Raw genomic sequence first — 48,982 nt, 5'->3', positions numbered from 1 at the left:
CGCTTCCGGCCGCTTAGCCTTCCTGCTCCGACAAAATTCCCTATCGGCGTCGTGCATCAAGCAAACTGAATTTTGCAGGTCCGACTATTTAGCAACGTATCAAGTCGCAACTGGATTTTCTCCGGCGCCACAACGAAAGCTTTTTTGGTCGTGTAATGCGCCCAAAATGGCGCCGAAGATTAAAACCACCGAACCCAGGTTATCTCCGGGAAACACGAGCCTCGGACGGATCCTTCTCGCGCAATACCGCCGGCAAACCGAACAGCAGGAGCAATGCGCCGATCAGGCTCATCGCGCCAATCGCATATAGCGCAGGCGTCGTGGTGCCGGTCAGGTCGCGAACCCGTCCCACCATCACCGGACTCACAATGCCGCCGAGTTGCCCGATCGTATTGATCAGCGCTATGCCGCCGGCAGCACCCGCCCCCGTGAGAAGCTTCGGCGGCAGCGCCCAGAACGCCGGTATCGAAGCCACCACGCCCGCCCCCATCACGCCGAGCGCCACGATCAGGAGAACCGTTTGTTTGTCGAAGATGCCTGCTGCAAAAAAGCCGATCGCCGCCATCACCAGCAGGGCGCATACGAACTTGCGGCGCTCGCCCGAGGCGTCGGAGAGACGGCCCACCACGATCATGGCGATCGCACCGCAAATGTAAGGCACCGCCGTCAGCAAACCAATGGTGGTCGGGTTGTGCGTGCCCGCGCTTCGAATGAGTTGCGGCGCCCAGAAATTGAGCCCGTACGACGCCACCTGGATCAGAAAATAGATCAGCCCGAGCATCAGGAAACCGCGTGTCCTGATTGCATCGAGCAACGAGTTGCCGGCGCCCGTGTGCGCGGCGGGTCGCTGAATACGGCTTGCAAGCAATGACTTTTCCGAGGCGCTGAGCCAGCCCGCGTCTTCGATCCGGTCCTTCAGTAACTTGAGCACCAGCAGGCCCAGGACAATACAGGGCAAACCGCCAAGCATAAACAGCCAGTGCCATCCGCGAATGCCCAGCACGCCGTCCATGTGTCCGAGGACCAGACCCGACAATGGCGCACCAACCAGCCCGGAGAATGCCGAGGCAAGAAACAGCATCGAGGTGATGCGGCCGCGATGGCTCGGCGGGAACCACAACGTGAGGTAGTACAGAACGCCGGGGGCAAAGCCGGCTTCCATCGCGCCGATAATGAAGCGTAGCCCATAGAACTGCCATTCATTACCGACCAGCACCATGGCGCTGGTGGCGATACCCCACGAAATCATGATGCGCGCGATCCAGCGCCGGGCGCCGACCTTGTAGAGCATCAGGTTGCTGGGCACTTCAAACAAGACGTAGCCGATCACGAAGAGGCTGGCGCCGAGACCGTATGCGGTGTCCGAGAAACCGAGATCGCTTTGCAGTTGGAACTTCGCGAAGCTGATGTTGATTCGATCGAAAAAGGCGAACAAATAGCAGATCATGATGAGCGGCATCAACCGCCAGGCGACCTTGCTGATAACCGCTTTGAAGTCGCTTTCGCTTTGTGCCTGTGGTACGGCCGTAGTTGCGCCAAGATCGCTCATGATCGTCTCCTTGCCGGACTGGCCTTGCGGCCGTCCGGTCATATGTGTTCTTTGATGTTTGAGGGAAAGGTCTTGCGGATAAAAGCAGCGGCGCTTATTGCACGGCGCCCTCGCCGCGTAGCCGTGCGACATCGCTCGCATTGAAACCCAAACCGGACAGTACGGAGTCCGTATGTTCACCGAGCGTGGGCCCCTGCCATCGAACTTCGCCGGGGGTGTCGGAGAGCTTGGGCACAATGCCGGGCATCTTCACCGACACCCCGCCGGGCAATGCGGCGTCAAGCAACATGTCACGGGCCTGATAATGCGGGTCCGCAACAATGTCGGCCACGGAATAGATCCTGCCGGACGGCACTTCCGCCGCTTCGAGCGCGCCGAGCACGTCGTCGATCGGGTGATGCGTGGTCCACGCGGTGATCGCTTCGTCGAGGCGTGCGCTTTGTGCGGCGCGGCCGTCGTTGCGGGCGAGCGCAGGGTCATCGGCGAGATCGGCGCGACCTATTACATGCATCAGGCGCTTGTAGATCGGATCGCTGTTGCCGGCAATCACCACAAACGCACCGTCTTCGGTGCGATACGTATTCGACGGCGCAATGCCCGGCAACGCACCGCCGCTGCGCTCGCGCACGTGACCGAGCAAGTCGTATTCGGGGATCAGGCTTTCCATCAGGTTGAAGACGCTTTCGACAAGCGATACATCCACGACTTGGCCCAGGCCCTGCCCGGTCTTGACGCGCAGGATCGACATCAACGCGCCTATCACTCCGTGCAGGGAAGCCAGCGAGTCGCCGAGAGAGATGCCCACGCGTGCCGGTGCGCCATCGACTTCGCCGGTTGTATAGCGAATGCCGCCCATGGCCTCGCCGATCGCGCCGAAGCCCGGACGATCGCGATACGGTCCGGACTGCCCATAGCCGGAGATGCGGACCATGGTAAGTTTGGGATTGATTGCGTGCAGCACGTCCCAGCCAAGGCCGAGTTTTTCGAGCGCACCGGGACGGAGATTTTCAATCACGACGTCGGCGTCCGCGGCAAGACGCTTGACGACATCCACACCGTCAGGTGACTTCAGGTTCACGCACACGGACTTCTTGTTGCGCGACTGGAGATACCACCAGAGCGACGTGCCCTCGTGCAGCTTTCGCCATTTGCGAAGCGGGTCGCCATTGTCCGGCGCTTCGATCTTGATAACGTCGGCACCGAACTCCCCGAGCATGCGGGCGGCGAACGGCGCTGCTATGAGCGTGCCGATTTCTATGACGCGAATGCCTGCGAGCGGTCCAGCCATGATGCGTGTCTCCCGAAAAAGCTAACCTGGAAGACAGCTTAGGAGCCGGCAACGCACCCCGTCCAACCGCATTTCGCCAATGACCGTTCGCGAACGGCGAACGCTCAGGCCTTGTTTTGCTCGTCGTGCTCGACGGTTACGAGGTGATCGAACAACATACGGCTCACCGGCGGGAGTCCGGCGACATCGCGTACCACGACGATCAGGTCGCGCTGGCTCCAGGGTTCGTCGAGCAAGACAGCCGTGAGTCCGAGCGGACGGCCGATAGTGTTGAATACCTTGAGCGGCAGCACGCTGATGCCCAGGCCTGCCTGCACCATGCGGCAGACGCCATCGAAACCGGGCACCTGGATGCGCAGCCGCAATGGTTTACCCGCCTGACGTGCCGCCACGTGCGTGCGCAGGTTGATCGAGCTTGCCGCATGCAGGCCGACGTAGTCGCTATCCAGCGTTTCGACGAACGTGACCTGCTCGCGAAGCGCGAGCGCATGATCTATGGGCATCACCACGACCAGCGAGTCATGCCGGTAGTGCGAGACGTCGAGGCCTCGCGTATCGGCTTCGCCTGAACAGATGCCGACGTCGGCGAGGCTGTCGGCTATGCCTTGCACCACACCGCTGCTCGGACGCTCTTCGAGGTCGAGCTTGATGCGCTCGTTCATCGAGAAGAATGCGCGCAAGTCTTCGGGAAGGAATTCGACGATGGCCGAGAGGTTCGCCATCATGCGCACAAAACCGCGCACGCCGGTCGCGTGCTCGGCCAACTCGATCCCGATGTTCTCGACATCGCGCAGCACGCGGCGCGCATGATGCAGCAGGGTTTCGCCCGCGGGCGTGAGCTCCATGCCCCTGGCACGGCGCACGAACAGCGTCGCACCCACGGCCTGTTCGAGTTCGAGCAGCCGCTTGCTCGCGGCCGAAACAGCGATAGCCTCGCGCTCGGCCGCACGGGTGAGCGTGCCATCCTCGTAGACCGCGAGAAAGAGTTGCAGCGTGGTCAGGTCAAGCCGTCTCAACAGGTTTTTGAGTGCCATGCGGGTGGTGGGCAACCTAAACACAGAAGATGCCCGATGTTACCCGAGGCATGGACAACGCATTACTCCTGCTTTGTTTCGCTCCAGCCGCCACCGAGCGAACGGTACAACGCGACCGCTGCAAGCGCGTGTTCACGCCTCGCCTGGTTCAGCGCATCCGAGTCCTGCAGATACGCTTCCTGTGCCGCGAGTACATCGAGGAAACCGCTCGCACCGCCCTTATAAAGTTGCGTGGAGAGGCGTAGCGATTGATCGGAGGATTGCAATGCTTCCTTCAGGCGGTCAGCCTGCTCCGACGTGCTGACCAGATCGGTGCGCGTGTCTTCCACATCTTTGAGCGCCTGCAGCATGGTCTGACGCAGACGCAGATCGGATTCGCGCATGCGGCTTTGGCTTTGCTCGATGCCCGCCGTAATCCGCCCGGCATTAAAGATAGGACTGGTCGCATTGAGCGCGGCGCTGAAGAGGTTGTCGGTGAGCGTGGGAAGCCCAAGATACGACGCCGCCAGCAAACCATCGGTCAGTTGCAGCGAGAACTTCGGATAGCGGTCCGCTTGCGCGACACCCACTTCCGCTGCGCGTTGCGTCAGCTCGGCGTAGGCACTGCGGACGTCGGGACGGCGCAGCAACGCCTCCGAGGGCAGCATCTGGGGCACCGCGCTCGAGGGCGTCGGGATGGTCCCGGGCGTGGCAAGCACGAGGGTATCGACTGATTCAGGCGTGCGCCCCGAGTACACCGCGATCAGGCTGAGCTGATGTTCAACAGTGGCGTTGGCACGCGGCAAACGCGCCTGCAACTCGCTCAACTGATTCTGTGCGCGGGTAACGTCAAGGCGCGGCGAGAGCCCGTATTGCATGCGTTCCTGCGTCAGACGCAGCGCACGTTCCCTGATCGCGATATTGTCCTGCAGAATCTTTTGTTCGCTTTGCGCCCAGCGCAGATCAACATACGCCGATGCCGTATTGGCCGCGAGCGCGAGACGAAGCGCATCGACATCATGTTGACGGCCCGTCAATTGCGCCTGTGCCGCGAGCAGCTCGAGGCGCTCGCCGCCGAACACGTCGGGCGTCCAGGCGAGCGTCAGGCCCAATCCCGCCTGCCGAACATAGCCCAGCGGCGGCGGCGTGTTCTGGCGAGCATCGGCAGCGGTGGCGCTCGCGTCAAGTTCCGGCAGCAGCGCCGCGCGTCGCTGCGTGGTCACGGCCTGGGCCTGCTTCACCCGTTCCAGTGCAGCTTGCACATCCAGGTTCTGGCTCAGTACCGAACTCACCAGTTCGTGCAGCACCGGGTCGCCGAATTGCTCCCACCACGCCGCGGCATCCACGTTGTCTTGCGGCGCGTCGGCGCTCCAGTTTGCGGGCGCTATCGACCGTACGGTCGACGGTAAATCCGCATGGTTCGCGGGTTGCACGGCGCACGCCGCGAGCGTCATGCTAGCTGCCAGTGCCAATAAAATCTTATACATAGTCGATCTCAATGAGCGTCAGGAGAAGGCGGCGCGGCGCCGATAGGCCGCACGAAAATCACGCTGACTATGCCGACGGCGAAGCACATCGTGAGTACGTAGAAGGTGTCGGAGAAGGTCATTACCAGCGCCTCGCGAAACACCAGCGCATGCAGGTTGGCGAGCCCCGCGTTGGTCGCGTTCAGCGCATCTCCGGCTACCGAGCCCCAGTGGGCAAATTGCCTCGACAAGAACGCTTCTGTTTCCGGACTGCCGGTCGTGACGCTTTCGCTGATGCGCAGATAGTGAAAATTCAGCCGGTCGTTGAGCATGGTCGCGCTGACCGCAATGCCGATCGCGCCGCCGAGATTACGCATCAGGTTGAACAATCCGCTCGCCGACTTCAGGCGCGATTGCGGCAGCGACCCCAGCGCCATTGTCACGATAGGGGGCACCGCGAACTGCTGGCCAATACCACGCAGCGCCTGCGGCAACAGCAGTTGCTGCCAGCCCCAGTCATTCGTGAGCGGCACATAGAAGTAGCAACCAAGACCGAAACACACGAGGCCAAAGAGCAGACACCAGCGCATGTCGACGAGACGAGAGGTGAATGCATAAGCGCCAAGCGCGAGCAACTGAAACACGCCCACCGACAGCAACGCAATCCCGATCTGCAGCGAATCCAGTTCACGCACGCGGCTGAGGAACAGCGGCGTGAGAAACACTGCGACGAAGATGCCGATGCCCGTCACGAATGACAGCAAACACCCGATCGCAAAGTTCCGGACCGCGAGCGCGCGCAGATCGACAACGGGATCTTTCGCAGTGAACGCATGCACGAGAAACAGGAAGCCGCAGATTGCGGAGATCCATGTGCAAGTGATGATCACGTCGTCGCCGAACCAGTTCTTGCGTGGACCTTCCTCGAGCACATATTCAAGGCACCCAAGGAACCCCGACATCAACGCAATGCCCAGGTAATCGCCCTTCTTCAACAACGAAAGGTCCGGTTCGTCGATATGCACGAACTTCGGCACCAGGAATGCGACTACGAGCCCCGGAACGAGGTTCAGGTAGAACAACCAGTGCCACGACCATTGCGACGTGATCCATCCGCCGATCACCGGGCCGATCGCTGGGGCAAGCGAAGCTAGCGCGCCAATCGTCGTCGATGCAATCAGCCGCTGCTTGCCGGGGAACAGCACGAACGCCGTGGTGAAGACGGTCGGGATCATCGCGGCGCCCAGCGCACCTTGCAGGCCGCGGAAAATGATCATCGAATTGATGTCCCACGCGAGGCCGCACAGCATGCTCGTGATGGTGAAACCGACCGCAGAAGCCACGAACAGCCAGCGCGTGGAGAACACCTTGGAGAGCCAGCCGGACATCGGGATCACGAGGATTTCCGCAATCAGGTACGAGGTCTGCACCCACGAAAGTTCGTCCTGACTCGCCGACAAGCCGCCGCCGATTTCCCTGAGCGAGGAGGCCACGATCTGGATGTCCAGCGTGGCCATGAAAAAGCCCAGGCACATCAGCGCGAACGCGAAAACACGCTGCCGGGTGGGTTGATCGGCGGGGTTCAGTGGGACGGACGGGCTCATGAACGGCTCGCCGAAAGGCTCGCGCTGTCGAGGTGCACCCTCACCGTCGCCGAGAGGCCGGCGCGCAGTACGTCCTGCTTGTCCTTCGGTAAGTCGAGGTGAATCCGCACCGGCACGCGCTGTACGATCTTCGTGAAGTTGCCGGTTGCATTCTCTGGCGGCAGCACGCTGAAGGTCGCACCCGTCGCGGGCGCCAGGCTTTCCACATGACCCTCAAAGGTCCCGCTGGAGGCATCGAGTTCAACGTCCACGCGGTCACCCACCTGCATCTTCTTGAGCTGGTCTTCCTTGAAGTTCGCGTCGATCCACAAGCCGTCCGTGGGCACGATCGTCAGCAGCGACGCCCCCGTGTTCGCGAGCATGCCCACGCGTGCCGTCCGGTTGCCGACGTAACCGTCCACAGGCGCGCGGATCGTCGTGTACTCCACGTTCAGTTCGGCTACGCGCCGCAACGCTTCAGCGGTCGCGACGCGCGCACGGGCATCGTCTATCTGCGCGGCAAGCACGGCGAGCTGGCGTTGGGAAGCGAGCGCAGCTGCGTTGCTGTTATCGAGCGTGGCACGAGCCTTCAGGTAGTCCGCATCGGCACGTTCGACCACCTGGTCCGATACCGCCTCGTCCTTGACGAGTTGCCGGTAACGCACCTGGTCGGATGCACTCCGCGTGACTTCCGCCACCGATGCCCGCACTTGCGCCTGGCTCTGGTTGATCACGGCCGCCTGCAATTGCTGCTTCGCTTCGAGTTCGGCGACGGCGGCACGCGCGCCCTGCACGTCGGCATCGGCCTGCGCGAGACGGGCGTCGTAGTCGCGGGAGTCGAGCCGGATCAGCACCTGGTTCGCCTTTACGCGCTGGTTGTCGGTGACCAGCAACTCGGTCACGAAACCGTTCACTTTCGGCGCCATCACAGTGACGTTACCACCGACGTACGCGTCGTCCGTGCTTTGAACGAAACGCAGCACGGTGACCCAGTATGTCGCGGCTGCAGCGATCACGATTACCACCACAATGATCGCGAGCGGCATCCAGCCAATGCGAAAAGGCCGCCGCGCTCCGCGCTCAGCCGTGGGCGCGGCGGTGGAGATAATTGGCGTGGAGGGTGTGGTCATCGGTCAGTCCTGTTGGTTGCGTCGAATGGTTGATGCGGGCGTGCCCGGTGATCTGTGATCGGCGAGGCCGGCGGTTCACTCGCCGGTCAGGCGAAACAGTTCGCGCCGCAGACGTGCCGCTTGCCGGCGCCCGAACTTCGCCTCGAACTCTTCTTGTGCTGCCTGCCAGTGCCGCAGCGCGTCGGCGAGCTTGGTCCGGCCGCCTTCGGTCAGCGTCAACTGCAAGCGCCGCTGGCAAGGTCCGCCCAGCCTCGCCAGGACAAGCCCGCTGCGCAGCAACGGCTGCAGCACCCGGACCAGCGTCGTGCGCTCCATCACCATGGCCTGCGCGAGTTCCGCCATCGTCATGTCCGGCATGCGCTCAAGCGCTGAGACGATGCTGAATTGCGTCGGCGTGATCTGTACTGCGGACAAGTGCCGCTCGTACAACTGCGAGATGTGCCGCGCAGCCTGGCGAACGGCAAAACAGTCGTCGTGTCGTGGAGGGCGTGTGTGCATATGCACAGAGTATGTGTGCATATGCACGTAGTCAACCGCTATCGCGCGCATCAATTAATGACGAATCCGTCAACAATCGAAAAGGAATCGAGGCGAAATAAAAATGAAAGCCTGCACGCCTGACTCAGGCTTCGAAGAATTCCGCCGCGTGTTCAATGAACGCCCGCACCTTGGCCGGTAGCAACGTGCGGCTGCTGTAAGCCAGGCGGATTTCGATCGCGCCGTCGACGATCTCGAAGTCGTCGAGCAGCGACACCAGCTTGCCGGACGCGAGCTCGTCGCGAACCAGAGCCGCCGGCAGCACGCCCAGGCCGAAGCCCTCCAGCACCAGTTCGCGGTTGAACACCGCGTTGTTCGATGTCACGTCTGCTTTCAGCGGCACCGTGATCTGTTCGCCGCCGTCCAGCCGGAACGTCAGCATGGGCTTGCGGATCGACGCGTGCATGGCGACGAATTCAAGCTCGGCGAGCGCGGACGGATGGTTCGGCCGCTGTTTGCCTTCCAGATACCCTGGCGTCACCACAATGACCAGCGGAATGCGCTCGAGCAGGCGCGTAACCGTGGTGTCGCTGGTCAGCATGAAAGGCAGCACGACACCGAGGTCGTAACCGTCCGCCACCAAGTCCACGGGCCGCTCGGTCAGCGTGACGTCGAGTCCGATCAGCGGGTATCGGCGGCGAAACGTGGCAATCAACGGGACCAGCCGGTTGACCGTTGCAGTCGTATGGGCGACCAGGCGCAGCATGCCGGTCGGATCACTGCTGCGATTGGCCGCCTGCGCCTCCAGCGCGTCGAGCTCATCCAGCACGCGTGAGCAGCCCGCGAAGAATTGCTCGGCAGTCTCGGTCAGCGAGATATGGCGTGTGGTCCGATGAAAGAGCCGGTTGCCCAGCCGCTGCTCGAGTGTGGCGATGGCGCGCGACACGACCGGCGGCGACACGCCAAGCAGATCGGCGGCGCGCGTGAAACTTTTTGCCTCCACGACCGCGCGGAACACTTTGAGGCTCGTCAGATAGTCCATGTCTCGGTCCTTGAGGGTGCGGCGCGGGTGCGTTCAATCGGACTTGCGGCCAGGCAATTCCGTCGCGCATCGCCCGGATTCTCCTGCAAGCCTGACTTTCTTGCCGGTCATCAAGCCACGCTGAACAGGAGATCGGCCTCACCAAGTCAATTTCTCACCCAATGAGAAATGATTTCTTTCTTTGAGAATTGGCGAGAGAAACTTCTGTCATGAAACAGTCGGCCAAATCTTCCTTCGTTGTCGATCGCGTCCTTCACGCGCTGACCAGCGTCGCCCGGGCAGGACGACCTATCGGCGCGAAGCAGATCGCAGAGGACATCGGCGCGCCTTTGTCCACCGTGTACCGGCTGCTGGGCTCGCTCAAGCAGTGGGGTTTCTTGCAAGAGCATGCGAGCTCCGGCCTGTTCGAACCGGGTCCGTCCGGCGTGCAGCTTGCGTGGGGTTTTGACCAGAACGCGCAGCTCGTCACCCAAAGCCGGGACGAAATCAGGGCGCTCGTGCAGCGGACCGGCGAGAGCGTCGGCTTGCTCGTGCCGATCAACGACACAGTCGTATGCCTCTCGATGGTCGAAAGCGACCAGCCGCTGCGCTGCTCGTTCGCCCGTGGCCGCACGCATCCGCTGACACGCGGCGCTTCGGCGAAAGCGCTGCTGGCCTTCCTGCCCGAAGCAAAAGCCGAGGCCGTGATCGCCGGCAGCGCGCCTGGCGACCCTGAAAGCGCCGCCGCGCTGCATGTGCAACTGGCGGAAATTCGCCGCCGGCGGTTTGCGACGAGCGAGAGCGAAGTCGACATAGGCGTATGGGGCGTGAGCGCCCCGCTTATATCGGATGCGGGACGGCTGGAAGGAACCATCACCTTGATGGCGCCGGTCGCTCGCATTGCAGGACGTGAAGCCGAACTGGCGCAGCTCACGCGCGCGGCCGCAGACCGTATCAGCTACAAGCTTTGAGCCCCTTTATCTTTAACTTGGCTTGCCACCCATCAAGGAAACCAGCATGAAACTTATCCAGGCACTTTCTGCCCTCGCGCTCGCCGTTGTAGTTAGCGTAGCTGCTGCGCCCGCCGCCCGCGCCGCCGATGACACCATCCGCGTAGCAACGGATGCGACCTTTCCCCCGCTCGAATTCGTCAAGGACGGCAAGCGCACGGGCTTCGATATCGAGTTGATCGAAGCCATGGCCAAGACCATGGGCAAGAAAGTGCAATGGGTGGACATCGACTTCAAGGGGTTGATTCCAGGGCTGATCGCGAATCGCTTCGACGTCGCGGCGTCGGGCATCTACATGACGGACGAACGCCGCAAAGTCGTCGATTTCACCGATCCGTACTACAAGGGCGGCCTCGTTGTGCTGGTGCGCAAGAACGACACATCGATCAAGACCCCCGCCGATCTCGACGGCAAGAAAGTGACGGTACAGGTCGGCACGAAATCGGTCGCCTTCCTGAAAGACAACTATCCGAAGGTGCAGCGCGTGGAAGTCGAAAAGAACCAGGAGATGTTTGACCTCGTGAACATCGGCCGCGCCGATGCCGCCGTTACCGGACGCCCCGCCGCCGTGGAATACGCGAAGGCGCAGCCCAACGTGCGGGTGCTCGACAAGGGACTCACCACCGAGCTCTACGGTTTCGCGCTGCGCAAGGACGAAACGGCGTTGACGGCGCAGATGAACGAGGCGCTGCAGACGCTGCGCGCTAACGGCACCTACGACGCGCTCACGACGAAGTGGTTCGGCAAGCAGTAACGCGACGGCCCTTACAGCAGAGGAGTAACTGATGACGCTCGATTTTTCGCCCGTATGGGCAGGCTGGGAAGCACTCGCGACCGGCGCTGCGACGACTATCGAAGTCACGGCCTGCTCACTCGTACTCGGCTGCGTGCTGGGCCTCCTGGTGGGAATCGGCAGGCTCGCACCGCAGCGCCGCGTGGTCTATGGCGTCTGCACCGCCTACCTCACGTTCATCCGCGGCACGCCCTTGCTCGTACAGCTTTTCATCTTGTTCTTCGGGCTGCCGCAGTTCGGCATCATGCTGCCCGCATTCGCATGCGGCGTGCTCGGGCTCGGCGTTTATAGCGGCGCGTATGTGTCGGAGATCGTGCGGGGGTCGATTCAATCAGTGGATCGTGGCCAGATGGAAGCCGCGAGATCGCTTGGGATGCCTTATCGAATGGCGATGCGCAAGGTGATCCTGCCGCAAGCGTTCGTACGCATGATCCCGCCGCTCGGCAACGAGTTCATTGCGTTGATCAAGAACTCGGCGCTGGTCTCCCTGCTGACGATCAACGACCTGATGCATGAAGGCGAGAAGATCATCAGCGTGTCGTACCGGTCGCTGGAGGTGTATATCGTGATCGCGTTCATCTACCTGATCCTGACGAGCGCTACGTCGCTGGTGTTGCGCAAGACAGAAAAAACGCTGCGTGCCGACGGGAGAGTCTGACCATGAGCACCACCGTGAATGAACCTATTGTTTCAGTCAGGAAACTGGCGAAGTCGTTCGGATCGAACCGCGTGTTGAACGGTATCGATATGGACGTGCAACCGTCTCAGGTGATCGTGGTGATCGGTCCGAGCGGTTCGGGCAAGAGCACGTTCCTGCGCTGCCTGAACGGGCTGGAAACGGCCGAAGAAGGCACGGTCCGGATCTGCGGCCATGCCCTTGTGGACAACGGCCGCATGATCGATGAGAACGGCCTGAACCGCATCCGCCGGGATGTGGGGATGGTGTTTCAATCGTTCAACCTGTTTCCGCACCTGACTGTGCTGGAGAACGTCACGCTGGCGCCGCGCTCGCTGGCCCGCGTTAGCGCGGCCGAAGCCGAGAGCGAGGCGCGCGCGCTGCTGGCTAAGGTCGGGCTCGGTCACAAGGCAGACGTTTATCCGGGCACATTGTCCGGTGGCCAGAAGCAACGCGTGGCGATTGCGCGGGCGCTTGCGATGCATCCGCAAGTCATGCTCTTCGATGAACCCACTTCCGCGCTAGATCCGGAACTGGTCGGTGAAGTGCTGCAGGTCATGCAGGCGCTGGCGAGCGAAGGCATGACCATGTTGATCGTCACGCATGAGATGAATTTTGCGCGCGACGTGGCGGACACGGTCGTGGTGATGGACCATGGTAGCGTCATCGAGGCAGGACCTCCGGCACAGATTTTCGGGGCGCCGCGCGAAGCCCGCACACGCAGCTTCCTGCAAGCCGTGTTGTCGCGCGAACAGGCGGTATGAGCAGGAAGCCTTACGGCCTCAGGATGCCCCCGTTGCTCCCGTTTCCGCTGGGTAGGGCCAGCGGCTAAAGCGCGATTCCGGCATGCCTTCGTCTTCGTCCGACGGTGCCGGCAAATCTTCTGCAAACCACGCCACATCGGTTCTGCGCTCCTTTACGTAACGCTCCCATCCGTTCGCATTCCCAGCGAAGAGATCGTGCTGCACCGTCGACGCCAGCAGTGACCGGTTCAGGTCTTCATCGAGGAGCGTTTTCGGCCAAAGAAAAAACGCAGCCGTCGCGCGTTCGCTCACTTGATGCGGGGTCATGGCGGCATCGAGGTATCCGAGCCATGTGAAGGTGGCAAGCGAGTCTTCACGGGCAATTGCGTCGCCGAGGGTGGTGTACCGCTGTCCGCCACGCGACAAGCACGACAGCGCTTCCAGCACATCGCCCAGATGCAGCAATAGCGCACGTCGTTCATAAGCATCTTTCATCAAAAATCTCCAGATTCATTGGACCGGGCCCTGAGCGATTCGAAAATCACGGCTTCGGCCCGATGAGTAAAAACGCGCTCGAATAGAAAGGAAGCTTGCTCTCCGCGGTCATTCCCTCGCGGTTTGACTTGTTCCCAGAGCGTCGAACAGATAGCGGCTCACTCGCGGATGCACGTGTGTTGGGTGAGCATGAAGTGGTCCAGCATACGATAAGCGGCAAAGCGAAACGCTCGCTCGGCTTTCGATATCGCCTCAGCCGACGATCATAGCCGGCTCCCTTACGACCGTTCGTGCGTTCGATCAAGCCGTCTGCGCGAAAGTATCGGGAACACATGGCGACGGGTGACAATCCACTACAAAACGGCGGCATGAACTCATAGGCCATCGTCAAGCGTCCGCCTCGAGTTTCTGAAAGCTCAGACGATAGTCATTCGGCGACACGCCCAGCCGTTGCCGGAACACAATGCGCATGCGATCCGCTGTTCCGAAGCCGCACTCATACGCGATCGTTTTGAACGGCGTCGTGCTGCTTTCCAGCAAGTTGCGCGCTGCATCGATACGCGCGCGCTCCACGAAATCATGTGGCGTCACGCCTGTCTCTTCGACGAACGCACGCGCGAAATTGCGCTCGCTCATACCCGCGATCTGCGCCAGCTTTTCAACCGTCATGCGTTCGCCGATGTGCTCCATCACGTAGGCCTGCACCTTGGCCGCGGGCGAGGTCTCGTCGGCAGGCGCACTCAGGTACGGGCTGAATTGCGACTGGCCGCCGCGGCGCTGCGCAAAAACCACGAGCCGCTTGGCGACAGCCAGTGCGATACGCGGGCCATGATCTTCTGCGACAAGCGAGAGGGCAACGTCAATCCCCGCCGTCACGCCCGCCGATGTCACCAGGTTGCCATCACGAATATGAATACGGTCGAGCTCGACCCGGGCCAGCGGAAATTGCCGCGCGAGCTGCGGCGCATTTTGCCAGTGAGTTGTGACATGACGGCCATCGATCAAACCGGCGTGACCGAGCGCGAACGCGCCGGTGCAGATAGAACCGTAGCGCTCGCAACGCGAAGCAACGTCGCGCAGCCACGTGCTCAGGCGCAGATCGGGCACATCGGACGGCAGACCCGGCCCCCCTGCCACGAGGGCGACATCGTAATGCTGCTGCGGTGCATCGCACGCAATGTCCGCGAGCATCCGCGTGCCGTTCGACGCGCGCACCGGCGCGTTGTCTACGCTAACCAGCGTGATCGCGTATCCCTCGCCAGACGCGACGAAGCCGTTCGCCTCGGCGAATACGTCGAGTGGACCCGCGACGTCGAGCGCCTGCACTTGCGGAAAAATCGCGATGGCGACGCTACGCATAAGGTCTTGCTCCTGTGTCGACCAGAGTTGGCGCTTTAGCGCTTACTCTGGTCCCATGCAATTCATTGCGGTCGACCAGAGTTGGCGTGTCGACCAGAGTTGGCCCTTCAGCGCTTACTCTGGTCCCATAGCGCTTTACTCCGGTCCCATGCGATTCATTGCGGTCGACCAGAGTTAGCGCTTTACTCTGGTCCCATGAAAAAAGCTATTTTTCGCGCGTTTTACGCGCTTGGCAGGAGACGCCGTGCGGTTGGCAGACTTCGACGGACCTGCCGCATTGCGGCCTTGGCCGCGCCCGGCGACACTAACTTCGTCGTCCAGCCGCTGCCGCTTCTCCCGATGTTGCGCCCCAAACGGCGCATTTTAACAAGGTGACAGCGGCATCCAGGCCAAGCCCACTATCAGTATCCCAGGAGCATTGAACATGACCACTACCATTGCAGGCATCCGCATCCCCGACAGCGCCATGGCGCGCGCCGCGACTGAACTCGTTCGCGATACCGAGCCGGACCTGCTGTATAACCACTCGCGCCGCGTGTTCCTGTTTGGTGCGCTGACCGGCGAACGCCGTCAGTTGGCCTACGACGCGGAGCTGCTTTACATCGGCGCCATGTTCCATGACATGGGCCTGATCGATGCATACAGCAGCCTGACCGAGCGTTTCGAAGTGGACGGTGCGAACGCCGCGCGTGACTTCCTCAAGGGTTATGGCATCAACGAGTACGACATCGAACAGGTTTGGGACTCAATCGCCTTGCACACGACGCCGGGGATTCCGCAGCACAAGAAGCCGGTGGTCGCGTTGGTCACGGCGGGCGTGGAGATGGACGTGCTCGGACTCGCGTACGACCAATTCACCGACTCGCAGCGCAAACAGGTCATCGCCGTGCATCCGCGTGAGGTGAATTTCAAGGAAGGGATCATCGATGCCTTCGCCCACGGCACGATCAAGAAGCCGGAGACCACGTTCGGCAACGTGAAGGCCGATGTCCTCGCACTCAAGGATCCGAGCTACAAGCGCCTGAATTTCTGCAGCCTGATCCTGGGGTCGTCGTGGAATGACAGCGCCGCCGGATGCGCTCATTGCAGCGATCCAGCGCATAATCATCAATGATTCAGCGGGCCAGACGCAGTGGGAATGAAGCCGCCCCTCTACTGGAGCGGCTCGTTTATCGTTAAAACAGATAAGCGTATGGGATTTGGTTCGTTGACGTGGTTCGCACGGGATTTTAGATTCGCTGTCTAACCTGGATAACGTGGACTTTTGCGGCGTATGTTGTCAGTGCTTCAGCGACGCGTCGCCTCAAGCGTTCCCGCCCCGAATTGAATTAACGAGTCCCGCGTGACGACCTTATCCCCACACCAGACCATCGAAATTACGCCGTTTGAAGGTGCGCCGTTGGGCGCTGAAGTGACAGGTCTTGACCTGAGCCAGCCGCTTGCTGACGAAGATTTCAAGCGCATTCATCGCGCTCACCTGGATCATCACGTAGTGGTGTTCCGCGACCAGCGCATCACGCCCGACCAGCAAATCAGCTTCAGCCGCCGTTTCGGTCCGCTTCAAATCCACGTGCTCCACCAGTTCCAGTTGACGGGCCACCCGGAGGTGCTGATCGTCTCGAACGTCATGGAAAACGGCAAGCCGATTGGTCTCGGCGACGCCGGGCATTTCTGGCATTCGGATCTCTCGTACAAGGAAACACCGAGCCTCGGTTCCTTGCTGCACGCTCAGGAGTTACCAGCGGAAGGCGGCGACACGTTGTTCGCCAACATGCATCTGGCATGGGATACGCTGCCCCAAGCGCTGCGCGACGCGGTGAAAGGGCGCTCCGCCGAGCACACCTATCTGGCGAAATACGCCGAGTTGCAAAAGCGCAGCCCGTGGCGCCCCAACCTCTCTGCAGAACAGATCGCGGAGGTGAAACCGGTCGTGCATCCGATCGTGCGCACGCATCCGGAAACCGGGCGCAAGGCGCTGTTCGTCAGCGAGCATTTCACGACCCGCGTGATCGACTTGCCGGAAGACGAGAGCCGCGACCTGCTGCAAGCCCTCTTCGAACATAGCGTTCGCGACGAGCATCTCTACCGGCACGTATGGCGCGAGCACGACCTCGTGTTCTGGGACAACCGCTCCCTGATGCATCTCGCAGCGGGCACGCCCGATCATCTGCGCAGAAAGATGTATCGAACGACGATTGAAGGCGATACGCCGTTCTGAGCGTCCACTCGCCCTGCTTCGAATTCAATTCTAAAATCACTTCTTCGGACTTTCGATGCCGCTTTCGTTCTTCCCCCGGCGGGGACCTGGGGGTTCCCGCTCGCCGCTACGCACGCTCACTGCAGCGTTTGTCTCGTTCTCCGTTGCCATCACCTCGCTTGCCGCAGCCTCGCCCGCACGCGCCGAGGGCACCATCCGCATCGCGGAGCAGTTCGGTGTGGTGTATCTGCTGCTGAACGTCGCGCGTGACCAGAAACTGATCGAACAGGAAGGCAAGAAAGCCGGCGTCGATATCAAGGTGGACTGGCTGAAGTTATCTGGCGGCGCAGCCATCAATGACGCACTGTTGTCGAGTTCCATCGACATCGCGGCCGCAGGCGTCGGTCCGCTGATGACGATCTGGGACCGCACGCACGGCAAGCAGAACGTGAAGGGCGTGGCCTCGCTTGGCAATCTGCCGTACTACCTCGTATCGAATAATCCGAACGTGAAAACCATTGCGGATTTCACGGAGAAGGACCGCATTGCGTTGCCGGCGGTGTCTGTTTCCGTGCAATCGCGCGTGCTGCAGTTCGCCGCAGCGAAGCGCTGGGGCGACAAGGACTACGATCGCCTGGACAAGCTGACTCAAGCCGTGCCGCATCCGGATGCCGCCGCGGCCATCATTGCCGGCGGGACGGAAATCACCGGGCACTTCGGCAATCCGCCGTTTCAGGAGCAGGAACTGGCAGGCAATCCGAAAGCGCATATTGTGCTGAATTCCTACGATGTCCTCGGCGGCCCCAGCTCGGCCACCGTGCTCTATGCAACTGAAAAATTCCACGATAACAATCCTAAGACGTATCGCGCATTCATCGCTGCGATGGCGGATGCCGCGCGCTTCGTGTCGGCGAATCCGGAAGCGGCGGCTGATACCTACATCCGTGTGAACAATGCGAGGATCGATCGCAATCTGCTGATCAGCATCATCAAGAACCCGGCAACGCAGTTCAAGATCACGCCGCAAAATACGCTTGGGCTCGCCCAGTTCATGTACCGGGTAGGCGCGATCAAGAACGAGCCCAAGTCATGGCAGGATTATTTCTTCGCCGATCCGGTGCTCGGCAACGGAAGCTGACCTGCCTTGCTTCACGGCCACGTTTAGACAAACGCCCGCGATGCCAGCGGGCGTTTTTTCGACTATCGCTCGAACATACAAATGCGGCACTGGAACGGCAAAACCGTCGCTTATGCGTCGGCGTGTTTTGAATATGCGCAATGATTGGTTCACGCGCGCGAGGCGCCCCGCTAAGGTCGTGGTTTATGCAACTATGCACAGCCATGGCCGCCAGTCCTACCGTTCTATATCCCCCGCCCGCGCCCAGCGATTCTCCCGCGACGAGCGCCAAGCTTCTCACCGTCGATAAAGTCAGCCTCGAGTACCGCACCCGCGAGCGCATCGTACGCGCGACGCATGAAGTCAGCTTCGACGTGTATGGCGGCGACCGCTTCGTGCTGCTCGGACCCTCGGGTTGCGGCAAGTCGACGCTGCTGAAAGCCGTAGCCGGCTTCATTGAACCGACCGCGGGGACCATCCGGATCGACGACAAACCGGTACGAGGTCCGGGCACCGATCGCATTGTCGTGTTCCAGGAATTCGACCAGTTGCCGCCGTGGAAAACGGTGCTGCAAAACGTGGCCTTTCCGTTGCGCGTCGGGAAGAAGCTGAGCCGTGCGGAAGCCCGCGAACGAGCGCTGCATTTCCTCGATAAGGTCGGTCTCGCCGCTTTTGCCGATGCCTACCCGCACACCCTTTCCGGCGGCATGAAACAGCGCGTGGCGATCGCTCGCGCCCTGGCGATGCAACCCCGCGTGCTGCTGATGGACGAACCGTTCGCCGCGCTCGACGCACTTACGCGCCGCAAGATGCAGGAGGAATTGCTGCGCTTGTGGGACGAGGCGAGTTTCACGCTGCTGTTCGTCACGCACTCGATCGAGGAAGCTTTGATTGTGGGCAACCGCATCTTGCTGCTGACGCCACATCCCGGCCGAGTTCGAGCGGAGCTGAACAGCCATCAATTCACCAAGGACAGTTCGGGACGCAACGACTTTCAGCAGAGTGTTGCGCGCATTCATCGGCTGCTGTTTGAAGACACGGAGGCGGTTCAATGAGCACACCCACTATCCCCTCTTTCGAACCCGCAGCACTTGTACCGCCGGTTCGCGAAGAATACGAACGCATTCCTGAACCGCTGCAGGATGTCGCCGTTGAGGCGCCGTTACCGTTCGGCAAGCGGCTTTCCAATCAGACGTGGTTACGCAAGGCGTTGATCGCCCTCGTCCTGATCGTGATCTGGGAAGCGGCTGCGCGAGCTGTTGGCAACGACCTGCTGTTGCCGACCTTCACCGATACATTAAAAGCCTTCATACAAGGCATATGGTCGGGCGAACTGATCGCCAAGACAGCGATCTCCTTGTCCGTCTTGTTGAGAGGTTATCTGCTCGGCGTGGTGCTGGCGTTCGTGCTGACATCGCTTGCCGTGTCCACGCGTTTTGGCCGCGATCTGCTGTCCATGCTGACCGCCATGTTCAACCCTTTGCCATCAATCGCGCTGCTACCGCTCGCGTTGTTATGGTTCGGCCTGGGGACTGGGAGCCTGCTATTCGTGCTCGTGCATTCGGTGTTGTGGCCGCTCGCGCTGAATACCTATTCCGGCTTTCAATCCGTGCCGGAAACGCTGCGCATGACGGGCCGCAACTACGGGCTGAAGGGGCTTCGGCATGTGTTGTTGATCCTGGTGCCCGCCGCCTTGCCATCGATCCTCGCCGGGCTTCGTGTGGGCTGGGCATTTGCATGGCGAACGCTGATCGCGGCGGAACTGGTGTTCGGCGCCAGCTCCGGGAATGGCGGCCTCGGCTGGTACATCTTTCAGAACCGTAACGAGCTGTATACCGATCGCGTATTCGCGGGATTGGCGGCGGTTATCGTGATCGGCCTGGTCGTCGAGCACCTCGTGTTTGATACCTTCGAACGGCTTACGGTGCGTCGCTGGGGCGTACAACGCTAGATGGCCTTAGACGGCTGCAGGGCTCAAAAAAGCCCGCTGGACGAACCTGGCGGGCTGAGCGCGTGGTTGAAAATCCACGCTTTATCGACTGGATTCCACGCCGGTGAGCCGCGCCCATCACGCCGCTCACCGCTTGGCTTAGCTTATTCAATGGCTGTCGATCTTCCTGGCAGATATTTAAAACACATTAACCGGAACGTTGACCATCAAACGATAGACGTCACTACTGGAATCCGAATAGTACTTGCTGCCGTGATGGTGCATGTAATAGAACTTCGCAGTCGTTCCCTTCAGTTTTCCAGAGCCGAACGTATATGACGGAATGAAGCCGAACTCATAGTGAGTGCCGTGAACGGCCTCGCCATTTTTCCAGTAGAGATCATGCAGTGCAGCCGATGGATCGGCGTATCGATTCGCCATGTCCGAAGCATCCGCACCCCAGCCATACGCGGTCCATAACGTCATTTTCAAACCCGGAACACCATAATCTTTCATGTTGACCGTGTAGCTGAGCGACAAGGACTTTTCGTGCGGCGCGTTGTAGTCGACATCCAGAGAATTCGCAAGATAATCGCCTGCCGATTGCCCGACATAATCGAAGAACTGATTGCTCGCGATCTGCTGGAATCCCACCGCTACCGTGTGCGCGTTGTGTGTGCCGGAGAACAGCAAACTATACGCGTGGTTATTGATGGAGCCTTCCCGGCTCTGCCCAACATCATGCGTATAGTAATAGGTCAGACCGCCCGTCCAGCGAATCTGCGACGGATCGCCAATACTGCGCGAGAGCGACAGATAATATTGATCCCACACATTTTCCGCGCGGCTTCCGTATAACGACACAGCCGTATCGTCATTGGGCGTGTAGTCACCGCCCGCGAACGTGAAGCGGCTGAAGTGCGTCCCGCCGTACTCGGTCGACAACGACGAGACGCTGGTCTGGCCGCGCGCCAGCACCGCGTCCACACTACCCGCCTTGAGCGTCAGGTTCTTGATCTCGTCGCTCGCGAGGGACACGCCTCGGTACGTGGGCGGCAGTGCGCGGTTATCGTGGGGAACGAGAAAGGGATTATCGAATAATTGTTGACCATATTTAACAACCGTATTCGATACCCGCATTTTCACGTCCCACACACCCGGGTACGTCCAGGCGAGCTGATTCTGTCCGCTTTGCCCGTCGTGATTCAAATGCACGCGGTTACCGGCGCCTTGTCCGCCGTTCAGCTTGAACGCGCTGAACAACGATGCGTCAAAACCGACACCGAATAATCCGCGCGTATACCCCGATTCAAATACCGCCTGGTTACCAACAACTGATGCGTCCTTCTTCTTGATACCTTCCGACTCGAAGTGTTCAGTATAACTGCGAAATAAAAGATTTAAATGTGAATCTTCGATAAACCCTTGCGACTTCGCCTGGTTACTAATCGGCGCATCCGCTTCGGAATTCGGCGGAGAACTGGGAGGCGCCTCAGTATGTCGTGTTGCGACATCATCATCGTCATCCGCGAATGCGGCAATGGACGGGGATATCAAACCGGTGAAAACAATTAGAGATAGAGCGATTGAGCGAGTTTGTTGTTTCATGTGCTTGTCTCTTAATTCTTATGGCAGCGAGTAGAGAGGCCAGTGGTCGTTCTCATATAATTTGATCGCGAGCTGAAACGCTCACGCCGGGCTCGGAACGACTCACCGGAGGGATGTGACTGCAGGAACTACGGGAACGACAGGGACTACGAAAACTTCACGATTGACCGAACCCGGCCCTCGTTAAAAACGGGGACCATTGGCTTTGCGGGGGATTGTCGAAACGGTCGTTAGATCAGGCGCTTTTCTGCAACAGACAAATCAGGCGAGTAAGCAGGCTGCCGCAACTCCATGTTCAAGTGTGCGCAGCGGCGGCACTTCGACAGAACAACGCGCCTCCGCTATGGGGCAACGGGTATGAAATACGCAACCCGTTGGGGGATTGATCGGACTGGGAATATCGCTGGATAGGATCTGCACGACCTTCGTGCGTTCGATGGCCGGATTCGGCACCGGTACCGCGGAAAGCAGCGCGCGCGTGTACGGATGCCGTGGGCGTGCGTAAAGCGAGTGTTTGTCGGCGAGCTCCATGACATGACCGAGATACATGACCATCACGCGGTCGGAGATGTGCTTGACCACGGCCAGATCGTGCGCGATGAAAATCAGCGCGAGCTTCATTTCCTGCTGCAACGACTTGAGCAGGTTGACGATCTGCGCCTGGATGGAGACATCGAGCGCGGACACGGGTTCGTCGCAGACAATCAGCTTCGGCTCCACGATCAACGCACGCGCAATCCCGATACGCTGGCACTGTCCCCCTGAAAATTCGTGCGCGTAGCGGTTGATCATCTGCTCGCGCAAACCGACCTTCCCCATCATTGCGCGTACCCGCTGGTTCATCTCATCCTTGGACATGCCCGGACGATGTTCACGCAACGGTTCCGCGATGATCTGCCCGACCGTCATGCGTGGGTCGAGCGAAGCAAGCGGGTCCTGGAAAATCATCTGGATATCGCGCCGCACACCGTGCCACTGCTTCGCCGTTGCGCCGCTGAGATCCTTGCCCATCCACACGATTTCGCCGTGCGTTGCCGGAATGAGGTTAAGGATGGCGCGCGACAAGGTTGACTTGCCGCAGCCCGATTCACCCACCACGCCGAGCGTCTCCCCCGCCTTCAGGTCGAAGCTCACGCCGTCCACGGCCTTCAGCGTGCGCGACGGCGCCCACGGCAACTTGCTCTTCGCCTTGACGTTGAAATGCACCCGGACGTCGCGTACTGACAGAATGGTTTGCTCAGACATGGGCCACCTCGTGCAACGACTTCATTTGCTCGACCGGGCGATTGCAGGCTCGCAGCCAGGTGGTGTCGCCGCCAAACGATTCGAGCGGCGGGACCGAGTCCGCGCAACGCTGGCTTGCATCTATGCAGCGCTCCTGGAACGGACAACCTGACGGCGGATGAGCCATGTTCGGTGGATTGCCGGGAATGCCGACGAGCGGCGCGTCGCTTTGATCGAGCCTCGGCAGTGCACGCAGCAAACCGATCGTATAGGGATGCGAAGGACGGGCGAACAGGTTGTCCGCGTTGCACTGTTCCATCACGCGGCCGCCGTACATCACCATCACTTGCTCGCACAGACCGGCAACCACGCCAAGGTCGTGCGTGATCAGCACGATTGCTGTGCCGAAGTCGTGCTGCAGGTTGCGCAGCAACTGAAGTATCTGGGCCTGGACCGTGACGTCGAGCGCGGTGGTTGGCTCGTCGGCGAACAGCACTTGCGGTTCGCACAGCAGCGCCATGGCGATCATCACGCGCTGGCGCATGCCGCCGGACAATTCATGCGGGTATTGATCGATACGATGTGCGGCTTCGGGAATGCGCACGGCTTCCAGCATCTCGATCGAGCGTTTCTTCGCCGCCCGGCGCGTCATGTTCTTATGCAGCTCAAGCACTTCCGTCATCTGGCGTTCAATGCTCAGATACGGATTAAGCGACGTCATGGGGTCCTGGAAAATCATGGACAGCCGATTGCCGCGAATGCGGTTCAGCTTTTTCGCCGGCATGGTCAACAGGTTCTCACCCTGATAAATCGCGCTGCCTTTTGCCCGGCCATTGGTTGCGAGCAGCCCGAGCATGGCGAGCACGCTCTGGCTTTTACCCGACCCCGATTCGCCGACAATGCCCAGCGTGCTGCCTTCTTCCAGGTCGAAACTCACGCCGTTGACTGCGCGGACCACGGCATCAGGCGAGTCGAACGCGACTTCCAGATTACTTACCTTGAGCAGTGACATGGTGCTTACCGATCCTTCGGGTCGAGCGCGTCGCGCAAACCGTCGCCGACAAAGTTGATGCAATACAGCGTCACCGACAACAACGCTGCCGGGAACAGGAGAATCCAGGGCGCCGTTTCCATGACACCAACGCCATCCTGGATCAGCACGCCCCAACTGGTCATGGGCTCCTGCACGCCGAGTCCAAGAAACGATAGCACGGACTCCGTAAGAATAACGCCAGGAACCGTAACCGTTGTGTAAATAGCCACAATGCCGAGCAGGTTCGGAACAATGTGACGCAAGATGATGCCGCTGGTGGAAACGCCGATAGCGCGCGCAGCTTCAATGTATTCCTTCGAGCGTATGGCGAGCGTCTGGCCACGTACGACGCGCGCCATATCCATCCACGAGAACACCGTGATGGTAAGCACCACGAGGTAGAACTCGCGGCCGAGCAGCGTGACCATCAGGATGGCGATCAGCAGGTACGGGATGGCGTACATCATGTCGACAATGCGCATCATCGCGTTGTCCACGCGGCCGCCCACGAAGCCCGCGATAGCGCCCCACACAATGCCGAGCGTGACCGACGTCAGCGTGGCGAGACCGCCGATCATCAGCGAGACGCGGCCGCCAATCAGGCAGCGCACGAGCAGGTCGCGGCCGGTATCGTCCGTGCCGAACAGATGCCAGTTGGCAAACGTTGGCGTGGAACTCATCATGTTCCAGTCGGTGGAATCGAAGGCGTTCGGCAGCAGCATGGGGCCGATTGCGCAGGCCAGCGTGATCAGCAGCAGGATCACGAGACTTGCCACGGCGGCCTTGTTGCGCGCGAAGCGCATACGGGCATCCTGCCATGGGCTGCGGCCCTCCACCGGCACTGCCAGCACGCTCTCGAGCGCGGGGACGAGCGTTCCTTGTTTCATTGCGGACCTCATGCTGGTTGACTCATTATTTTAGTAGCGGATTTTCGGATCGAGCCACGCATACGCGAGATCGACCAGCAGATTGAGCAGCACCGCGACCACCGTCACCAGCACGACCAGTCCCAGCACGAGCGTGTAATCACGGTTGGCCGCGCCGTTCACGATCAGCTTGCCGATTCCCGGCAACGAGAAGACTGACTCGGTGACGACCGCCGCCGTGATCGAGCCGATGGCGAGCGGACCGATCACCGAGACCACGGGAATCAGGGTCGGCCGCAGTGCATGGCGCAGCACGACCGTCCAGCGCGACAAGCCCTTGGCATACGCTGTTCGGATGTAGTTGGTGTTCATCACCTCGATCAGGCTGCCGCGGGTCACGCGTCCCACGGTCGCCACGTTGATGATGGTCAGCAGCGCAACCGGAAGCACCATGTAGCGCACATGGAAGCTGTTCCAGCCACCGGCCGGCAGCCACTTCAACAGGATCGCGAATACGAGGATAAGCACCGGTCCGATCACGAACGAAGGGAACGCGCTGCCCGCATTGCCGATGATCATCAGCAGGTAATCCGCCGGGCTATTGCGATAGAGCGCGGCAACAATGCCAAGCACGACGCCAAGCACAATGGCGAGCACCATGGATACACCGCCGATAGTCAACGACACCGGTAACGCACGCAGCACGAGGTCATTGACGCTCCAGTCGGCGTATCGGAACGATGCGCCCAGGTCGCCGTGCAGCAGGCTGTTGAGATACAGCAAATACTGCTTCCACAGCGGTTCGCCGAGATGGTATTTCGCCTGCAGGTTGGCGAGCACCTCTGCAGACACCTTGCGCTCACCATCGAACGGACCGCCCGGCGTAGCGTGCAGCAGCAGATAGCATACCGTGATGACAATCAGCAGCGTAGGCACCGTCAACAGCACGCGCCTCAACGTATAAGACCACATTGAACATCTCTCCTGGGGAGCCGCGACCCAGCGAGTCGCGGCGACAGCCTCTTGCTGTTTGCTGGATAGTATTGCGGGTCTGGCGTCGCGCTCAATGCGCCACGATATACATGTCCTTGCTGCGGTAACGGTCCATCGGGTTCTTCAGCGAGTAACCGCCCACATAACTTTTCACCAGCCTGACCGTGGTGTATTGCAGCAGCGGCAGGATCGGATAGTCGTCCATCACGAGCTTTGCGGCCTGGGTTTGCAACTGCGTGCGCTTAACCTGGTCCGTGCTTTCATTCGCTTCTTTGATCAGCGCGTCGGCCTTGGGATTGCAATTGCCGCTGTCGTTCTGGTCCGAACCGCATTGCACAAGCTGCAGGAACGTGGTCGCGTCGTTATAGTCGGCGACCCAGCCATTGCGTGCGATCTGGTAGTCGCCGGCATGACGCTTCTTCAGCAGGACCTTGAACTCCATTGCGTCGATCTGTGTATCAAGACCGAGCTTCGTCTTCCACTCGGAGGCTGCAAAAATAGCCATTTTCTTGTGATAGTCGCTTGTGTTCAGCGCGAAGTGCAGCGTCGTACCCGGCTTCACCCCTGCTTGCGCGAGCAGCTTTTTCGCTTCTTCCACGCGCTTGGCCATCGGCCACGTCGACCACTCGTAGGCCGTCACGTCCGCGCCCTTCACACCCTTCACGATCACGCCATACGCTGGTATCTGCCCGTCCGCGGTGACGCGTTGTGCGAGGATGTCGCGGTCGATCACCATGGAGAGCGCCTTGCGCACGCGCACGTCCTTGAGCAACGGGTCTTTATTATTGAACGAGTAATAGCGCAGTCCGAGCATGGGCGCGATCTTCATGTCGGCGGCAAACTCCTGCTTGTATTTCGGGTACATGCCGGACGGCAGCTGATACACCCAGTCGTTGTCGCCCGACTGGAACAGCTTGATGTCCGAAGTCTCGCTCTCGACCGGCAGATACGTCACTTGCGACAACTGCACGTGCGCCGCGTCCCAGTACTGCGGGTTGCGTGCCAGCACGAGCTTGTTGTTCACCTGCCAGTCCTTGAGTATGAACGCGCCGTTGCTCACCAGCTTGCCGGGTTTGGTCCAGTCCTTGCCGTATTTCTCGACGGCGGCCTTGTTGATCGGACCGAGATTCGTATTCGACATCAGTTCCGGAATGAACGATACCGGATATGGCGTCTTGATCTCGACCGTGTACGGGTCGATGGCGCGCACGCCCAGCGTGTCCGGTGACTTCTTGCCGGCCACGATTTCAGCACCATTCAGCAAGAAGATACCGAACGTACTGGCATACGGCGAAGCAATCTTCGGGTCGACAAGACGCTGGCATCCGTACACGAAATCACTTGCAACCACCGGTTCGCCGTTGGACCACTTGGCATTCTTGCGCAGATGGAAGATCCACGTGGTTGCATCCTTCTGCTCCCATTTTTCCGCCACGCCCGGCACAACTGTCCCGTCGGCATCGGTTGCGGTCAGCCCTTCGAACAGGTCGCGCGTGACGTTGTTGGACGGCACGGTCTCGGCCAGGTTCGGATCGAGGGTCTCAACCTCGGACGCGTTGTTGCGCACCAGTTCCTGCTTGGCTGCAAGCTGCACGCCGGGCGGCACGATAGCCGCATGAGCCAGATGAACGTTGCTTGCGGCTGCAACACAGACACTCGCAGCAAAGGCCGGAAGCCACTTGCCCGGCACGCGGCGATAAACAGCATCGCCTGGACGGAAAAACGCGTCAACGCGTGCGCTACGGGCAACGAGAGCTGCAAACAACGTCATGGAAATCCTTATTGTTCATGTGTGCATCAAGCACGAAGCGCTGGAGCATAAGGGCTTTTGACCCAGTGCAACACAGCGATGCGTGCCGCTATGTGTAGCTTTTTGTCGCTATGTACCGCCGTTCGCGTGCCGAAGCAGACGGACGGCGGCCGGCATCTTAGCCCACCTAACATTTCACTTTCGAATTTGCGGTTTAAGGATCGACATCGTGTGCCTGCCCTTGTCGCGTATTCGGCCACTTCTCCAACAGTTACCTTCAAAAAACTTTACACATATCCTACGAACCGACGGTATAACCGAGTTCGCCGGGAGTATTTCAGAGCAATAAAGTGGAATCCACTCACATGTGCTTATAGACCATGTGTTTTGGGTATAGGCGGGAGCTTGGTGGATTCACTTGTGCTTTATCTACGCGCGCGCGCCCGTTAGTCTGCAGGCGCGCGTGGTTCGCGCTACCATCGGCGTCCTTGAGAATCACGAAGGTAGATGCAAGACAATGATCCGTTTCCGACAGATAGAAGCTTTCCGCTCATTGATCATGATGGGTACCAGCGTCGGGGCCGCGCGCGCGCTCCACGTCACCCAACCCGCTATTAGCCGCCTGATCGCGGATTTAGAGGCCGACCTCGGTTTTAGCCTGTTCAGCCGCGTGGGCGGCCGCTTGAATCCGACTAACGCCGGATTGCGCTTTTATAAGTCGGTCGAAGAGAATTTCCTCGGACTGGAACGTCTCAAACAAGTCGCGGAGATCATTCGCGACGAGGCGTCCGAAGGGCTGACCATCGCGTGCTTGCCGGTGGTCGCGAGCACCCTGCTGCCTCCCATCCTGGCCGACTTCGTGGAGCGTCATCCGGGCGTGCCCATTCGCGTCGATTCGGTCAAGGTTCCGGAGGTCCTCACGATCCTGCAGAACCACAAGGCGGACGTTGCTATCAGCCAGGCGTTTGCATCGGTTGCTGGGATCGAGGTGGAGAAATTGCTGCACGCGCGGGGGCAGTGCGCCATGCCGGCGTCGCATCGGCTGGCGAAGAAAAAATGCATCACGCTGGAAGACCTGCGCGGCGAACGCATCATCGGCTGGTTGCCGAATTCACGGCAGCCCTATGCGGCCGAGCAGTCGCTGTTCGCTGCCGGCGAGAACCGGGCGAACTACACGGTCATGACCGACACCGCGCATACACGCTATGCGATGGTCGCGGGCGGCCTGGGTATATCGATTGTCGAACCGTTTGCAGCCAAGGTGTGGCGCGCGCACGGCGTGGTCGTGCGGCCGTTCGATGCCGCAATCGAATACGAATACGTGCTGTCGTATCCGAGCAGCGGCATACGCTCGGATCTGGTTGCTTCGTTTCGCGAGTCCGTGCTGCGCGTGGTGGCAACATACTCCCTCGACGAAACGTCGGCGCCCGCGAGTGCCGAGGCCTGACGCACGGGTCAGGATCAGGACAAACGGTCCGCATAATCAACTTCCCGCGGCCAAATAGATCGCGCGACTCGTCTCCTGCGCTGCGGACCAACTACCCCGCTCACGGTCAAGCACGGGGCTTCCCACCCTTTCGGAATCAATTACGCCCGTGGTATAAGCCCGGGAGCGTCTCCGCTTGAGCGCGGCGCCGGAAAAGGCGACGGGGCAAGATTATTACCCGCGGGCGGGCACCCATTTCCAGGAGGAGCAAGATGTCCATGAAGAAGTCCATGAGTTTGCTGCATCGGACACGTCCGTTCGCGCTTGGAACGCTCGCGGCTGCGGCGTTTTCGCTATCGTTCGGGTTTGTCGAAAGCACGCCCGCCTACGCGAAAGTCGCGCCGCAACCTGCTGTCCTGACCGCTTCAGCCGTGGCAGTCGCCGACAAGTTCGCAGCCGACGCCGCCGAGCAGGTCCTCAAGGAAGGCGGCAATGCCGTTGATGCAGCCGTCGCCATCGCCTTCACGCTGGCAGTGACGTACCCTGAAGCGGGTAACCTGGGCGGCGGTGGTTTCATGACGCTCTACGTGGATCATCGTCCGTACTTCCTCGACTATCGCGAGCGTGCCCCCATTGCAGCCACGAAGAACATGTATCTCGATGACAAAGGGGAAGTCATCAAGGGCATGAGCTTGTACGGATATCGCGCGGTCGGCGTGCCGGGTACGGTGTCGGGCATGTGGGAAGCGCAGAAGCGCTTCGGCAAGCTGAAATGGAAACAGGTCGTCGCGCCCGCGATCAAGTACGCGCAGGACGGCTTTGAAGTCAGCGACCAATTGCAGGAACGAAAGGACGCCGCGTCGAAGGATTTTGCCGGCAAGACCAACTTCGACAGTTACTTCGGAACCCTGAATAAAGGCGTCAACTTCAAGCAGCCGGAACTGGCTGCCACGCTTCAGCGCATCTCGGACAAGGGTGCGAAGGGATTTTATGAAGGACAGACGGCGGACCTGATTGCAACCGCCATGACAGGCCATGGCCTGATCACGTCGCAGGATCTGAAGGAATACAAGGCGGTGTGGCGGCAGCCGGTGCTCGCGAGCTGGAACGGCTATCGCATCATTACCGCGCCGCCGCCGAGTTCCGGCGGTATCGGTCTCGTTCAGCTGTTGAAGATGAAGGCCGATCTCAAGGACAAGTATGCCAACGTGCCGCTCGACTCCGCGCAGTACATTCACCTGACCGCGGAAATTGAAAAGCGAGTGTTCGCGGATCGCGCCCAGTATCTCGGCGATCCCGATTTCTACAAGGTGCCGGTCGCCCAGCTCATTGACGACGACTACATCCTCAAGCGCGCCTCCGAGGTCAATCCCGACACGCCGTCGGATACCAAGAGCGTCGTTCCGGGCCTGGGCACCACGATGCCGGAAAAAGCTGAAACCACGCACTTCTCGGTAGTCGACAAGTGGGGCAACGCGGTATCGAACACGTACACCATCAACGGCTATTTCGGCTCCGGCGTGGTGGTGGACGGCACGGGTGTCGTGCTGAACGACGAGATGGACGACTTCTCCTCGAAGCCGGGCGTAGCGAACATGTTCGGCGTAGTGGGCAGCGACGCCAACGCCATCGCACCGCGCAAGCGCCCGCTTTCCTCGATGACACCGACCATCCTCACGAAGGACGATCAGGTCGCCATGGTGATCGGGACGCCGGGCGGCTCGCGGATCTTTACATCGATCTTTCAGGTAATCACCAACGTCTACGACTTCTCCATGCCGCTGCCTGACGCCGTCGCGGCAATGCGCTTTCATCATCAGTTGCTGCCGCCGAACACGATTTTCTGGGAGCCGTACAAGCCCATTGACGGCGATCTCGCGAAGGAACTGGAAGCAAAAGGATATACGCTCGCTAAACAGGATTTCAACGGCGATATCCAGGTCATCAAGATCGATGGCAAGACGCCGGAACCGGCTGCCGATCCGCGTGGCCGAGGCGTGACGCGCGTGATCCAGTAAGCGGCTGCGTTTGTTGTAGACAGGTTGTAATCAGACAAAAGGGCCAGGTCGTTCAAGACCTGGCCCTTTTGTTTTTATATCGTACGCGTGCTCCGCCAGCGCCGGTTTGAAACGGACCTTATAAGGATCGCGGCATGACTGGAATCCCATTTTTGAGATTGGAGGCGGCTTTATGTTGCCCTAGTCTCTGTTCTGGCCCAGTCCAGTGCGTTGGCTCCCGCCAACACGACAAATAAACCTATCGAGACGACCCTGAAGACGGCGTGCCCGGTCTGCGAAAGACCATCCGGCCCGCTTGTTTCAGCCTGCTGATAAAGGAGAACAGCTCATGATGGAACCCCACGTCCAGCCGCTTGGCGGCATCGACATCCAGGATGACGCACCCGCGTCCCAATCAGGCGGATTGATCGACAAATACTTTCAAATCAGTGCACGCGGCAGTACGCAACGCCGCGAAGTGATCGCCGGGATCACTACTTTCCTGGCGATGGTTTATTCCGTGTTCGTCGTCCCGGAGATGCTCGGCAAGGCAGGATTCGACACCCGCGCCGTCTTCGTGGCGGTCTGCCTGACGACTGCGTTCGGCTCGCTCTTGATGGGCATCTGGGCTCGCTTGCCTATCGCGATCGGCTGTGCAATCTCGCTCACCGCGTTCACCGCGTTCGGGCTGGTGCTGGGCAAAGGGCTCTCGCCAGCCGTCGCGCTTGGCGCCGTCTTCCTGATGGGCGTCACCTTCACCGCGATCTCCGTCACCGGCGTGCGCTCGTGGATCCTGCGCAATCTGCCGGCAGGCGTGGCGCATGGCACGGGGATCGGCATCGGCTTGTTTCTGTTGCTCATCGCAACGAACGATGTCGGCCTGATCGTTAAGAACCCGGGTGCCGGTTTGCCCGTTTCGCTCGGCCATATCACGGCGTTTCCCGTGCTGATGTCGATCTTCGGGCTTGCGGCGATCATCGGACTGGAACGCCGGCGCGTGCCGGGCGGCATCTTGCTCGTGGTGGTCGGGTTGTCGGCGCTGGGACTGGCCTTCGATCCCGCCGTCCGGTTTACCGGCGTGTTCGCGCTGCCCTCGCTGAGTGCACCCGGACATGCATCGCTGATCGGCGCCATGGACATTCGCGGCGCGCTTTCGCTGGCCGTGCTGCCTAGTGTGTTCGCATTGGTGATGACCGCTGTCTTCGATGCCACCGGCACGATTCGCGCGGTGGCAGGCCAGGCGGGTCAGATCGACGAGAAAGGCCGGATTGTGAACGGCGGCCGCGCGTTGACGGCGGACTCGGTCAGCTCGATTGTCGCTGCGTGCCTGGGCGGTGCGCCGGCTGCGGCTTATATTGAATCGACGGTGGGCGTGGCGGCAGGCGCGAAATCGGGCCTGGCGGCCGCTACCGTTGGTGTGATGTTTCTGCTGGTGATGTTCTTCTCGCCGCTCGCCGGACTTGTGCCCTCTTACGCGACGGCTCCGGCGCTGATGTATGTCGGCCTGCTGATGCTCGCAAGCGTGAGCAAGCTTCACATGGACGATCTTGTCGACAGCATGTCAGGTCTGGTCTGTGCCGTATTCATTGTGCTGTCGGCGAATATTGTGACCGGCATCATGCTCGGCTTCTGCACGCTCGTGGTCGGGCGCGTAATAGCCGGCGAATACAAGAAGCTGAACGTTGGCACGGTGGTGATTGCCGCAGTGCTTGCCGCGTTTTATCTCGGCGGATGGGCAATCTGACCTGACGGGCTGGCGAGCATTTAGCCCAGTCAGCACGTTCAGAGATTAATGCCCCGGTTGCCGGCGGTTTTCCCGGCAACCGTCCTCACCTGGACGGAGACGCATGAACCGACGTTCGAGAGCGATGATACGGCTCGATCGGTAAGTCGATTCAGCGGTTGGCCAGGCTACAGCCGATTTACTTCCGGCGATACGCTTCAGCCAGCACTGCGCAATTTTGCAGATGCAGGTTCAGCGCGTGTGCTGCTTCGCGGCTAACGACAGCCTTCGCCTTACGGAACCATGAACCGAACGAAACGAGAAACGAACTTTGAGCGGTGGTTTTCATGAGAGCACCTCAGCTTTAATTAGGGATTACCCGTTAGGGAATACCCTTATTATACGCATCTGATGCTGCATTGCAAAAATATTTTGAGATCGGCGGGCATAAGAAGGGGCTGCGCGACAGCGCTTGGCTCTTGCCGGGATTGGTCAGCCCTTTTAGCCCAGACCAGTCCCGGGCGCCCACGGCGTGCCGACTGCCCCGCGGGATTGCTCAGGGCACGACGGAAAGAAACAGGAAAGTCGCGAAAATAACCAGGTGAACGGCGCCTTGCAGCACCGTCGAGCGCCCGGTGCCAAGCGTCAGGACACTCACGATCAAGGTCAGCGCGAGCAGTACGATTTCCTTCGAACCGAGACCGAGCGCGATCGGCTGGCTGATCGCAAGCGACACCACCGCCACCGCCGGAATGGTCAGCCCGATACTCGCCAGCGCCGACCCAAGCGCGAGATTCAAGCTCGTCTGCAACCGGTTCAGCCGCGCAGCGCGCAATGCGGCGACGCCTTCCGGCAGCAGCACCAGTGCAGCGATCACCACCCCCACCACCGCTTCAGGCGCTCCGGCACTGGCAACCCCCGCCTCGACCGCCGGCGACAGCAACTTCGCCAGCCCGACCACTGAAATCAGCGAAAGCAGCAGCAAACCACCGGAAGCCCACGCGTAACCATTGGTCGGCAGCGGGGCATGAACGTCGTCAGATTCGACTCGATTTGGATCGAGCGCCGGCACCGGGGGCAGGAAATAGTCGCGATGCCGCACCGTCTGCACGAACACGAACATGACATAGAGAACCAGCGACGTCACGCCCACAAACACCAGTTGCGACGTCGATAACCCCGGCCCTATCACCGTGCTGGTGAAGTTGGGCAAGACCATTGTCAGTACGGACAGCGCACACAGGATAGCGAGTGTCGCGCTCGCTCCCTGCAACTGGAAATTCTGCTCGTGATGGCGCATCCCACCTACGAGCAGGCAAATCCCGACAATGCCGTTGCACACGATCATGATCGCGGCGAACACCGTGTCGCGCGGCAACGCCGCTTTTTCCGGACCGCCTGAAACCATGACGGAGACGATCAGCGCCACTTCGATCACCGTGACCGCGATAGCGAGCACCAGCGTGCCGAACGGTTCGCCGACGCGATGCGCCACCACTTCAGCGTGATGGACCGCGGCGAATACGGCCGCCGCGAGTGCGATGGCGGCAAGTACTAACAGGAAGCCGTTCGGCATGGCGAACGTCAGTCCAAGGATGACAAGTGCGGCAAATGGCGCGATGCACGTCCAGTCCAGCTTGAATTTCATGGATGCTCCAGGCGGTGCTGCGTATGGGAGGAAGTGTCAGGAAGGCTGAGCGGCGGTAAGGTTCAGTCCGGCCCGATTACTTGAAAGTGCCCTCAGATTACAGGTTCTTGACCCGAACGGCCGCTTGCAAGGCTTGCAACGAGCGTCTGAAGATGCATGGCCAGCTATGGATAGCGTTCCTGCCTGCAAAACGTTGGGGAACCCTAAACCGTTACGCGTCAGTGAGTTGGCGGCTGCTCACGCATGTTGTCCACATGGCTATCCACAAAAAATGTGGATAAGTCGGGTCCTTGATTTTAGTCGGTCGCGTGTGTCAGTTGATCAATTGACTATCCGCGGGCAGGTCCACGGCGCTCAACCTGAAGGGCCTCACGACAGCGACGGGCGGAAAACTCCGCACAAAAGAAAGGGCGCGGCCAGTTTCGTGGCCGCGCCCTTGAGTACACCGGTCAAACAAAACTCAGGAGACGAATTCCGTGCTCAACGTGATCTTCGCGTTTCCAGCGAACAGCTTCGACACCGGGCAGCCCTCTTTCGCCGCGTTAGCGAGCTTCTCGAACGTGGCTGCGTCGGTGCCGGGCACCTTGCCCTTCAGGTCCAGATGGCAGGCCGTGATCGTGAAGCCTTCGCCGTCCTTATCCAGCGTCACGGTAGACTTCGTCTCCAGACTTTCCGCCGTGAGGCCCGCCAGCGTAAGTTGCAGGGACAGCGCCATCGTGAAACAACCCGAATGCGCAGCGCCGATCAGTTCTTCGGGATTCGTTCCCGGACCTTCTTCGAAACGGGCTGCAAAACCATAGGGCGCGTCTTTCAATACGCCGGTTTGCGTCGAAATGTAACCTTTACCGTCCTTGATGCCACCGCTCCATTTTGCCGATGCTGTCTTTTGCACGAGTGTTCTCCAGAAAGTCAGGGTGGGTACGCCGCGCAATACAGCCGCAGCATGGAATCGACCGTCAGGCCGACTGAAAATGCGCCGTCGGCTTTGACGCGCCATCGGGTTGAGGGAAGCACACAGGATGCCCGAAACCACAGCGGGTGGTTTGCCGGATCCATTTTCCGGCCCGGGTCCCTTACAAAGGAGGATAGATGGGTCCGCAAGTACTTGAAGTCATCGAAGATCGTGATTTACCCGAGCGGGTCGATGTTGTTGTTATCGGCGGCGGCATTATTGGCGTGACCACGGCCCTTTTTCTCGCCGGGAAGGGCATTTCAGTAGCCGTCTGCGAGAAAGGCCATATTGGCGGCGAGCAATCCAGCCGCAACTGGGGCTGGTGCCGCGCGACGCATCGCGACTTGCGCGAGCTGGAACTGAGTCTCGAAAGCCTCAAGCTGTGGCGCGAGCTGGACCGGACGCTCGGCATTGATACAGGTTTCCGGGAGTGCGGCATCCTCTACGCCGCCGACGACCTCAAGGCCCTCGCCGATCACGAAAGCTGGCTGGCGCGCGCCGTTGGCCTGGTGGGCCGCGAGGGGTTCGACTCGCGCATCACATCGAGCGACGAGACGGCCGGGCTGATGCCGGGCGCGGCGTGCAGGTTTACCGGCGGCATCTACACACCCTCCGACGGCCGCGCGGAGCCGCAGCGCGCGACACCCGCCATTGCCCACGCGCTGCGTGCGAAGGGCGTGAAGGTTTTAACGCCGTGCGCGGTGCGCGGTATCGAGACAAGCGCTGGCGCGATCAGCGGCGTCGTGACCGAATATGGCCCGATCCGCTGCACCAGCGTGGTGGTGGCGGGCGGCGCGTGGACACGCTTGTTTGCCGGCAGCGTTGGCGTTGAAATGCCGCAACTGTCGGTGCGCTCGTCTGTCCTGCGCACAGAACCAATCGACGGCGGACCGGAAGTCAGTGCGTGCAACCAGACGGTCGGATACCGCAAGCGGCTGGATGGCGGCTACACAATCGCAAATGCGTTCCGCAGCCTGGCCGAGATAACGCCCGACAGCTTCCGGCTGTTCAGCCAATACCTGCCGGCGCTGAAAAGCCAGTTCAGGTCGATGGACTTCGCGTTCGGCGAACGATTCTTCGAGGCGTTGCGCCAGCCGCGGACATGGCGCCTTGATCAACCGACCGTATTTGAAACCGTTCGCACGCTCGATCCGGCGCCCACTCAAAAATTCAACGATGTCGCGATCGACGCGTTTCGTGCCCTCTTCCCGGCGCTTGGACACGTGAAAGTGGCGCAGGCATGGGCGGGTTATATCGACGTCACGCCGGATGCCCTGCCGGTGATCTCGGCCGCGCAACAGGTGCCGGGCATGTTCATCGCCACGGGATTTTCGGGTCACGGCTTCGGGATCGGGCCGGGTGCCGGAAAGCTGATGGCCGATATAGTCGCGAACGACAAACCGCTGGTGGACCCGCGAGCGTTCCGGTTGAGCCGGTTCAGCGACGGCACGAAGATTGAGATGGACGGCGGGTTTTAACCGCGCAAAGCACAGGAATGCGAATGGTGCAAAATATTACGATTGGCATTTATAGCCTGCGTTGCCCCGAAGGCCCTTGCAGCATGGACGCCGGGAAAACATGGCATCGCAATTCGCATTCGCAGACCTCCCGTCCCTGCCTGACACACCTAGATAAAGCCGGTGCAAACGGGTAGTGTTAGTAATGTGCCTGCGAATACATTGGAATTAGCGCGTTAGCTAAATCTGCGCGGTGACTTCTTTGATAAGTGGAAGGCTTATGGGCGGCGATGCTTCTTAACGAGAACAAGTATTTTCTCTAAAGGGCGCCTACAGGCGCCCTTACTTTTTTGAGCACCCTCTTTTAAACATCAATTATTGAGATACAGAATGTGGCGACTCGCTGGCAATCTTGCTTCGCTCGTCGCAGTTGCCGAGAAAAAACACGCACACGCAATGGCCTCGCCGAGCGGGAGGCCCAGGGCTGCGGTTAAACACGATCGGCGGAGCCAAAGTTGAACGTCGTGGCGTGTCGGTCCCCTTGTGCTTGCAGAGAACCTCTGGCCCGAAGATACAACACCTCTAAAAGCGTGTCGCCCACGGCCAGCTCCGAGCAGTCGCTCAGAGCTGCTTTACAGTATTACTTGCCGATTACTCGACGTGCTTCGATCTCAGCAAGTTCGAGCGCAGCCTGTTCGGTTTTCACCGGACGCCCACATCCGCGTCCAATTGTTTGCCCAATCGACTCGTTTCCTTGCTGGGTAACAACGCGGATATAGCCCTTGAACATTGCGCCCGGTGCGGGCATTACTAACGCCTCGACGGTCTTGTTGCCCTTCGTTTCTTTGAATGCCATTGCGGCCCCCTGTTTAATAGTGGGCGGATCCTATCACGAACGGGCGTTCTACCCTTTCAGCGGCACCCTGTTGCGCGCTGCTCGGCGGCAATACGGCTCATTCACGCCGCATGACTAACCGTCATTCCGATGCTGTGAACGCGTGCAGCCGGGCTAAAGAGTGAACGGAAGTAAAGTCCAATGTCGGGTAGAATTTTGGACTAATTTTGGACCAATCCCGGACCGCCCTTATATGACAAGCTCCAAGCTGTATCTCGACGTCTGGTCCGACTTTGTGTGCCCTTTCTGCTATCTGGAGGTGCCGGTTATCGACCAGTTCAAGAATACCTATGGCGACGCGGTCGAAGTGCGTTGGCACGCGTTCGAACTGCGCCCCGAGCCCATGCAAACGCTCGACCCGGATAGTGACGAGCTGCACGAGACCTGGGAGAACTCCGTCTACCCGGTAGCCAACGAACGCGGTTTGCTGTTGCGCCTTCCGCCGGTTCAACCCCGTAGCCGCAAGGCGTTTGAAACCGCATTTTTCGCGCGCGAGTCGGGCCGATTCGACGTTGTGCATCGTGCAATCTTCAAGGCGTATTTCGAGGATGGCATCGATATCGGCGACACCGATGCGCTGCTGGATATTGCGGCCACCTGCGGCATCGATCCGGAATCGCTGGAAGAAGCATTGCTCGGCGATGAGCTCACCGACGCGGTGATCGAAGACGAAGAATTTGCGAAGAAGCTCGGCGTGACGGGCGTGCCGTTCGTCGTGCTGTCGCGTGACGGCGTGGGCAATCAGGAACCGCCGCCGCCCATCGCATTGCGCGGCGCGGCGCCAATCGAGCATTTCGAAGCAGCGATCGGACGCTTGTTCCCCGATGGATTTTCGGCCGCTTAAACGACCTTCAGCACACTTTCGAAGCTCGAATCAGGACACGGTCCCGGTTGCGACATCGTGAGCGGCGGGCGCCATCGATCCCGTCAACACGCCTTGTATCGCATCCAGCACCATCGCCACATTCGGCGGAGCGTGCTGATCGCCGACAGACACCGAATGCGCCGACGAGCCAATGCCGAAATGCTCGCGCGACGTCGCCGTAAAAATCATGACCGTGGGCCGGCCCAACGCATACGCCAGGTGGACCAGCCCGGTATCCATGCCCACGACCAGCGCCGACGCCTCAATACAATGTGCGCACTCGGTCACGGTCAGCTTCGGCAAGACAATCGCGCCCGGCACGAGCGCTGCAATCTGCTCGCCCTCCCGGCGCTCGCCTTCGGTGCCCCACGGCAGCGCGATCCGATAACCCCGCGCCGTCAGCGAACGTCCCGTCTCGGCCCATCGGTCGATTGGCCACTTCTTTTCATCGGCTGACGTAGCGTGGAACAGCATTGCGATGGGCGCGTCCTGCGGAAGCTGAAGTGGCGCGGCCAGCGGTGGCAGATGAAGATTGAAGTCGGGGGTTTCGTCAAAGGTATAACCCAGCGCATCGGCCACGCTCACGCGCATGCCACGCCACGCATCCGTTTTCGGCCTCGGCCCGAAACGTTTGTTGTACGCAAACGCCGCACCGAGCTCACCGAGATCCTTGTTCTTGTAACCGTAACGTCGCCGCCCGCGAGCCAGGAACGCGATGATCGCGCTCTTGTACACGCCATGGATATCCAGGATCACATCGTACTTCTCGGCCCGCAGCTCTCCGATGGACGCGGCGATGTCTTTCAAGTCCGACCAGCTTCGTGCCTTCTTGAACTTGCGCAGCGGCGCGCTCAATACGCGGTCCACGGCCGGATTCCAGCGAATGATGTCGGCAAAGGCCGCGTCTGCCGCCCAGTCGATCTTGGCGGAGGGAAATGCACGGCGAAGATCGGAGACGACAGGTTGCGTCTCTACGATATCGCCCAACGATGTCACCTTGACAATCAGGATTCGCTTCATGGGGATGCTATGGGACCTTTAATTCGCCGGCGCGTGGATTCATGCTTCGATGCGTGAACCGCTAGCGCTTGACGGCTGGATCGCTTGACCAATATTGCTCTCGGCAGATCGAAAGCTATTCGGATCATGATCGATTGAAAACCGGAATTCTAAAAAATTGGCTTAATGAATTGGCTTAGTGCCGCGCTGTCAGCATGTGTAAGTTCTGCGCCGCGCGTTCTGCCCGAATTATCCGTCGAATTAACGGTTTTCACTACTATTTCACGGTCTTTCATGGCCAAAGCGCCGAACGTACAGGCGCTTTGACAGTGAAACTTGCGTTGCCCGGTGATTGGGAAAGAACAGCGCTCAGAGCGTTTTGGAGCCGAAGGTGTCGCACTGCCCCAGATCGCCTGTCGCCAGTCCGCGATTCAACCAGCGCTGACGCTGCGCGCTCGTGCCATGAGTCGCATCCACCCGGCCGGCCGACTTTGACGCAGTGCGGTTGATTGTCGCGGAAATGACAAGCAGAAAATTTTAGGCATTAGCGCTCTCTCTCAAAAAAATCACTAATAAACAGCGAGTTACGGATCACGCACCTCAAAAATTGCGACATTTCCGCACATTCTCGCCTCCTGCCGCGTCGCACCATTCATCTCAAAAATTGGCTTAGAGTCACTCCCGTCGTACTCAGTCCAACCAACCAGCGCCCGCCCGCGAGCTCGTTTCGAGTGCGCCCGCGATGGATGCACAACCTGTCATGCATGCCACTCAGCAAGCGCTCGATCTAGCGCGTATCCAGTTCGCTTTCACCGTTTCTTTTCACATCGTTTTCCCGGCGCTCAGCATTGGCCTGGCGAGTTTTATCGCCGTGCTCGAAGGCATGTGGCTTAAGACCGGTAAGCCGGTCTACAAGGAGTTATGCCTGTTCTGGTCGAAGGTATTCGCCGTCGCGTTCGGCATGGGCGTGGTCTCCGGTGTCGTGATGAGCTACGAATTCGGCACCAACTGGGGCGGCTTCTCGAGCTTTGCCGGCCCGATTACCGGCCCGCTGCTCGCCTATGAAGTGATGACCGCGTTTTTCCTGGAAGCGGGATTTCTCGGCATCATGCTGTTCGGCTGGAACAAGGTCGGACCGAAAGCACATTTCGGCGCCACGCTGATGGTGGCCATCGGCACGCTGATCTCGACCTTCTGGATTCTTGCATCGAATAGCTGGATGCAGACGCCGCAGGGGTTTCGTATCGAAGGTGATCATGTCGTGCCGGTGAGCTGGTTCAAGATCATTTTCAACCCGTCGTTTCCGTACCGGCTTTCGCACATGGCGATTGCTGCGTTCATTGTCGCGGCGCTCGTGGTGGCGGCAGCGGCCGCTTATCACTTGCTGAAGGGACGCAAGGATCCAGCCATCAAGAAGATGTTTTCGATGTCGCTCTGGCTGCTGCTGGTGCTCACCCCGCTTCAGGCTGTGGTCGGCGACCAGCACGGTCTCAACACGCGCGAATATCAACCGGCGAAGATCGCGGCGATTGAAGGCTTGTGGGATACGGAAAAAGGCGGCACTGCACTGAACCTCTTCGGCATCCCGGACATGGAAGCTGAAACCACCAAATATGCGGTCTCCGTTCCGCACCTGGGCAGCCTGATCCTGACGCATAGCTGGGACGGTGAAATCCGTGGCCTCAAATCGTTTCCGAAAGAGGATCGGCCGAATTCGACCGTCGTGTTCTGGAGCTTCCGGATCATGGCCGGGCTCGGCGTACTGATGATCCTGATGAGCGTGGCCGGCTTCGCATTACGGCGGAAAAACAAGCTGTTCGAATCGAAGATGTTCCAACGCTTCGTGCTCGTGATGGGACCGTCGGGCTTCATCTCGCTGCTGGCCGGCTGGGTGACGACGGAAGCAGGACGTCAACCATGGGTTGTCTACGGCGTGATGCGCACGGCACAGGCCGTGTCGCCGGTCACCGCGCAGCAAGTGGGCACGACGCTGCTGATCTTCGTGATTGTTTATACGCTTGTGTTCGGTACCGGCATCTACTACCTGCTCAAGCTGCTTCGAACAGGTCCGGCGTTGCCCGGCACAGTCACGCTCGCACCCCGCATGGACGACGACAACCACACCGCGCGCAGGCCGCTGTCCGCCGCGACGCATTCAATCGAAGGAGCCTGACATGGACTTGTCCCTGACGTGGGCCGCGATCATCGCGCTGGGCGTGCTGATGTATGTAGTACTGGATGGTTTCGATCTCGGCATCGGCATCCTGTTTCCGTTCTTCCCCGAGGAGCGCGATCGCGACGTCATGATGAATACCGTGGCGCCTGTCTGGGACGGTAATGAAACCTGGCTCGTGCTGGGCGGCGCCGGCCTGTTCGCCGCGTTCCCGATGATCTATTCGACCGTGCTGTCGGGGCTTTACCTGCCGTTGATGTTCATGCTGGTCTGCCTGATCTTTCGCGGTGTCACGTTCGAGATCCGTTCGAAGGCGGCACGCACGAAGCACATGTGGGATCTTGCGTTTATCGGCGGATCGGCTGGCGCGACGTTCTTCCAGGGCGTGACGCTCGGTGCGTTCCTTAACGGCATTCCGGTAGCGGACGGACGTTTTTCCGGCGATGCCTTCACGTGGTTCACGCCCTTCAGCATGTTCACCGGACTCGCGCTGGTGGTCACCTATGCGCTGCTCGGCTGCTGCTGGTTGATCGCGAAGACGGAAGGCGATCTGCAACGCCGCTTTTATCGGATCGTTTGGCCGTTGACGCTGCTGCAATTGGGGACCATTGCGGTCGTCAGTATCTGGACACCGCTGCAGGACGCGGGCATTGCGACGCGCTGGTTCGATACCCCGTGGTTCTATCGGTTCCTGCCGGTACCTGTGCTCGTGGTCGCGTGTGCATGGCTGATGCGCAGGTCAATTCGTTCACGGCACGAAACGCAGCCGTTCATGATGGCGCTGGCGTTCGTACTGCTCGGTTATAGCGGCCTGGTGGCAAGCATTTCGCCCCATGCCATTTTCCCCGGCGTGTCGCTCTGGGAGCTCGCGGCTCCGCACTCGAGCCAGAAGTTCACGCTCATTGGCGCGGCGGTGATCTTGCCCGTGATCATCGCGTACACGACGCTGGGTTACTGGGTTTTTCGCGGCAAGGTGCGCCATGGCGAACATCACTATCATTGAGACCGATATCAAACACCGCAAGAGTTCGCGGCTCAAGAGCACGTTGTGGTTCGTCGCGCTCTGGTGTGTCGGCGTGGGTGGCGCAATGCTGCTAGCGCTGCCGTTCAAGCTGCTGATCCAGGCGGCTGCGCATTAGAACGTGGCGAAGATATCGAAGTACGTGCTCCAACTACGATGAGCAGTTGACGTCTATGAAAAAGGGGCCGTTTCCAACGCGAGTTGAAAACAGCCCCCTTGTTTATAACGCAACAGCAGACACTGCTGCATCACCAGCGTGTGTCAGACCCCCAGCGCCACCGCAAGCACCCCCGCCGCCACCCCGAACCCGACCACCGCGACCGCCACGAACGTCAGCACTCGCGGCGGAAAGGATCGGCCGAGCATGGCGACCGACGGCAAGCTGACCGGCGGCAGCGTCATCAGCAACGCGCCTGCGGGACCGACCGACATACCGAGCGACAACATAGCCTGGATGATCGGCACTTCGCCCGCTGTCGGGATCACGAACAACGTGCCCGCGATAGCTAGGCCCACAATCCACAGCACGCTATTGTCGATATTCGGACCAATGTGCGGAAACAACCACGCCCGCGCAGCACCAAGCACTAGCACGAGCAAGATATATTCGGGCACGAGCCGGATCGTCATGCGCCCGAGGATGCGAATCCAGCGCGTGAACGCCGTACCAGGATCTTCGGCGGTAACCAGCTTCGCCATCTCGCCGCGTGACGCTTCGGCTTCCTTCGGCGTCACCATCCGGTTCACGGCGTAACCCAGGCCGAACACCATGAGGATTCCCAGTGCGAGCCGCAATCCCATCCATTGCCAGCCGAGCACGAAGCCCATGAAAATCAGCGTGGCCGGGTTCAGCACCGTGTTACCGAGCCAGAACGCGATAGCCGCTCCCGGCGCCGCCTGACGCGCCCGCAGGCCGGCCACGACCGGCGCGGCGCAGCAGGTGCACATCATGCCCGGCAGCGACATCAGGCCGCCGTTCACCACACTGCCGAAGCCGCTCTTGCCAAGCGCGCGCGCCACCCATTGCGGCGGAATCAGCGCTTGCACCGCCGAGCCGAGCAGAAGCCCCAGGACCATTGCCTGCCAGATCGCCTTGCCATAGGCGATGGCGTAGTCGAGAGCAGCATGCCACGACGGCGCCGGCGCGCTCGCGGCGGTCCCCATCAGGATTGATTTACCGATGGAATGCTGACTGGCCGCCACGAACGCACGGTTGTAGTAAGGAAACCATTTGACGTAGAACAAACCCACGACCGCGATCAGCAAAAACGTGATCCAGCCGAGTGCGACGCGTGGTTGTCGAAGTGTGGATTGCATGGTCTTGGTGGCTTGTATTGGAATGAACCGGCGTCAGGCCGACGCGATCGGCGGCCTTTCGATCTGGGCCTGCTGCGCGGTGTCGAGCCGTGCCAGCAGCGCCCTTGCCTGCTCGACCACATCGGCGTCGTTCGGCCGGAACACCATGTGCGTGGCGTGCGGCAATTCGCTGAAATTCTGGCGGCTGCTCCGTAAATAGGCCGGATCGTAGTGCAAGTCGATCAGTTCACGGGCCAGCTCCGCCCTACGGCCTTCATCGATTAATGCATGCCAGACGCTCACCCGCTCGCGGCTATGCAGCCCGATGAGTCGCGACAGTTGCTGCTTGAACGATTCCGGATGTTGGAAAAGATGCGCGTAGTCATGCAGCAGGAACGTGGCGCGATCGTCGCGGCTTGCTTCAACCTCGACACACGCGCCGCGGTGAAACGTGTCCAGCAACGCGAGCGGCAAAGAGATCGCGCCGATCCGCCGGCTCTCCGCCTCGATAAATACCGGCCGGGTCGGATCGAAGCTGCGCAACGCGCAGGCCAGCAGCGTGTCGAACCATTTCTGCGATGGTTGCTGCTCACCCGGCAACGCACCAAGCAGGGAGCCGCGATGTGCCGCCAGTTGTTCCAGGTCCAACGTCTGCGCACCAGCTTCGTGCAATGCGTGCAGCAGACGCGTCTTGCCGCTGCCGGTGGGGCCGGTGAGCACGATATACCGGAACGTGGTCGGCAAATGATCGAGCGTATCGAGCGTCGAGCGACGATAGGTCTTATACCCGCCCTCCAGCTGCCGCGCCTGCCAGCCGATCATGCTGAACATTGTGGTGACGGAACCGGACCGGGTACCGCCGCGCCAGCAATAAATCAGCGGGCGCCAGTTGCGCGGTCGATCGGCAAAGATCGTATCGAGGTGCTGCGCGATATTGCGCGCGACCAGCGCCGCGCCGACGCGGGACGCCTCGAACGGCGACACCTGCTTGTACATCGTACCGACCAGCACTCGCTCGTCGTTGCTCAGCACGGGGGCGTTTAGCGCGCCAGGGATGTGGTCTTCCGCGAATTCGAGCGGCGTGCGGACGTCGATTATTTCATCGAAATCAGCCAGGCGATCGAGGGAAACAAGCAGGTTTTTCAAGGTGTGGCGCGCAAAAGTGCCCGGTTGGGAGAGCCAGATTATCGCATGCGGAAAGTCCGGTAACGGTGCGCCCGGCGTGCGGTCCATATTGGAGATCCGACATGGACACTCGGTCTGCCCCGTTCAAATTACCGGGTCCGCATTTTTGGCCGTTAATTATTTCACCGCATACTTCGGGTTAACGCCTGCATCGACCACAGGCTCTGGTCGTCAGCGAAGAATGCGGCTCAACCTGCGCACGACGCTTGCCGGATGCCTTAGCGCTGGCCGGCCGGCGAGCGCGAATAAGTGCCTGGAGAAGCCTTGGAACAAGGATTACGCAATGAGCTATAACGAAACCATCGGTTTGCGGACATACCGTTTCGACGACCTGAAGACGTTGCTGGCAAAAGCCAGCCCGCTGCGTTCCGGCGACCAGTTGGCTGGCGTAACAGCCGACACAGAAGAAGAACGCGTGGCGGCGAAGATGGCGCTGGCGCAAGTGCCGTTGCGCACTTTCCTCAACGAAGCCGTGATCCCGTATGAGAGCGACGAGGTCACGCGCCTTATTATCGATGACCACTCCTCCCAAGCTTTCGCCGATATTTCGCATCTCACCGTAGGCGATTTCCGCAACTGGCTGCTGGCAGACACCACCGATTCAGCCGCGCTGAGCCGCGTGACGGCGGGACTGACACCCGAGATGGTCGCGGCCGTATCGAAGCTCATGCGCAACCAGGACCTGATCCTCGTCGCGAAAAAACGGCCGGTCATCACGCGCTTTCGCAATACGATCGGCTTGCCTGGACATATGTCGGTGCGCTTGCAGCCGAATCATCCGACCGACGATGTCAAGGGCATTGCGGCATCGATGCTCGACGGCCTCATGTACGGCTGCGGCGATGCGATGATCGGTATCAATCCGGCGTCGGATTCGTTGAGTGCAATCACAACGCTGCTCCTGATGATCGACGACTTCCGGCGGCGCTATGAAGTCCCGACGCAATCATGCGTGCTCACGCATGTGACCAACACGATTGCTGCAATCGAGAAAGGCGCGCCGGTCGATCTCGTGTTCCAGTCGATTGCGGGCACCGAGAAAGCGAACAGCAGTTTTGGCGTCTCGCTGGCGCTGCTTCAGGAAGCGCACGAAGCGGGGTTGTCGCTGAAACGCGGCACCGTTGGCAACGACCTGATGTATTTCGAAACCGGCCAGGGCAGCGAGTTGTCCGCCGACGCGCATCACGGCGTCGATCAGCAAACCTGCGAAGTGCGCGCTTACGCGGTCGCGCGCAAGTTCAGCCCGCTGCTGGTGAACACGGTGGTCGGTTTCATCGGGCCCGAGTATTTATATGACGGCCGGCAGATCATTCGCGCCGGACTGGAAGATCACTTCTGCGGCAAGCTGCTCGGCGTCCCCATGGGTTGCGACATCTGCTACACGAATCACGCTGAAGCCGATCAGGACGATATGGACACCCTGCTCACGCTGCTGGGCGTGGCCAATGTCAATTTCATCATGGGCATTCCCGGCTCCGATGACGTCATGCTCAATTATCAAAGCACGTCATTCCACGACGCGCTGTATGTTCGCAATGTGCTCGGCTTGCGGCGCGCGCCGGAGTTCGAAGCATGGCTTGAGTCGATGCGAATTGTCGGTCCGCGTGGCATGTTGCTGAACCAGTCCGCATCACAACCGCTGCTTGAATGGATGAGCGCCTGATGACTGAATTCGACGATCCTCCCTCTTCCGTCGATGCCAATCCGTGGGACGCGTTGCGCCGCTTCACGAATGCACGCATTGCGCTGGGACGAGCGGGCAGCAGCCTGCCGACGGCACCGCTGCTGGCATTTGAGCTATCGCATGCGCAAGCGCGCGACGCTGTGCATCAACCGCTCGATGTGGCCGCGCTGCATGCGTCTTTACGTGCGTCCGGCTTCGATACGCTCGACGTGGAAAGCGCCGCCCCCGATCGGGAGCATTATCTGCGACGCCCCGATCTGGGGAGAAAGTTGAACGGTGAAAGTGCAGCGCGCTTGCGCGATTACGCGGCCGCCTCACCCGGTGCGTTCGATGTGGTATTCGTGGTCGCCGATGGTCTGTCGGCCTACGCGGCAGCACGTCATGCCGTGCCATTGCTCGAACGGATGCGCTCGAAGCTGGTAGGCCTGAGTATCGGTCCGATAGTCATCGCACGGCAGGCACGGGTCGCGCTCGGCGATGGTATCGGTGAGCTTTTGCGGGCGCGGATCGTGGTGATGCTGATTGGCGAACGGCCGGGTTTGAGTTCGCCCGACAGTCTCGGCATCTACCTGACGTATGAGCCGCGCATTGGCAAAAGCGATGCAGAGCGCAACTGCATTTCGAACGTGCGGCCCGAAGGTCTTGCCTACGATCCCGCCGCGTTCAAGCTGCATTATTTGCTGACAGAAGCGACGCGTTTGAAGCTGACGGGCGTCAAACTTAAAGACGATAGCGATGCGTTGTTACCGGCAGCGGCGGGATCGGGCTCGGCGTTGCCGCGGTAAGGCAAAGCGCGACGAGGCGACGATCATCGCGCGCGGCGCTTCCAACGGCATCGTTGCGCGATACCCCGTTGCTTCGCTCCGCCGGCTTGGTGATCGACCTTGTCGCGCTCATATTACCTACTGATACGACATGGTGAAGGTCGCTTTTGCATTCACCGATCCGCTGCCGATCTTGCCCGTGCGGATGTACCGGGCGGTTAGCGGAACGCTAAGCACGCCGCCCGTGGTTGGCGCGGGCGTCAACACAAACTGACCCGGGTTTCCCGGTACCGATGAGTCAACGCCGAACTTGACGGGCGTCGCGTTATAAAGAATTTGATAGCCGATACCTTGCGCAGTCGAGTCCGGACTGAGCGACAGCGTTGTCGTCGTGTTCTCTGGCGTGCTCACGTCCGTTAGCGTGGTGTACACCTTGGTGCCCGGGTCGCAGTTCAGGCCTATGTTCAGGCTCGTTTCACCATCGGTTGATCCGACATTCGGCAATCGGTAGGTGTAGGTCTTCGGCATGGTCACGGCTATGGAAGATGTCGTGACAGTGCAGGCCGCAACGGCGAATGTGCCGGTTGCAACACCCGAGAAACCGTTAGCCCATATCGTCAAGTTTTTTGAATTATCGTAATAGACTTCGTTATAAACAGTGGGAATTTTTGAGAGAGTTCCAGTAGGGCCGCTGGATGTCTTCATGAAAATTGCCGACACTTTGAGCGCAAAGGTTTTGAGTGTGCCGGCCGACGCCGATTTAATTGAGCAAACGACATTTCGGCGAGTCGACAGCACTTCGGCTGGGAAGTTACCGATATACGGCTTGCATGTCGAAGTGCCGTCGCCACTCTCGTAGATGTATCGAACACCAATGCCGGCCACGTCGGTTTGAAAATAGGCTGTCTGCCCTGGAACAAGGACCCCGTCGTATGTGCCTATCTGGATAGAGAGGGAGAGATTTGCCACCGGATCCGTTGTGCAACTTACGTTCAGAAGCGTGGAAAAGGGTGCGCTGGTGGTTCCCACAGGAGCATCGCGCGGGAAAAGCTGCGAGCCGACAGCGGGACTAAAGTTCAGACCCGATAGTGGCGTGCACAATATGGCGTCGGCAGCCTGCGCGTTCGAAATGCCAAAGACCATTGGCAACAAAAGCAGCAACATTGCAGAGAGTTTTTTCATCATAAAACAAGCTCCTGAAATAAGACCATTCAACACGTTCAACTACGCGGAACGTCGAAATTCATAAAGTCCGCGTTTATCGCCAGCGATATGTCACTTCGACTACCTTGCCTTAGGATCCATGCCACCGCCTATCGTGCAACAGTCGCCGGCGTCGCTGCGTTGTTCGCACCCGCCACCGTTTCACTCCCCGGCACGCAATGCGACTGCAGCGACAAATACCCGGGGTTATAAGCCTTCGCATCTTTCTTCGGCAGCGTATAAGCGATCCGGCATTGTTCAACCGGACCACTGCCCCATTTAACCGTCAGCGCACCCTGGTCTTCCAGTCCACGCGCAAATATTCTGCTGTCCTGACCGACCACACCCACGCTCTTGCCTTGTTCGTCTTCCA

Annotated in this window: 45 protein-coding genes; 19 read left to right on the top strand and 26 right to left on the bottom strand. The window is 60.1% G+C overall.

Annotated features, from left to right (window positions below; translation table 11 throughout):
• Positions 1-199: 199 nt before the first annotated feature.
• The 8 genes from FH08_RS0130110 to FH08_RS0130070 form a co-directional block, all read right to left on the bottom strand.
• Positions 200-1,549 (bottom strand): MFS transporter, encoded by a 1,350-nt coding sequence (locus FH08_RS0130110; protein WP_031361918.1) that lies wholly within the window; start codon positions 1,547-1,549, stop codon positions 200-202.
• Positions 1,550-1,643: 94 nt separating this feature from the next.
• Complete coding sequence (locus FH08_RS0130105) at positions 1,644-2,837, bottom strand: CaiB/BaiF CoA transferase family protein (RefSeq protein ID WP_031361917.1); 1,194 nt, start codon at positions 2,835-2,837, stop codon at positions 1,644-1,646.
• Positions 2,838-2,941: 104 nt separating this feature from the next.
• Positions 2,942-3,871 carry a LysR family transcriptional regulator gene (locus FH08_RS0130100; RefSeq protein WP_031361916.1) on the bottom strand — a complete coding sequence of 310 codons (930 nt, stop codon included), beginning with the start codon at positions 3,869-3,871 and terminating at the stop codon, positions 2,942-2,944.
• Between the two features lie 62 nt (positions 3,872-3,933).
• Entirely contained in the window at positions 3,934-5,337 is a 1,404-nt protein-coding gene (locus FH08_RS0130095; protein ID WP_031361915.1) for an efflux transporter outer membrane subunit, read from the bottom strand.
• Positions 5,338-5,345: 8 nt separating this feature from the next.
• On the bottom strand, positions 5,346-6,920 hold the full coding sequence (locus FH08_RS0130090) for a DHA2 family efflux MFS transporter permease subunit (protein ID WP_031361914.1): 1,575 nt from the start codon (positions 6,918-6,920) through the stop codon (positions 5,346-5,348).
• Positions 6,917-8,029: an HlyD family secretion protein gene (locus FH08_RS0130085; RefSeq protein ID WP_035567435.1), complete on the bottom strand. Its 1,113-nt coding sequence runs from the start codon at positions 8,027-8,029 to the stop codon at positions 6,917-6,919. Before FH08_RS0130085 ends, FH08_RS0130090 begins: the two co-directional genes overlap by 4 nt.
• Positions 8,030-8,104: 75 nt before the next feature.
• Complete coding sequence (locus tag FH08_RS0130075; RefSeq protein WP_326928987.1) at positions 8,105-8,443, bottom strand: MarR family winged helix-turn-helix transcriptional regulator; 339 nt, start codon at positions 8,441-8,443, stop codon at positions 8,105-8,107.
• Between the two features lie 208 nt (positions 8,444-8,651).
• Entirely contained in the window at positions 8,652-9,548 is an 897-nt protein-coding gene (locus FH08_RS0130070) for a LysR family transcriptional regulator (protein WP_031361911.1), read from the bottom strand.
• A 209-nt stretch (positions 9,549-9,757) separates the two neighbouring features.
• Between FH08_RS0130070 and FH08_RS0130065 the strand changes: the two genes are divergently transcribed.
• The 4 genes from FH08_RS0130065 to FH08_RS0130050 are packed head-to-tail and all read left to right on the top strand — an operon-like array spanning position 9,758 to position 12,770.
• Positions 9,758-10,498 carry an IclR family transcriptional regulator gene (locus FH08_RS0130065; RefSeq protein WP_031361910.1) on the top strand — a complete coding sequence of 247 codons (741 nt, stop codon included), beginning with the start codon at positions 9,758-9,760 and terminating at the stop codon, positions 10,496-10,498.
• 46 nt (positions 10,499-10,544) lie between these two features.
• The gene (locus tag FH08_RS0130060; protein ID WP_031361909.1) at positions 10,545-11,291 is read left to right on the top strand and encodes a transporter substrate-binding domain-containing protein; all 747 of its coding nucleotides are present in this window, start codon (positions 10,545-10,547) and stop codon (positions 11,289-11,291) included.
• A 31-nt stretch (positions 11,292-11,322) separates the two neighbouring features.
• A complete protein-coding gene (locus FH08_RS0130055) occupies positions 11,323-11,988 on the top strand; it encodes an amino acid ABC transporter permease (protein WP_031361908.1) in 666 nt (221 codons plus the stop codon).
• Between the two features lie 2 nt (positions 11,989-11,990).
• On the top strand, positions 11,991-12,770 hold the full coding sequence (locus FH08_RS0130050; RefSeq protein ID WP_031361907.1) for an amino acid ABC transporter ATP-binding protein: 780 nt from the start codon (positions 11,991-11,993) through the stop codon (positions 12,768-12,770).
• Positions 12,771-12,788: 18 nt separating this feature from the next.
• On the opposite strand, the gene FH08_RS0130045 is transcribed toward FH08_RS0130050, so the two are convergent.
• Both FH08_RS0130045 and FH08_RS0130040 read right to left on the bottom strand, forming a co-directional pair.
• Positions 12,789-13,244 carry a hypothetical protein gene (locus FH08_RS0130045; protein WP_031361906.1) on the bottom strand — a complete coding sequence of 152 codons (456 nt, stop codon included), beginning with the start codon at positions 13,242-13,244 and terminating at the stop codon, positions 12,789-12,791.
• Positions 13,245-13,631: 387 nt separating this feature from the next.
• Positions 13,632-14,603: a GlxA family transcriptional regulator gene (locus tag FH08_RS0130040; RefSeq protein ID WP_031361905.1), complete on the bottom strand. Its 972-nt coding sequence runs from the start codon at positions 14,601-14,603 to the stop codon at positions 13,632-13,634.
• Positions 14,604-15,027: 424 nt separating this feature from the next.
• On the opposite strand from FH08_RS0130040, the gene FH08_RS0130035 reads away from it, so the two are divergent.
• From FH08_RS0130035 to FH08_RS0130015, 5 genes are all read left to right on the top strand, one after another.
• The gene (locus tag FH08_RS0130035; protein ID WP_031361904.1) at positions 15,028-15,717 is read left to right on the top strand and encodes an HD domain-containing protein; all 690 of its coding nucleotides are present in this window, start codon (positions 15,028-15,030) and stop codon (positions 15,715-15,717) included.
• Between the two features lie 228 nt (positions 15,718-15,945).
• Positions 15,946-16,821: a TauD/TfdA dioxygenase family protein gene (locus FH08_RS0130030; RefSeq protein WP_031361903.1), complete on the top strand. Its 876-nt coding sequence runs from the start codon at positions 15,946-15,948 to the stop codon at positions 16,819-16,821.
• A gap of 55 nt (positions 16,822-16,876) precedes the next feature.
• Complete coding sequence (locus FH08_RS0130025; protein ID WP_035567431.1) at positions 16,877-17,938, top strand: ABC transporter substrate-binding protein; 1,062 nt, start codon at positions 16,877-16,879, stop codon at positions 17,936-17,938.
• A gap of 203 nt (positions 17,939-18,141) precedes the next feature.
• On the top strand, positions 18,142-18,972 hold the full coding sequence (locus tag FH08_RS0130020) for an ABC transporter ATP-binding protein (protein ID WP_031361901.1): 831 nt from the start codon (positions 18,142-18,144) through the stop codon (positions 18,970-18,972).
• Positions 18,969-19,868 carry an ABC transporter permease gene (locus FH08_RS0130015; RefSeq protein ID WP_031361900.1) on the top strand — a complete coding sequence of 300 codons (900 nt, stop codon included), beginning with the start codon at positions 18,969-18,971 and terminating at the stop codon, positions 19,866-19,868. Before FH08_RS0130020 ends, FH08_RS0130015 begins: the two co-directional genes overlap by 4 nt.
• A gap of 177 nt (positions 19,869-20,045) precedes the next feature.
• Here the strand turns inward: FH08_RS0130015 and FH08_RS0130010 are convergent, their stop codons facing one another.
• The 6 genes from FH08_RS0130010 to FH08_RS0129985 all read right to left on the bottom strand — a co-directional run bounded on the left by FH08_RS0130010 (position 20,046) and on the right by FH08_RS0129985 (position 27,342).
• Entirely contained in the window at positions 20,046-21,455 is a 1,410-nt protein-coding gene (locus tag FH08_RS0130010; protein ID WP_031361899.1) for an OprD family outer membrane porin, read from the bottom strand.
• A 261-nt stretch (positions 21,456-21,716) separates the two neighbouring features.
• Positions 21,717-22,700 carry a murein tripeptide/oligopeptide ABC transporter ATP binding protein OppF gene (oppF, locus tag FH08_RS0130005; RefSeq protein WP_031361898.1) on the bottom strand — a complete coding sequence of 328 codons (984 nt, stop codon included), beginning with the start codon at positions 22,698-22,700 and terminating at the stop codon, positions 21,717-21,719.
• On the bottom strand, positions 22,693-23,691 hold the full coding sequence (locus FH08_RS0130000) for an ABC transporter ATP-binding protein (RefSeq protein WP_031361897.1): 999 nt from the start codon (positions 23,689-23,691) through the stop codon (positions 22,693-22,695). The genes oppF and FH08_RS0130000 overlap by 8 nt, the downstream gene beginning before the upstream one ends.
• A gap of 5 nt (positions 23,692-23,696) precedes the next feature.
• Positions 23,697-24,599: an ABC transporter permease subunit gene (locus tag FH08_RS0129995; protein ID WP_051888650.1), complete on the bottom strand. Its 903-nt coding sequence runs from the start codon at positions 24,597-24,599 to the stop codon at positions 23,697-23,699.
• A gap of 30 nt (positions 24,600-24,629) precedes the next feature.
• Positions 24,630-25,550 carry an ABC transporter permease subunit gene (locus tag FH08_RS0129990; RefSeq protein ID WP_031361895.1) on the bottom strand — a complete coding sequence of 307 codons (921 nt, stop codon included), beginning with the start codon at positions 25,548-25,550 and terminating at the stop codon, positions 24,630-24,632.
• A gap of 91 nt (positions 25,551-25,641) precedes the next feature.
• On the bottom strand, positions 25,642-27,342 hold the full coding sequence (locus FH08_RS0129985; protein WP_081889617.1) for a peptide ABC transporter substrate-binding protein: 1,701 nt from the start codon (positions 27,340-27,342) through the stop codon (positions 25,642-25,644).
• 496 nt (positions 27,343-27,838) lie between these two features.
• Between FH08_RS0129985 and FH08_RS0129980 the strand changes: the two genes are divergently transcribed.
• The 3 genes from FH08_RS0129980 (at position 27,839) to FH08_RS0129970 (ending at position 32,488) form a co-directional block, all read left to right on the top strand.
• Complete coding sequence (locus FH08_RS0129980; RefSeq protein WP_031361893.1) at positions 27,839-28,768, top strand: LysR substrate-binding domain-containing protein; 930 nt, start codon at positions 27,839-27,841, stop codon at positions 28,766-28,768.
• Between the two features lie 269 nt (positions 28,769-29,037).
• On the top strand, positions 29,038-30,765 hold the full coding sequence (gene ggt, locus FH08_RS0129975; protein ID WP_051888651.1) for a gamma-glutamyltransferase: 1,728 nt from the start codon (positions 29,038-29,040) through the stop codon (positions 30,763-30,765).
• Positions 30,766-31,093: 328 nt separating this feature from the next.
• On the top strand, positions 31,094-32,488 hold the full coding sequence (locus tag FH08_RS0129970) for an NCS2 family permease (protein WP_031361891.1): 1,395 nt from the start codon (positions 31,094-31,096) through the stop codon (positions 32,486-32,488).
• 178 nt (positions 32,489-32,666) lie between these two features.
• Here the strand turns inward: FH08_RS0129970 and FH08_RS53015 are convergent, their stop codons facing one another.
• The 3 genes from FH08_RS53015 to FH08_RS0129955 form a co-directional block, all read right to left on the bottom strand.
• Positions 32,667-32,816: a hypothetical protein gene (locus FH08_RS53015; RefSeq protein ID WP_200878808.1), complete on the bottom strand. Its 150-nt coding sequence runs from the start codon at positions 32,814-32,816 to the stop codon at positions 32,667-32,669.
• A 207-nt stretch (positions 32,817-33,023) separates the two neighbouring features.
• Positions 33,024-34,115 carry a calcium:proton antiporter gene (locus tag FH08_RS0129960; RefSeq protein ID WP_031361890.1) on the bottom strand — a complete coding sequence of 364 codons (1,092 nt, stop codon included), beginning with the start codon at positions 34,113-34,115 and terminating at the stop codon, positions 33,024-33,026.
• A 460-nt stretch (positions 34,116-34,575) separates the two neighbouring features.
• Positions 34,576-35,007, bottom strand: a complete 432-nt coding sequence (locus FH08_RS0129955) for an OsmC family protein (protein ID WP_031361889.1) — start codon at positions 35,005-35,007, stop codon at positions 34,576-34,578.
• A 197-nt stretch (positions 35,008-35,204) separates the two neighbouring features.
• Between FH08_RS0129955 and FH08_RS0129950 the strand changes: the two genes are divergently transcribed.
• Entirely contained in the window at positions 35,205-36,545 is a 1,341-nt protein-coding gene (locus tag FH08_RS0129950) for an NAD(P)/FAD-dependent oxidoreductase (protein ID WP_031361888.1), read from the top strand.
• A 619-nt stretch (positions 36,546-37,164) separates the two neighbouring features.
• Here the strand turns inward: FH08_RS0129950 and FH08_RS0129945 are convergent.
• Positions 37,165-37,380, bottom strand: a complete 216-nt coding sequence (locus FH08_RS0129945) for a hypothetical protein (RefSeq protein ID WP_031361887.1) — start codon at positions 37,378-37,380, stop codon at positions 37,165-37,167.
• A gap of 232 nt (positions 37,381-37,612) precedes the next feature.
• Between FH08_RS0129945 and FH08_RS0129940 the strand changes: the two genes are divergently transcribed.
• Complete coding sequence (locus FH08_RS0129940; protein ID WP_031361886.1) at positions 37,613-38,263, top strand: DsbA family oxidoreductase; 651 nt, start codon at positions 37,613-37,615, stop codon at positions 38,261-38,263.
• A gap of 30 nt (positions 38,264-38,293) precedes the next feature.
• Here FH08_RS0129940 and waaC read toward each other — a convergent pair whose 3' ends face one another.
• The gene (gene waaC / locus FH08_RS0129935) at positions 38,294-39,304 is read right to left on the bottom strand and encodes a lipopolysaccharide heptosyltransferase I (protein WP_031361885.1); all 1,011 of its coding nucleotides are present in this window, start codon (positions 39,302-39,304) and stop codon (positions 38,294-38,296) included.
• A 348-nt stretch (positions 39,305-39,652) separates the two neighbouring features.
• Entirely contained in the window at positions 39,653-39,760 is a 108-nt protein-coding gene (locus FH08_RS50685; protein WP_075583399.1) for a neutral zinc metallopeptidase, read from the bottom strand.
• 283 nt (positions 39,761-40,043) lie between these two features.
• Here FH08_RS50685 and FH08_RS0129930 point away from each other — a divergent pair, with 283 nt between their 5' ends.
• From FH08_RS0129930 to FH08_RS53010, 3 genes are read left to right on the top strand one after another with little or no spacing between them, the layout of a single operon-like run.
• On the top strand, positions 40,044-41,456 hold the full coding sequence (locus FH08_RS0129930) for a cytochrome ubiquinol oxidase subunit I (protein WP_031361884.1): 1,413 nt from the start codon (positions 40,044-40,046) through the stop codon (positions 41,454-41,456).
• 1 nt (position 41,457) lies between these two features.
• Positions 41,458-42,459, top strand: coding sequence for a cytochrome d ubiquinol oxidase subunit II (cydB, locus tag FH08_RS0129925; protein ID WP_031361883.1), 1,002 nt, complete (start codon positions 41,458-41,460; stop codon positions 42,457-42,459).
• Positions 42,437-42,595, top strand: coding sequence for a hypothetical protein (locus FH08_RS53010; RefSeq protein WP_200878806.1), 159 nt, complete (start codon positions 42,437-42,439; stop codon positions 42,593-42,595). The genes cydB and FH08_RS53010 overlap by 23 nt, the downstream gene beginning before the upstream one ends.
• Before the next feature lie 143 nt (positions 42,596-42,738).
• Here FH08_RS53010 and FH08_RS0129915 read toward each other — a convergent pair whose 3' ends face one another.
• Together FH08_RS0129915 and mnmH are read right to left on the bottom strand one after the other, a co-directional pair.
• A complete protein-coding gene (locus tag FH08_RS0129915) occupies positions 42,739-43,794 on the bottom strand; it encodes a permease (protein WP_031361882.1) in 1,056 nt (351 codons plus the stop codon).
• 33 nt (positions 43,795-43,827) lie between these two features.
• Entirely contained in the window at positions 43,828-44,919 is a 1,092-nt protein-coding gene (gene mnmH, locus FH08_RS0129910; protein ID WP_031361881.1) for a tRNA 2-selenouridine(34) synthase MnmH, read from the bottom strand.
• A gap of 322 nt (positions 44,920-45,241) precedes the next feature.
• Between mnmH and FH08_RS0129905 the strand changes: the two genes are divergently transcribed.
• Together FH08_RS0129905 and eutC are read left to right on the top strand one after the other, a co-directional pair.
• Positions 45,242-46,621, top strand: a complete 1,380-nt coding sequence (locus tag FH08_RS0129905; protein ID WP_031361880.1) for an ethanolamine ammonia-lyase subunit EutB — start codon at positions 45,242-45,244, stop codon at positions 46,619-46,621.
• Complete coding sequence (gene eutC / locus FH08_RS0129900; protein ID WP_031361879.1) at positions 46,621-47,427, top strand: ethanolamine ammonia-lyase subunit EutC; 807 nt, start codon at positions 46,621-46,623, stop codon at positions 47,425-47,427. The genes FH08_RS0129905 and eutC overlap by 1 nt, the downstream gene beginning before the upstream one ends.
• A 117-nt stretch (positions 47,428-47,544) precedes the next feature.
• Here eutC and FH08_RS49670 read toward each other — a convergent pair whose 3' ends face one another.
• Together FH08_RS49670 and FH08_RS48700 are read right to left on the bottom strand one after the other, a co-directional pair.
• Positions 47,545-48,624, bottom strand: coding sequence for a fimbrial protein (locus tag FH08_RS49670; protein ID WP_235210543.1), 1,080 nt, complete (start codon positions 48,622-48,624; stop codon positions 47,545-47,547).
• A gap of 95 nt (positions 48,625-48,719) precedes the next feature.
• On the bottom strand, positions 48,720-48,982 hold a 263-nt coding region (locus FH08_RS48700), incomplete at its 5' end, for a FimD/PapC C-terminal domain-containing protein (RefSeq protein ID WP_035567428.1).

It is taken from the genome of Caballeronia sordidicola (genome assembly GCF_000729995.1).
Lineage (GTDB): Bacteria > Pseudomonadota > Gammaproteobacteria > Burkholderiales > Burkholderiaceae > Caballeronia > Caballeronia sordidicola_A.
This window is presented reverse-complemented; position numbering and strand designations above follow the sequence as displayed.

Excerpts from the sequence above, each read along its gene's own strand:
- FH08_RS0130110 (WP_031361918.1), bottom strand. The coding sequence starts at position 1,549 with ATGAGCGATCTTGGCGCAACTACGGCCGTACCACAGGCACAAAGCGAA.
- FH08_RS0130105 (WP_031361917.1), bottom strand. The coding sequence starts at position 2,837 with ATGGCTGGACCGCTCGCAGGCATTCGCGTCATAGAAATCGGCACGCTC.
- FH08_RS0130100 (WP_031361916.1), bottom strand. The coding sequence starts at position 3,871 with ATGGCACTCAAAAACCTGTTGAGACGGCTTGACCTGACCACGCTGCAA.
- FH08_RS0130095 (WP_031361915.1), bottom strand. The coding sequence starts at position 5,337 with ATGTATAAGATTTTATTGGCACTGGCAGCTAGCATGACGCTCGCGGCG.
- FH08_RS0130090 (WP_031361914.1), bottom strand. The coding sequence starts at position 6,920 with ATGAGCCCGTCCGTCCCACTGAACCCCGCCGATCAACCCACCCGGCAG.
- FH08_RS0130085 (WP_035567435.1), bottom strand. The coding sequence starts at position 8,029 with ATGACCACACCCTCCACGCCAATTATCTCCACCGCCGCGCCCACGGCT.
- FH08_RS0130070 (WP_031361911.1), bottom strand. The coding sequence starts at position 9,548 with ATGGACTATCTGACGAGCCTCAAAGTGTTCCGCGCGGTCGTGGAGGCA.
- FH08_RS0130065 (WP_031361910.1), top strand. The coding sequence starts at position 9,758 with ATGAAACAGTCGGCCAAATCTTCCTTCGTTGTCGATCGCGTCCTTCAC.
- FH08_RS0130060 (WP_031361909.1), top strand. The coding sequence starts at position 10,545 with ATGAAACTTATCCAGGCACTTTCTGCCCTCGCGCTCGCCGTTGTAGTT.
- FH08_RS0130055 (WP_031361908.1), top strand. The coding sequence starts at position 11,323 with ATGACGCTCGATTTTTCGCCCGTATGGGCAGGCTGGGAAGCACTCGCG.
- FH08_RS0130050 (WP_031361907.1), top strand. The coding sequence starts at position 11,991 with ATGAGCACCACCGTGAATGAACCTATTGTTTCAGTCAGGAAACTGGCG.
- FH08_RS0130045 (WP_031361906.1), bottom strand. The coding sequence starts at position 13,244 with ATGAAAGATGCTTATGAACGACGTGCGCTATTGCTGCATCTGGGCGAT.
- FH08_RS0130040 (WP_031361905.1), bottom strand. The coding sequence starts at position 14,603 with ATGCGTAGCGTCGCCATCGCGATTTTTCCGCAAGTGCAGGCGCTCGAC.
- FH08_RS0130035 (WP_031361904.1), top strand. The coding sequence starts at position 15,028 with ATGACCACTACCATTGCAGGCATCCGCATCCCCGACAGCGCCATGGCG.
- FH08_RS0130025 (WP_035567431.1), top strand. The coding sequence starts at position 16,877 with ATGCCGCTTTCGTTCTTCCCCCGGCGGGGACCTGGGGGTTCCCGCTCG.
- FH08_RS0130020 (WP_031361901.1), top strand. The coding sequence starts at position 18,142 with ATGGCCGCCAGTCCTACCGTTCTATATCCCCCGCCCGCGCCCAGCGAT.
- FH08_RS0130015 (WP_031361900.1), top strand. The coding sequence starts at position 18,969 with ATGAGCACACCCACTATCCCCTCTTTCGAACCCGCAGCACTTGTACCG.
- FH08_RS0130010 (WP_031361899.1), bottom strand. The coding sequence starts at position 21,455 with ATGAAACAACAAACTCGCTCAATCGCTCTATCTCTAATTGTTTTCACC.
- oppF (WP_031361898.1), bottom strand. The coding sequence starts at position 22,700 with ATGTCTGAGCAAACCATTCTGTCAGTACGCGACGTCCGGGTGCATTTC.
- FH08_RS0130000 (WP_031361897.1), bottom strand. The coding sequence starts at position 23,691 with ATGTCACTGCTCAAGGTAAGTAATCTGGAAGTCGCGTTCGACTCGCCT.
- FH08_RS0129995 (WP_051888650.1), bottom strand. The coding sequence starts at position 24,599 with ATGAAACAAGGAACGCTCGTCCCCGCGCTCGAGAGCGTGCTGGCAGTG.
- FH08_RS0129990 (WP_031361895.1), bottom strand. The coding sequence starts at position 25,550 with ATGTGGTCTTATACGTTGAGGCGCGTGCTGTTGACGGTGCCTACGCTG.
- FH08_RS0129985 (WP_081889617.1), bottom strand. The coding sequence starts at position 27,342 with ATGACGTTGTTTGCAGCTCTCGTTGCCCGTAGCGCACGCGTTGACGCG.
- FH08_RS0129980 (WP_031361893.1), top strand. The coding sequence starts at position 27,839 with ATGATCCGTTTCCGACAGATAGAAGCTTTCCGCTCATTGATCATGATG.
- ggt (WP_051888651.1), top strand. The coding sequence starts at position 29,038 with ATGAGTTTGCTGCATCGGACACGTCCGTTCGCGCTTGGAACGCTCGCG.
- FH08_RS0129970 (WP_031361891.1), top strand. The coding sequence starts at position 31,094 with ATGATGGAACCCCACGTCCAGCCGCTTGGCGGCATCGACATCCAGGAT.
- FH08_RS53015 (WP_200878808.1), bottom strand. The coding sequence starts at position 32,816 with ATGAAAACCACCGCTCAAAGTTCGTTTCTCGTTTCGTTCGGTTCATGG.
- FH08_RS0129960 (WP_031361890.1), bottom strand. The coding sequence starts at position 34,115 with ATGAAATTCAAGCTGGACTGGACGTGCATCGCGCCATTTGCCGCACTT.
- FH08_RS0129950 (WP_031361888.1), top strand. The coding sequence starts at position 35,205 with ATGGGTCCGCAAGTACTTGAAGTCATCGAAGATCGTGATTTACCCGAG.
- FH08_RS0129945 (WP_031361887.1), bottom strand. The coding sequence starts at position 37,380 with ATGGCATTCAAAGAAACGAAGGGCAACAAGACCGTCGAGGCGTTAGTA.
- FH08_RS0129940 (WP_031361886.1), top strand. The coding sequence starts at position 37,613 with ATGACAAGCTCCAAGCTGTATCTCGACGTCTGGTCCGACTTTGTGTGC.
- waaC (WP_031361885.1), bottom strand. The coding sequence starts at position 39,304 with ATGAAGCGAATCCTGATTGTCAAGGTGACATCGTTGGGCGATATCGTA.
- FH08_RS0129930 (WP_031361884.1), top strand. The coding sequence starts at position 40,044 with ATGCATGCCACTCAGCAAGCGCTCGATCTAGCGCGTATCCAGTTCGCT.
- cydB (WP_031361883.1), top strand. The coding sequence starts at position 41,458 with ATGGACTTGTCCCTGACGTGGGCCGCGATCATCGCGCTGGGCGTGCTG.
- FH08_RS53010 (WP_200878806.1), top strand. The coding sequence starts at position 42,437 with ATGGCGAACATCACTATCATTGAGACCGATATCAAACACCGCAAGAGT.
- FH08_RS0129915 (WP_031361882.1), bottom strand. The coding sequence starts at position 43,794 with ATGCAATCCACACTTCGACAACCACGCGTCGCACTCGGCTGGATCACG.
- FH08_RS0129905 (WP_031361880.1), top strand. The coding sequence starts at position 45,242 with ATGAGCTATAACGAAACCATCGGTTTGCGGACATACCGTTTCGACGAC.
- eutC (WP_031361879.1), top strand. The coding sequence starts at position 46,621 with ATGACTGAATTCGACGATCCTCCCTCTTCCGTCGATGCCAATCCGTGG.